This window comes from Pseudoalteromonas sp. P1-25, assembly GCF_001401805.1.
GTDB lineage: Bacteria > Pseudomonadota > Gammaproteobacteria > Enterobacterales > Alteromonadaceae > Pseudoalteromonas.
Genome location: NZ_LKDW01000026.1, coordinates 1 through 57,671, shown reverse-complemented (window position 1 = coordinate 57,671; position 57,671 = coordinate 1). Strand labels below are relative to the sequence as shown.

At 40.9% G+C, this 57,671-nt stretch carries 46 protein-coding genes and 1 riboswitch (1 of these 47 running past the window's edge); of the genes, 17 read left to right on the top strand and 29 right to left on the bottom strand.

All coding sequences use genetic code 11. The annotated features are described in order from the left end of the window. Positions 1-550: the 3' portion of a nitroreductase family protein gene (locus tag AN393_RS15010; protein WP_055015203.1), read on the top strand. It extends 104 nt beyond the left edge of the window; only the last 550 of its 654 coding nucleotides appear in the window; its start codon lies off the left edge, out of view; its stop codon occupies positions 548-550. A 51-nt stretch (positions 551-601) separates the two neighbouring features. On the opposite strand, the gene AN393_RS15005 is transcribed toward AN393_RS15010, so the two are convergent. From AN393_RS15005 to AN393_RS14980, 6 genes are all read right to left on the bottom strand, one after another. Continuing rightward, positions 602-1,186: a bifunctional 2-polyprenyl-6-hydroxyphenol methylase/3-demethylubiquinol 3-O-methyltransferase UbiG gene (locus tag AN393_RS15005; protein WP_055018526.1), complete on the bottom strand. Its 585-nt coding sequence runs from the start codon at positions 1,184-1,186 to the stop codon at positions 602-604. Between the two features lie 578 nt (positions 1,187-1,764). Further along, positions 1,765-2,898: an L-dopachrome tautomerase-related protein gene (locus tag AN393_RS15000; protein WP_055015206.1), complete on the bottom strand. Its 1,134-nt coding sequence runs from the start codon at positions 2,896-2,898 to the stop codon at positions 1,765-1,767. Between the two features lie 8 nt (positions 2,899-2,906). Then, positions 2,907-3,398 (bottom strand): cupin domain-containing protein, encoded by a 492-nt coding sequence (locus tag AN393_RS14995; RefSeq protein WP_055018525.1) that lies wholly within the window; start codon positions 3,396-3,398, stop codon positions 2,907-2,909. A 189-nt stretch (positions 3,399-3,587) separates the two neighbouring features. After that, positions 3,588-4,241, bottom strand: a complete 654-nt coding sequence (gene ribB / locus AN393_RS14990) for a 3,4-dihydroxy-2-butanone-4-phosphate synthase (RefSeq protein ID WP_055018524.1) — start codon at positions 4,239-4,241, stop codon at positions 3,588-3,590. Between the two features lie 241 nt (positions 4,242-4,482). After that, a riboswitch (FMN riboswitch) is annotated at positions 4,483-4,663 on the bottom strand. 67 nt (positions 4,664-4,730) lie between these two features. Next, a complete protein-coding gene (locus tag AN393_RS14985; protein WP_055015209.1) occupies positions 4,731-5,789 on the bottom strand; it encodes a S66 peptidase family protein in 1,059 nt (352 codons plus the stop codon). A gap of 160 nt (positions 5,790-5,949) precedes the next feature. Further along, positions 5,950-6,942 (bottom strand): AraC family transcriptional regulator, encoded by a 993-nt coding sequence (locus tag AN393_RS14980; protein ID WP_055015210.1) that lies wholly within the window; start codon positions 6,940-6,942, stop codon positions 5,950-5,952. A gap of 157 nt (positions 6,943-7,099) precedes the next feature. Here AN393_RS14980 and AN393_RS14975 point away from each other — a divergent pair, with 157 nt between their 5' ends. The 3 genes from AN393_RS14975 (at position 7,100) to AN393_RS14965 (ending at position 10,822) form a co-directional block, all read left to right on the top strand. Next, positions 7,100-9,214 (top strand): TonB-dependent receptor domain-containing protein, encoded by a 2,115-nt coding sequence (locus AN393_RS14975; RefSeq protein WP_055018523.1) that lies wholly within the window; start codon positions 7,100-7,102, stop codon positions 9,212-9,214. A gap of 236 nt (positions 9,215-9,450) precedes the next feature. Then, positions 9,451-9,942, top strand: a complete 492-nt coding sequence (locus tag AN393_RS14970) for a DUF2271 domain-containing protein (protein WP_055018522.1) — start codon at positions 9,451-9,453, stop codon at positions 9,940-9,942. A gap of 4 nt (positions 9,943-9,946) precedes the next feature. Next, complete coding sequence (locus tag AN393_RS14965) at positions 9,947-10,822, top strand: DUF4198 domain-containing protein (RefSeq protein WP_055015213.1); 876 nt, start codon at positions 9,947-9,949, stop codon at positions 10,820-10,822. 183 nt (positions 10,823-11,005) lie between these two features. On the opposite strand, the gene greA is transcribed toward AN393_RS14965, so the two are convergent. The 4 genes from greA to dapB all read right to left on the bottom strand — a co-directional run bounded on the left by greA (position 11,006) and on the right by dapB (position 17,061). Continuing rightward, positions 11,006-11,482 (bottom strand): transcription elongation factor GreA, encoded by a 477-nt coding sequence (greA, locus tag AN393_RS14960; RefSeq protein ID WP_055015248.1) that lies wholly within the window; start codon positions 11,480-11,482, stop codon positions 11,006-11,008. 46 nt (positions 11,483-11,528) lie between these two features. After that, positions 11,529-14,747: a carbamoyl-phosphate synthase large subunit gene (carB, locus tag AN393_RS14955; RefSeq protein ID WP_055015214.1), complete on the bottom strand. Its 3,219-nt coding sequence runs from the start codon at positions 14,745-14,747 to the stop codon at positions 11,529-11,531. A gap of 16 nt (positions 14,748-14,763) precedes the next feature. Further along, a complete protein-coding gene (gene carA / locus AN393_RS14950) occupies positions 14,764-15,900 on the bottom strand; it encodes a glutamine-hydrolyzing carbamoyl-phosphate synthase small subunit (protein ID WP_055018521.1) in 1,137 nt (378 codons plus the stop codon). Between the two features lie 363 nt (positions 15,901-16,263). Further along, entirely contained in the window at positions 16,264-17,061 is a 798-nt protein-coding gene (dapB, locus tag AN393_RS14945) for a 4-hydroxy-tetrahydrodipicolinate reductase (protein ID WP_055015216.1), read from the bottom strand. A 339-nt stretch (positions 17,062-17,400) separates the two neighbouring features. Here dapB and AN393_RS14940 point away from each other — a divergent pair, with 339 nt between their 5' ends. The 3 genes from AN393_RS14940 (at position 17,401) to AN393_RS14930 (ending at position 20,816) form a co-directional block, all read left to right on the top strand. Continuing rightward, positions 17,401-18,714: a Na+/H+ antiporter NhaC family protein gene (locus AN393_RS14940; RefSeq protein ID WP_055018520.1), complete on the top strand. Its 1,314-nt coding sequence runs from the start codon at positions 17,401-17,403 to the stop codon at positions 18,712-18,714. 134 nt (positions 18,715-18,848) lie between these two features. Then, on the top strand, positions 18,849-19,637 hold the full coding sequence (locus AN393_RS14935) for a nucleoside-binding protein (protein WP_055018519.1): 789 nt from the start codon (positions 18,849-18,851) through the stop codon (positions 19,635-19,637). Positions 19,638-19,790: 153 nt separating this feature from the next. Continuing rightward, positions 19,791-20,816 (top strand): alpha/beta fold hydrolase, encoded by a 1,026-nt coding sequence (locus AN393_RS14930; RefSeq protein ID WP_055015219.1) that lies wholly within the window; start codon positions 19,791-19,793, stop codon positions 20,814-20,816. A gap of 223 nt (positions 20,817-21,039) precedes the next feature. Here the strand turns inward: AN393_RS14930 and AN393_RS14925 are convergent, their stop codons facing one another. Continuing rightward, on the bottom strand, positions 21,040-21,837 hold the full coding sequence (locus tag AN393_RS14925) for a M48 family metallopeptidase (RefSeq protein ID WP_055018518.1): 798 nt from the start codon (positions 21,835-21,837) through the stop codon (positions 21,040-21,042). A gap of 195 nt (positions 21,838-22,032) precedes the next feature. Between AN393_RS14925 and AN393_RS14920 the strand changes: the two genes are divergently transcribed. Further along, complete coding sequence (locus AN393_RS14920; RefSeq protein WP_055018517.1) at positions 22,033-23,235, top strand: Bcr/CflA family multidrug efflux MFS transporter; 1,203 nt, start codon at positions 22,033-22,035, stop codon at positions 23,233-23,235. Between the two features lie 28 nt (positions 23,236-23,263). Here AN393_RS14920 and grpE read toward each other — a convergent pair whose 3' ends face one another. Together grpE and AN393_RS14910 are read right to left on the bottom strand one after the other, a co-directional pair. Further along, positions 23,264-23,878 carry a nucleotide exchange factor GrpE gene (gene grpE, locus AN393_RS14915; protein WP_055015222.1) on the bottom strand — a complete coding sequence of 205 codons (615 nt, stop codon included), beginning with the start codon at positions 23,876-23,878 and terminating at the stop codon, positions 23,264-23,266. Positions 23,879-23,936: 58 nt separating this feature from the next. After that, positions 23,937-24,902: an HrcA family transcriptional regulator gene (locus tag AN393_RS14910; RefSeq protein WP_055015223.1), complete on the bottom strand. Its 966-nt coding sequence runs from the start codon at positions 24,900-24,902 to the stop codon at positions 23,937-23,939. A 280-nt stretch (positions 24,903-25,182) separates the two neighbouring features. Between AN393_RS14910 and nadK the strand changes: the two genes are divergently transcribed. The 4 genes from nadK to AN393_RS14890 all read left to right on the top strand — a co-directional run bounded on the left by nadK (position 25,183) and on the right by AN393_RS14890 (position 28,807). Then, positions 25,183-26,067, top strand: coding sequence for an NAD(+) kinase (gene nadK, locus AN393_RS14905; protein WP_055015249.1), 885 nt, complete (start codon positions 25,183-25,185; stop codon positions 26,065-26,067). Between the two features lie 75 nt (positions 26,068-26,142). Next, entirely contained in the window at positions 26,143-26,709 is a 567-nt protein-coding gene (locus AN393_RS14900) for a hypothetical protein (protein ID WP_055018516.1), read from the top strand. Positions 26,710-26,784: 75 nt separating this feature from the next. After that, positions 26,785-28,458 carry a DNA repair protein RecN gene (gene recN, locus AN393_RS14895; RefSeq protein WP_055018515.1) on the top strand — a complete coding sequence of 558 codons (1,674 nt, stop codon included), beginning with the start codon at positions 26,785-26,787 and terminating at the stop codon, positions 28,456-28,458. Between the two features lie 37 nt (positions 28,459-28,495). Then, positions 28,496-28,807 (top strand): hypothetical protein, encoded by a 312-nt coding sequence (locus tag AN393_RS14890; RefSeq protein ID WP_055015226.1) that lies wholly within the window; start codon positions 28,496-28,498, stop codon positions 28,805-28,807. A gap of 15 nt (positions 28,808-28,822) precedes the next feature. Here AN393_RS14890 and AN393_RS14885 read toward each other — a convergent pair whose 3' ends face one another. The 4 genes from AN393_RS14885 to AN393_RS14865 form a co-directional block, all read right to left on the bottom strand. Beyond that, a complete protein-coding gene (locus AN393_RS14885) occupies positions 28,823-29,842 on the bottom strand; it encodes a GGDEF domain-containing protein (protein WP_235576210.1) in 1,020 nt (339 codons plus the stop codon). 639 nt (positions 29,843-30,481) lie between these two features. Continuing rightward, complete coding sequence (locus AN393_RS14880) at positions 30,482-31,897, bottom strand: FAD-dependent oxidoreductase (RefSeq protein ID WP_055015228.1); 1,416 nt, start codon at positions 31,895-31,897, stop codon at positions 30,482-30,484. Positions 31,898-31,906: 9 nt separating this feature from the next. After that, complete coding sequence (gltB, locus tag AN393_RS14875) at positions 31,907-36,364, bottom strand: glutamate synthase large subunit (protein WP_055018513.1); 4,458 nt, start codon at positions 36,362-36,364, stop codon at positions 31,907-31,909. 843 nt (positions 36,365-37,207) lie between these two features. Further along, positions 37,208-37,546: a Grx4 family monothiol glutaredoxin gene (locus AN393_RS14865; protein WP_016709200.1), complete on the bottom strand. Its 339-nt coding sequence runs from the start codon at positions 37,544-37,546 to the stop codon at positions 37,208-37,210. 266 nt (positions 37,547-37,812) lie between these two features. Here AN393_RS14865 and AN393_RS14860 point away from each other — a divergent pair, with 266 nt between their 5' ends. From AN393_RS14860 to AN393_RS14845, 4 genes are all read left to right on the top strand, one after another. Next, the gene (locus AN393_RS14860) at positions 37,813-38,394 is read left to right on the top strand and encodes a Fe-Mn family superoxide dismutase (RefSeq protein ID WP_055015231.1); all 582 of its coding nucleotides are present in this window, start codon (positions 37,813-37,815) and stop codon (positions 38,392-38,394) included. 209 nt (positions 38,395-38,603) lie between these two features. Then, a complete protein-coding gene (locus AN393_RS14855; protein ID WP_055018512.1) occupies positions 38,604-40,526 on the top strand; it encodes a PrkA family serine protein kinase in 1,923 nt (640 codons plus the stop codon). Positions 40,527-40,552: 26 nt separating this feature from the next. Continuing rightward, positions 40,553-41,836 (top strand): YeaH/YhbH family protein, encoded by a 1,284-nt coding sequence (locus AN393_RS14850; RefSeq protein ID WP_055018511.1) that lies wholly within the window; start codon positions 40,553-40,555, stop codon positions 41,834-41,836. A 17-nt stretch (positions 41,837-41,853) separates the two neighbouring features. Continuing rightward, the gene (locus tag AN393_RS14845; protein WP_055015234.1) at positions 41,854-43,368 is read left to right on the top strand and encodes a SpoVR family protein; all 1,515 of its coding nucleotides are present in this window, start codon (positions 41,854-41,856) and stop codon (positions 43,366-43,368) included. Positions 43,369-43,483: 115 nt separating this feature from the next. Here AN393_RS14845 and AN393_RS14840 read toward each other — a convergent pair whose 3' ends face one another. Together AN393_RS14840 and AN393_RS14835 are read right to left on the bottom strand one after the other, a co-directional pair. Continuing rightward, positions 43,484-44,455 (bottom strand): diguanylate cyclase, encoded by a 972-nt coding sequence (locus tag AN393_RS14840; protein WP_055015235.1) that lies wholly within the window; start codon positions 44,453-44,455, stop codon positions 43,484-43,486. A gap of 3 nt (positions 44,456-44,458) precedes the next feature. Then, on the bottom strand, positions 44,459-45,463 hold the full coding sequence (locus tag AN393_RS14835) for a response regulator (protein WP_055018510.1): 1,005 nt from the start codon (positions 45,461-45,463) through the stop codon (positions 44,459-44,461). 216 nt (positions 45,464-45,679) lie between these two features. Between AN393_RS14835 and tpx the strand changes: the two genes are divergently transcribed. After that, positions 45,680-46,267: a thiol peroxidase gene (tpx, locus tag AN393_RS14830; RefSeq protein ID WP_055015237.1), complete on the top strand. Its 588-nt coding sequence runs from the start codon at positions 45,680-45,682 to the stop codon at positions 46,265-46,267. A gap of 107 nt (positions 46,268-46,374) precedes the next feature. Here tpx and adk read toward each other — a convergent pair whose 3' ends face one another. The 10 genes from adk to AN393_RS14785 form a co-directional block, all read right to left on the bottom strand. Continuing rightward, positions 46,375-47,019 (bottom strand): adenylate kinase, encoded by a 645-nt coding sequence (gene adk, locus AN393_RS14825; protein ID WP_055015238.1) that lies wholly within the window; start codon positions 47,017-47,019, stop codon positions 46,375-46,377. 183 nt (positions 47,020-47,202) lie between these two features. Then, positions 47,203-49,116 (bottom strand): molecular chaperone HtpG, encoded by a 1,914-nt coding sequence (gene htpG, locus AN393_RS14820; RefSeq protein WP_055015239.1) that lies wholly within the window; start codon positions 49,114-49,116, stop codon positions 47,203-47,205. A gap of 145 nt (positions 49,117-49,261) precedes the next feature. Continuing rightward, positions 49,262-51,166: an MFS transporter gene (locus AN393_RS14815; RefSeq protein ID WP_055018509.1), complete on the bottom strand. Its 1,905-nt coding sequence runs from the start codon at positions 51,164-51,166 to the stop codon at positions 49,262-49,264. Between the two features lie 274 nt (positions 51,167-51,440). Further along, on the bottom strand, positions 51,441-52,049 hold the full coding sequence (gene recR / locus AN393_RS14810; RefSeq protein WP_055015241.1) for a recombination mediator RecR: 609 nt from the start codon (positions 52,047-52,049) through the stop codon (positions 51,441-51,443). A gap of 5 nt (positions 52,050-52,054) precedes the next feature. Continuing rightward, positions 52,055-52,381 carry a YbaB/EbfC family nucleoid-associated protein gene (locus AN393_RS14805; RefSeq protein WP_055015242.1) on the bottom strand — a complete coding sequence of 109 codons (327 nt, stop codon included), beginning with the start codon at positions 52,379-52,381 and terminating at the stop codon, positions 52,055-52,057. 59 nt (positions 52,382-52,440) lie between these two features. Further along, the gene (gene dnaX / locus AN393_RS14800; RefSeq protein ID WP_055018508.1) at positions 52,441-54,903 is read right to left on the bottom strand and encodes a DNA polymerase III subunit gamma/tau; all 2,463 of its coding nucleotides are present in this window, start codon (positions 54,901-54,903) and stop codon (positions 52,441-52,443) included. Between the two features lie 3 nt (positions 54,904-54,906). Beyond that, positions 54,907-55,452, bottom strand: a complete 546-nt coding sequence (apt, locus tag AN393_RS14795; RefSeq protein WP_055015244.1) for an adenine phosphoribosyltransferase — start codon at positions 55,450-55,452, stop codon at positions 54,907-54,909. A 172-nt stretch (positions 55,453-55,624) separates the two neighbouring features. Next, positions 55,625-55,747, bottom strand: coding sequence for a hypothetical protein (locus AN393_RS20680; protein ID WP_004588125.1), 123 nt, complete (start codon positions 55,745-55,747; stop codon positions 55,625-55,627). 71 nt (positions 55,748-55,818) lie between these two features. After that, the gene (locus tag AN393_RS14790) at positions 55,819-56,571 is read right to left on the bottom strand and encodes a DUF2063 domain-containing protein (protein WP_055018507.1); all 753 of its coding nucleotides are present in this window, start codon (positions 56,569-56,571) and stop codon (positions 55,819-55,821) included. Between the two features lie 10 nt (positions 56,572-56,581). Further along, positions 56,582-57,409 (bottom strand): DUF692 domain-containing protein, encoded by an 828-nt coding sequence (locus tag AN393_RS14785; protein ID WP_146258078.1) that lies wholly within the window; start codon positions 57,407-57,409, stop codon positions 56,582-56,584. Positions 57,410-57,671 lie beyond the last annotated feature (262 nt).

Here is a 57,671-nt window from a genome sequence, read left to right as displayed (position 1 = left end):
GCGTCTTTCTCCTTCATCTATTAACTCGCAGCCGTGGAAATTTATTGTTATTGAATCAGACGAAGCTAAAGAGCGTATGCACTCTACGTTTGAAAATAAATTTCAATTTAATCAGCCGCATATTAAAACTGCATCGCACGTTATTTTATTTGCTTACAACCCTAAATATAAACGTGATGATTACGCACAAGTCATTGATGCAGATATTAAAAATGGCCGTACCCAAAGTGAAAACCGCGAACAAGCATTTGGTGCGTTTGCCTTTGTTGATATGAATACCGATGAGCAAGGCAACAATGCGATGTGGACCAAAGCGCAAACTTACATTGCCCTGGGCAACACAATGCACGCCGCAGCACGCTTAGGTATTGATTCAACGCCTATGGAAGGTGTAGATGCACAGCTTATTGGTGAAGTGTTTGAACACGAGCTGGATGGCTATATTTGTGATGTAGCGTTAGTACTTGGCTACCATGATGATACTGAAGATTATAACGCTAAGTTACCTAAATCTCGCTTAGCAAAAGAGCAAGTTATTCAGGTTTTATAAAACCCATTAAAAAAGCTTAGCGCTAAAGAGTGCTAAGCTTTTATACACACGTTATTTTTTAGCAATAGCCTGCACTACCGATGCTAAACCCGTGTGATATGTACCCTCCAGCACTTCTCGCTTTAATTCTTCTAAATGCAAAAAGCTAAGCTCGATTAAGTCATCTTGTAAATCGCTTTTTGAGGTTTTAGTATCGACACTTGGGCCGCCTCCGGTATTATAATTTACTTGCTCAGGCGTATAGGCCTCAAGTAAAAACACCCCACCAGGCTTTAAACCTTTAACAGCGCGCTTATATACTGCTGAGCGTACCGCGCTCGGTAAAGGGCAATAAATAGACACTACCGCATCCCATTTTTCTTTTCCAAAATCAAACTTAGCTAAATCGGCGTGTACTAGCTCAATGGTTACGTTGTGCTCTTTGGCAAGCTTTGCCGCTTTTTCAAGCCCTACTTTAGAGCCATCAACAGCGGTAACGCGATAACCCATTTTTGCTAAAAATACCGCATTTCGGCCCTCGCCTTCGGCTAAGCTTATAACATTTCCTTTAGGTAATTGCTTATAGTGATCGGCTAAAAAATCGTTTGGCTGTTTGCCATAAGCGTATTGCTGAGTGTTATAGCGTTCATCCCATATAATTTCTCCTGAGCTAAATTTGTTTACACAAGCATGTATAAAATACGCTTTAGTTGCTTAATAATTCCACGAATAACATGGGGAGTAAATACGTAACAAGATTAAATAAAAAAAGACCAGTGACGGGATCACTGGCCTAAAAAACAATACGAAGGGAGTCGCATTGGTTGTAAAAACTGCTGTTTACTCAACTAATGGCACACCTGACTCAAGTGCCTGATTATGCATCCACTGGTTTAATTGCTCTGGTCAAGTAATGGTTGGCTCGCAATATAAGCCGCGTAAAATAGAGTAATAAATTGCGCTATCAAGCAAACTTAATGACGTTTTACCTGCTACATATTTAACACGCGCACAAAAAGGACAATGAGAGTAACTGTATAGTTTCATAATTAATTAAAGCCGAAAGCGGTTAAATACCTATGCCCGTAAGATACCCAAATACTCAGCACAGAAAAACCGCATTTAGGTTGAAACTTTATCTTGTAAAAATTGATAATCACGCGCTTAAAAGCAAATATCATAAAAAACACGCCATAAAGGCGTGTTTAAAAATGTACTCAATTTACACATTATAGTTAGCGCCCTATTACGCCTTCAGCTAAAGGTTTAAATCTAAATATGTAATAAGGTGCTTTGTTTTCAGCATGACCGTTATTAAGTTGTGCCGAAAGCGGCAATTGCGCAGCGCCGGTGTACATGTAACCCTCTGGTCCAATGCTTACGCCATCTGGCCAAATCATGTTTTTATCGTACGCATAATCACGGTACGTACGTGTTTTGGCATCAATAACGCCCACCGTACGCTCACCCACTATGGTTAAATATAAATTATCATCAGCATCAATACTTAAACCACCGTTTACTGGTTTTTGTGCGTATTGCTCTACTCGTTCACCTAGTTGTTTATCGGTTAATTGCTCGTTAGCAATGTCGGCCATTTTAATACGGTAAACATACTTTTTATTAAGCGGAGCAAAGTAAAGCCATTGCTGCGCGTTATCAAGCACAATGCCATCGGCACCAATAAAGGCATTAAGTTGCTTTTGATTATCAGTCCCTTCATCAATCATTATTGGCATGGTGTAATCGGGCAAAGTGCTTTCGTGACCTTGCAATACTCGCCAGCTCTTGCCTGTTTTAGTATTAACGATAATAAGGGCGGCTTGCTTGCCATTTCCGCCATCTGCAATACCTTCATCGGCAATCACTAATGTATTGTATTTACTCGATATAGCTAAATCATTAAGTTGAGATTGAGCAACCGATATAGGGCTAGGTAAATAAATAATTTTGTTAACCTTATTGTTTATCGCATCCCATGCTACCAGCTTTGGCGTAATACGCGGCTGCGCCTGGCCTGAGTCGAGTATCCAAACGTTACCTCTGTCATCAGCCCTTACCCCTAATACCCAATTTAAATAGTTAGCGGGATTTTTTAAGCTGCCATCACTTTTATAAGGAGTTTGCATTTGCGCATTAGGAAATGGCACCACATCACCACTTTTTAAGAGCTCTCCCACTTTTACTTTTGGGTTATAAAAGGGATGATAACTAAAAATAAAGCGCTTGTTTTGTGTATACGTAATACCGCCTACAGCACCGTCGGTTTGTGCGTAAACCTCAGCGGGTACCGTGTCGTTTGCAATAGCCGAGGCACTTATTAGTAAGGCTATAGCGCTTAGCCCTAATTTAGATTTATTTAAGAACATAATTTGCCCTATTTTTGCTTAATGTAATTAGCTGTGCCGTCTATCCAGTCTTGTCGAGCTGGGGCAAAAAAATCAATATCCACCGTATCTTTGGTAAAGTGAAATTCGTGCGGTACATTGGCCGGTATCACCATCATGTCACCCGCTTTCATAAGGTATTGTTTACCGCCAGAAAACACTTTAGCCTCGCCTGACATAATCCACGTTACTTGTTCATTCGGGTGTTTATGAAGCGTCACTTTGCCCCCTTTTTTGGCCACCCATTTTACAAACGTAGATTGCGTACCATGAAAGTATTGGCGTGTTAAATATGGGCCCATTTGCTCTTTGGGCTGGCTGTCGAGATTAAGTAAAAAAGGGGCGTTGGTAATGTGCTGGTTATAACTATCCATTATGCCCATTTGGGGTGCAGGCGTTATTTGCTGTGCAAGTTTACTTTGCGCTGCCCATACGCCAGTGCTTGTTAAAGCAGCTGCTAATAAAAGCGTGTTAATTTTCATAGTTTCACCTAAATAATAAACTGTGTGCGGCTGCACTGACTATTTAGGCAAAGTTTACAGGCTGAGAATTTTTGAAAAAGCCGCTTAGCCGAGAAACATTTTCAAATAAAAACGAGTAATTAATTACTTATTGAAAAACAAAAACCCAGCAATAAAGCTGGGTTTTACTTAGGTCATGCTTAATAAACCTTAACTGACCTTGAGTTCTTGCATTTGTATGTACTGCACTAAGTCTTCAATCGATACCACGGTCATGCTGTGTTTATTAGCATAATCACTTACCTGTGCTAAACACGCCATGGTGCCATCAGGGTTAGTGAGTTCGCAAATAACCCCAAACGGTTTTAAACCAGCCAGCTGCATTAAATCTACAGATGCCTCGGTGTGGCCGCGGCGAACTAAAACGCCACCTGTTTGTGCTTTTAAGCCAAATACATGGCCTGGGCGCGATAAATCACCCGGTTTAGCGTTATCGGCGGTGGCGGCTTTAATCGTTGCGACTCTGTCGGCTGCCGATACGCCGGTTGTAACACCGTGTTTAGCTTCAATGGTTACTGTATAGGCTGTGTTATTTTGACTGGTATTGTTAGTTACCATTTGCGGTAGGTCGAGCTGTTTAATACGCTCATCGCCCATACACAAGCACACAATACCGCTGCCTTCGCGGATCATTTCGGCCATTTGTTGAGTGGTTAAGTGCTCGGCAGAAAATACAAAGTCGCCTTCGTTTTCGCGGTTTTCGTCATCAACAACAAGCACGCCTTGGCCTTGCTGCAGTGCGGCAATGGCATTTTCTACACGGGTGTGGCTTTCGCCAAATTGAGTAAGTAAAGACTGAATCATTATTATATTCCACATAAAAATAAATAGATTCAGGACACTGAAAGACATGGCAAAACACACAAACTAAATTGCGCACTTTTACCACTAAACAGCTTATACCAATCCGCTTAATTCAGTGATCAATTTTGAGGCGGGAAAACGTGTTGATAACGACACTTTTAGCCCCTCAAAATGATTAAGTATTTTTGCAAATTGGTATTAAACACGCAGCCACAGGCCGCGTGTTTGCATACGCTACAAGCTATATTCTCTTTCATCCGGACTATAACCGTCGGCTCTGGCCTCTCACCAGATCTGCTTGACCTTTATTTAATACATTAAAAACGATTATTAAATAAAGCGCTCGCGGGCTCATTTTATTCATAAAGTCATGAGTAAAACATACCGCCGGTGGGGAATTTCACCCCGCCCTGAGAATGTACCGTGAACTTATCTGTTCACGGCCTGCGCATTATACGCGTGTATGACCATGTTATTCAAAAATAAACGTTAAATAAGCTCAGTGTTCAGTGAGGCATTGAGCACTTTACCTTGATTTATATCGGCCGTGAGTGAGCATTTTGCGCCATTAACTAAGTTTAAATTTGGCTGCACATGGCCAATATCAGCATCTATTATTACCGGAAACAAGCACCCACCCAATGCCACATCTAGCGCATGGCGGTAATCAAAGGCATCGTGATGACTTTGTGTTATTTCACTGCGCCCTAAAATAAGGCCGTTAATATCATCAAATACACCGGCAAGTTTGAGCGACAGTAAAAAGCGTGCCACGGTGGTAGGGGTAAGCTCTGAGTTTTCTAGGTATAAAATAAGGCCTTCGTTCGCACTGTGTTTTTTAAAGTCGTGCAATGCTAAAAAAGGTGAATCTAATAATAACCCTACCGTATCAAGGCAGCCGCCAAATAAGCGCCCAGACATCTCTATTGTGCGCTCATCGGTGTAATTTAAGCACTGCCACTGAGTAGGCTCGCTTGGTGCTAACAGCTCATCGGGGTTTTGTGCGTAATTAGGTTTATTTTTTTGATAATATGCAGAGGGTCCTTGCTCAAATTTACTGCCCGATTCGTAGGTAATGGTTTCAAAAATTTGTAAGCTAAAGGGATTTGTTTCATCGGGATGAAGCTGCATTAAGTTGGCACTATGAAGTGTCGCCCATTGGCACTTAGCTGTAAGTGCACAGGCAATTGTACTCACATCAGAAAAACCCACCAGCCATTTAGGCTTAGCTTCTTTAATGGCATTAAAATCAAGTAGTGGTAAAATTTCCATTGCAAGCTCTCCACCCATTGGTGGCATAATGGCGGCAACGTCATCGTCTAGCAAAAAGCCCATCAATTGCTTGGCATGGGCTTTTGCATCTAATTCATCGCGGGGTTTATTTTGGCGTAAAAACTCCCCTTCTACTACCTCGTAACCACGGTTCTTCAAACCGTCTATCACTCTATCTAGTCGTGCATGGTATTTTTCTTTTAAGCCCGACGAAAGCGAGCAAATAGCAATTTTAGAGCCTACTTTTAAAGGCGCTGGATAAAGTATATTAGCCATGAGTGTTCCTTTTGATAAAGTAATTCCAGTGCGTGAAAAGTTTCCCCTTCTACACGTATTGTAGATGTGTACCCATATCAACACGTTTACTCTTTATACAATATGAATGCAAGAAGTAAATTTGGTGTAGTCTACGGGTTGTTTAAGTGATTTTACTTGCTTAAATATGGGTTTTTCTAAAATTATTAGGCGTGACACCGAAACGCTTTTTAAATGCGGTAGTGAATGAAGAAACATGGCTGTAACCCAGTAAGAAAGAGACTTCACCTATCGATTTACCATCCAAAACAAGCCAGCTTTTCGCTTTATCCAAGCGTTTATTTCTTAAGTACTCTATTGCCGTGACTTGGTACTTGTTTTTAACTTGCCGTTGTAACGTGCTGACACTAACCCCCAAATAATCTGCAATTTGGCTTAAACAACCATGCGATAAAGCTAAATCCTCAAATGCTTTGTCTATTTTACATTTGTGATGTGCTTTCAAAGATTGTCTGTGAAGATTAATTATTGGTGCTGACTTTGCTTGGCTAGGCTCAGTGAAGAGTAAAATTAAACTCTTATATATTAATTGGATTGATAGTTGCTCTGCCTTGAGTTGATCTTCAAACATAAGGCTAGACTTTAATGTAAACAACTGATTTGCAATGTCTGTTAATTCATCAGCGCAGTCAAATGTAAAAACACGACTTGGGTGAGCAAAAATTCTGTCTATTTTTATTCTATCGTCGCCGGTTTTACATCGTGAATAAAGCCATTGTTTGTTAATTGATACATTAATTTTTTTTACTTTTTGATTTTTATTTAAATGGCGGGTAAACATCTCTTTGCCTGAAATTGTATTAATAAACAATAACGGCCTGTGTGGGTCTGCCCTAAGCTGGTAAGTACTTTTACCTAAACTAAAGCACAACGTTCCCCTGTATAAAATATTAATACTTATACCGGCATCAATGGCAACCGTACTGCTGGCCGCTTGTTTTTCTTCGCCATCACAACAGTGCATAGTGATACCCTGCGCTACACTTTCAAATGTTAAATCACCTACAAATAATGGCTTGTGATCCGCATTATGTTGTAAAACATGATTATCGTAGCCCTGCAAAACAAGTGCCGAATGAAGGTTATCTTTGTTTAAGTTTAATGCTAATTTCATAGCTCTTTCACTTTCACGTTATTAATGGCGATTAATCAAAATTAATTGGCGATTTTACTTAATTATTTTCCGCATAAAATACTACCACATATGTAAAATAGTGCGAACAATTCTTATTTGCAATAATTCTACTATTTAAAAATAATTAAGGATAAGCATGGCCCCTTTTAGTTTTTCTAAACGCATTATTTCTGGCGCTGTTGCCTCTGCGCTAGGTGCAACAGTTATATCTGCAAACGCAAATGAAGCGCAAAACAATACTGCTGATAATGAAATAGAACGTGTTTCTGTGTGGAGTACAGCCGTTAATACTTCATCACTGTACCTTAATGAAGGTGATATTAGTAATAAGCAAGCGGATCATATTTCTGACCTATTACGAACCATTCCTGGGGTAGATGTAGGCGGAGCTCACTCTCTAAATCAACGAATCACCATCCGAAGTATGGATGATAAAGATTTAAAAATAAGCATCGATGGCGCAGCACAAAATACGTATATGTATCACCATATGGGTAACTTACAAATTCATGCCGACATTTTAAAATCAGTAGATATTGAAATTGGTACTAACTCGGTCGTCAATGGCGGCTTAGGGGGTGCGGTCAAATTTGAAACTAAACAGGCTCAAGAGCTGCTTAATGCAAATGAACAAATTGGTGGACGTATCCATGTGAGCGCCGGTGATAACTCGGGCACCAACTACTCATTAACAGGTTATGGTTTACTGGCCGATAACGTTGATTTTTTAGCTTACTATAATTATGTAGATCGCAAAAACTATGATGTTGGTGGCAATCAGATCAAAGATGCCAGTGGTGCTGAAATTGAGGGCACTGATGGTGAAGTAAAAGGCTTAGAAGGGACAACTACCGATGCGTTAATTAAGCTAGGCTGGGATATAAACAACAATCAACGCCTCGCTTTCAGTTATGAAAGCTATAAAGATGAAGGTGATTACAGCTACCGACCTGATATGGGCTTAGCCACCGATTTAGCTATAACTAACTCTTTGGCGATTCCGCTGTTGTGGCCTACAGAGTTTACACGCGACACATTAACGCTAAACTACACACTTCATTGGTCAGATTATTCAATGCTTAAAGCCTCAGTATTTTCCAATACCAGTGAATTATGGCGTGATGAGTTAGGCTGGGCCGAAAACGAAAGCTTTGCAAGTTCAGCCGGTATAATCACCGGTGAAGCCAAAAACACAGGGGTTAATATTTTAGCCAACACGTTAATTTCTAACAGCGTTGAGCATGATATTACTTACGGCCTAGATATAGTTAAGCATGAAACACACTATTATGCTGATTACACAACAATCGATGATGCGGTATCTGCAGAAGAAGCAACAACAACAGCATTATTTATTCAAGATAAAATAGCAATTAGTCCAAGTTTTGCCATCATTCCAGGCGCCCGTTATGAGCATTACGACATTGACTCAACCTTAGTGGATAATACATTTAACGAAACATCATTTGCCTTAGCTGCCGAATACTCGCCTACAGAGCAATTGATCTTTAAATTAAGTTCTACACAAATTTTTAAGGCACCAGAAATTGCTGAGGTATTTATTGGTGCAGGCTTATATGACGAAGCTAACCCTGATATTAAAGCCGAAACCGGTACCAATAGCGAGTTCTCATTCGCGTATCAAACACATATTAAAGATGATGATCAGCTCTCTTTAGGGGCAACATTATTTAAAACGTCAATCAACGATTATATTTATGATTATGCCAGTGGCTCACTCAAAGATAATATTGGCGACATGGAAATTGATGGCTTTGAAGCATATCTAGGCTACAAATTAAACGGTTTCAATAGTCAAATAACTTACTCATCAGCCGAGAGTGAACTTGATGCTTTTGATCAATACGATGCCTTAAACGGTGCAAGACTAGACCGCCAACAAGGTGATACCTTAACAGTCAGTGCCGATTATGTATTCTCTGCTGTCGATTTAACTCTACACTGGGAGTTAATGAATGTAGATGATGTTGATGCCGGCGTAGACCTTGACGGCGCGACACTTAATAACGAGAAAGACGGATTTACGGTACATAATATCTCTCTAAATTGGCAACCACAAAGCCAACCACAAATAAATATCGTGTTTGGTGTGGATAACCTGTTTGATGAATATTACGCCTCGCAATCATCAAGAACAGGAACTTCATTCCACCCTCGCTTTGGCGAACTCTATCTACTCGATTATGAACCAGGCAGAAATATCAAAGCAACGTTTGCCTATCAGTTTTAATACCAATCCGCATAATTAAGTGATCTATTTTGAGGATGGATAAATGTGTTGATAGCAAGGAAAAATTCGCTATTTAGTTGTTATAAATGAGAATTTTTTAACGCAAATAGCAATACGCTTAGCCCCGCAAAATGATTAAGTATTAAGCATAACCTTATAAACCAGTTAAGTTGTTAACTGGTTTATATTATTTAATGAGGACTATGATGCGCTTTAAAGCTATTAGAATATTCTCCATGTCACTATTGGTAAGCTTGTTTTTAGCCCCAGTGAGTTACGCTAAAAAAGCAGAGCCGATCAATTTAAGCATCGACTTTACCTTACCAAAAATTAATACCGAACCCTACCACCGTCCTTATGTGGCTATTTGGCTGGAAACGCCCGATCGCGAAGGTATACATACTTTAGTTTTTTGGCACGAGCAACAAGAGTGGTTTAAAGACTTACGCCAGTGGTGGCGAAAAATTGGCCGCAAAGCAAGCGCAAATTACGATGGCGTGTCAGGCGCTACAAAAAAACCAAATAGCTATCAAGTCAGCTGGCAAGGCCAATTAAGTGACACTGAGATGTTGCCGCAAGGCGAATACACACTTAATTTTGAAGCGGTACGTGAAGAAGGCAGCCGAGAGTATTTAAAACAAAAAATACGCTGGGATAACAATCAACCACAGCATTATCAACTGCAAGGTCAAACCGAACTTGGCGCTATCACCATCACAATAGAGTAAAACAATGAAAAAAATAATTTCACATTCGATCAAAGGGCTTGTTGCAAGCTGTAGCTTATTGGCACTAACATTGAGTAACATAAGTATTGCCCACGAGCGCTTCATGGTGCCTTCTCATACTGTGTTTTCAGGCGATGATGTTCAATATGCAACCATTATTTCGAGTATTTCTAACGATATTTTTCACCCAGACCGCCCGCTGGGCAATAATAATAAAGGTATTGATGCGGGTGATTTAAAGCCTTTGTTCTCTTTATTGGAGTCAAATGTATTGTTACCTAATGGTGAAAACGACAGCTCAATACAATGGCAAGCATTTCAGCGCTTGTCTGTGGCTGATGTGCCTTTTAGCCAATCAGGCACTTATCGCGTGAGCTTAGTGCAAAAAGAAGTGGCCATGACCACATTTAAAAAGGCCAATGGCGCGCCTGGGCGAGTATTTGGTCCCAAACCGGTTATCCCTGAAGGCGCCACTAATATAGTACGAAGAACAACCGCGGCGCGCGTCGAGACTTTTATTACCATGAACGAGCCTTCTTTTAGCACTTTTCAGCCTATTGGAAAAGGTTTAGAGTTAACAGGTAAAACGCATCCCAATGATTTATTTGCTCAAGAGCCTGCTCACTTTAAACTGGTGTATAACGGTAAAACGGTGCCAAAAAATACGCAGTTAAAAGTTATAAAAGCAGGTACTCGCCACAGAAACACCCGTAATGAACAAATCATTAAAGTAAACGAAAGCGGTGAGTTTACCTTTACCCCACAACAAGCTGGGTTTTACTTTTTAACCGCCGAAACCGCACTTGATATAGAGCAACCAACCAATGTAGATGTAAAACATGACAGCCTCTATGTCACGTTAGAGGTATTCCCGCAATAATGTTTATCGCGAGGCGAGAATTGTGATCACTTTAAGAGAATAAAGCCTGAAATGTGCGACTTTATAAGCTACTGATTTAAGATAACGTAACACGATTGGTATAAGCGAACTGCTTAACCTGAAATTCAAATATAAAAAAACCACACCCTATTGCTAAGGTGTGGTTTTTGTTAAAACTAAGTATTAAATGTACTCAACGTCAATGATTTCGTACTCAACGTCGCCTTTAGGCGTTTTAATGGTAACAGCATCATCTGTTTGTTTACCAATTAATCCGCGCGCAATTGGTGAATTCACAGAGATTAAATTATTTTTAATATCCGCTTCGTCATCACCCACAATACGGTAGGTTACTTCAGCATCTGTCTCTACATTTACGATAGTGACAGTCGTACCAAAAATAACTTTACCGGTATTAGGCATTTTAGTTACGTCAATAATTTGCACATTTGAAAGCTTAGCTTCAATTTCTTGAATACGGCCTTCACAAAAACCTTGTTGCTCACGCGCAGCGTGATATTCAGCGTTTTCTTTTAAGTCACCATGTTCACGCGCCACCGCAATGTCATTTACGATTTTAGGACGGGTAACTGTTTTTAATTCGTTAAGCTCTTCGCGCAGTAACTCTGCGCCACGAACTGTCATCGGAATTGATTGCATACTTTTCTCACTTAACACCAAGGCCTAATGGCCTTGGTACATTTCCTTAGTTCAATCGCTGGTGTAGCTCTTGAACTGACGTCACTTTACTACGGTCGTCCGCTTGGTTAGCAGTACAGTTAGCAAATGCCGCGTTCAAGGTTGTCGTGTAGTTGGTTTTGTTTTGCAATGCACCACGACGCAACACCTTCGAATCTTCGATCGCTTGGCGACCTTCGGTGGTATTTACGATATAGCTGTACTCTTTATTCTTGATGTTATCAAGAATATGCGGGCGGCCTTCATATACTTTGTTTACACGGCGTACTTCAATACCAGCCTCTTTTAAAGCCTCTGCTGTGCCACCTGTTGCATCAATTTCAAAACCTAGGTCTATCATGGTTTTAGCAAGTTCTACAACACGAGACTTATCGCTGTTACGTACAGATAGTAACGCGCGACCACCGCGTGGTAAAGTGTTGCTTGCACCTAATTGTGCTTTTGCGAACGCTTCGGCGAAAGTATCGCCAACACCCATTACTTCACCTGTAGAGCGCATCTCTGGGCCGCGGATAGGATCCACACCTTGGAACTTAGCAAATGGTAAAACCACTTCTTTAACGCTGTAGTAAGGTGGAATCACCTCTTTTGTAATACCTTGGCTGGCTAACGACTGACCCGCCATACAACGCGCTGCTACTTTTGCAAGTGCAATACCGGTCGCTTTTGATACAAACGGTACAGTACGCGCCGCACGTGGATTCACTTCAATTAAGTACACTTTGCCATCTTTTACAGCAAATTGTGTATTCATTAAGCCCACTACGCCAAGCTCAAGTGCCATATCGGTTACTTGTTTGCGCATAACATCCTGCACTTCTTGTGATAAAGAGTGTGCAGGTAATGAACATGCTGAGTCACCCGAGTGAACACCCGCTTGCTCAATGTGCTCCATTATACCGCCGATAATGACTTGCTCGCCGTCACAAATTGCATCCACGTCCACTTCAATCGCGTTATCTAAAAAGTGATCAAGTAGTACTGGCGCTTCATTTGACGCTTGTACTGCTTCGGTCATGTATCGACGTAAGTCTTGCTCATCGTATACAATTTCCATTGCACGGCCACCCAGTACGTACGATGGACGTACAACCAATGGGAAGCCAATTTCAACTGATTTAAGTAATGCTTCTTCCGTTGATGTAACCGTTGCGTTTTCTGGCTGAAGTAAATCAAGACGCTCTACTAATTGTTGGAAACGCTCACGGTCTTCTGCGCGGTCAATCGCATCGGGTGAAGTACCAATTACTGGCACACCATTGGCTTCCAGTTCACGTGCGAGTTTAAGCGGTGTTTGGCCACCGTACTGAACAATCACACCTTTTGGTTTTTCAACACGTACAATCTCTAATACGTCTTCAAGTGTAATTGGTTCAAAGAATAAACGGTCAGAGGTATCGTAATCGGTAGAAACCGTTTCAGGGTTACAGTTAACCATGATGGTTTCATAGCCGTCTTCACGTAGCGCAAGGGCCGCGTGTACACAACAATAGTCAAACTCAATACCTTGGCCGATACGGTTAGGACCGCCACCAATTACCATGATTTTGTCTTTATCTGACGGGTTAGCTTCACACTCTTCATCGTACGATGAGTACATGTAAGCGGTATCTGAGCTAAATTCGGCAGCACACGTATCAACACGCTTGTACACAGGTACAATGTTTAATTGATGACGCTTTTTACGAATTTCGGCTTCAGATACACCCGCAATTTCAGCTATACGTGGGTCGGCGAAACCTTTACGTTTAAGTTTACGTAAAAACTCTGCATTTAAGCCGGCCATGCCACCTTCAGCAATCTTTGCTTCGTCTTTTAAAATGTCTTCTATTTGTACTAAGTACCAAGGGTCAACTTTGGTTAGTTCAAAAACTTCTTCTACGCTCATACCGTGGCGCATTGCATCGGCAATGTACCAAATACGCTCAGCGCCTGGCTCGCGTAGTTCGCGAATAATTTTTTCGCGGGCTTTCGGATCATCAAGTGCCACTATTGGGTTAAAGCCCGTTGCGCCAACTTCAAGACCGCGTAATGCTTTGTGTAACGATTCTTGCTGGTTACGACCAATCGCCATTACTTCGCCCACTGATTTCATTTGCGTTGTTAAGCGGTCGTTCGCGCCGGCAAATTTTTCAAAGTTAAAGCGAGGAATTTTTGTTACTACGTAGTCGATTGAAGGCTCAAATGACGCGGGTGTTTTGCCACCTGTAATGTCGTTTTGAAGTTCATCTAACGTGTAGCCAATCGCTAATTTAGCAGCGATTTTTGCAATAGGAAAACCCGTTGCTTTTGATGCAAGAGCAGATGAGCGAGATACACGTGGATTCATCTCAATGATAACCATACGCCCGTCAACTGGGTTTACACCAAACTGTACGTTTGAACCACCGGTTTCTACACCAATTTCACGCAGTACTGCCATAGAGGCATTACGCATTAATTGGTATTCTTTGTCGGTTAAGGTTTGTGCTGGTGCCACGGTGATTGAGTCACCTGTGTGTACACCCATCGGGTCAAAGTTTTCGATAGAACATACAATGATACAGTTGTCTTTTTTGTCACGAACAACTTCCATTTCATATTCTTTCCAGCCAATCAGTGATTCATCAATCAGCAACTCACTTGTTGGTGATAAATCTAAGCCGCGCTCACAGATTTCGTTAAATTCTTCCATGTTGTAAGCCACACCGCCCCCGGTGCCACCCATAGTGAAAGAAGGACGAATAATACACGGAAAACCAATTCGTGTTAGCGTGTCGTGTGCTTCATCCATAGAGTGAGCAATTTCTGCACGCGGGCATTCAAGGCCAATATTTCTCATGGCTACGTCAAAGCGTTCACGGTTCTCTGCTTTGTCGATTGCATCAGCAGTTGCGCCTATTAGCTCAACGCCGTGTTTAGCCAGTACGCCGTGCTTATCTAAATCAAGTGCGCAGTTTAGTGCCGTTTGACCACCCATCGTTGGTAGGACTGCATCTGGCTTTTCTTTTTCAATAATTTTTTCTACGACTTCCCAATGAATAGGTTCGATGTACGTTGCATCGGCCATTTCAGGGTCGGTCATGATAGTCGCTGGGTTTGAGTTAACTAATATAACTCTAAAGCCTTCTTCTCTAAGTGCTTTACACGCTTGAGCACCAGAGTAATCAAATTCACAAGCTTGACCAATTACAATTGGGCCTGCGCCTAAGATAAGAATGCTTTTTAAATCGGTACGTTTTGGCATTATTACTCCAGTTAAATTAGTTATTACGCGCTTGCATCAGGTCGATGAAGTGGTCAAATAATGGGGCTGCATCGTGCGGGCCTGGGCTTGCTTCTGGGTGACCTTGGAAGCTAAACGCTGGCTTATCAGTACGATGAATACCTTGTAGTGTTCCATCAAATAACGATTTGTGCGTGGCACGTAAGTTACTTGGTAGTGTGTCTTCATCGGCAGCAAAACCGTGGTTTTGTGCGGTGATCATTACTACATCGCGGTCTAAGTCTTTTACTGGGTGGTTACCACCGTGGTGGCCAAATTTCATTTTTACTGTTTTAGCACCTGAGGCCAGTGCTAATAATTGATGCCCTAAACAAATACCAAAGATTGGTGTGTCGGTTTCTAAAAAGGTTTTAATTGCATCAATAGCGTAAGTACAGGGTTCTGGATCGCCAGGGCCATTAGATAAGAAGATACCATCTGGGTTTAAAGCAAGTACCTCGGCGGCTGAGGTTTGCGCTGGTACAACGGTTAATTTACAACCGCGATCAACTAGCATACGTAAAATATTACGTTTAACACCGAAGTCGTAGGCTACTACATGAAACTTTTCATCATCGCTGCTAAGGGTTTTAAATCCTTGGCCTAATGTCCAGCTTGATTCGCGCCACTCAAAATTTTCCTTGGTTGAGACAACTTTTGCTAAATCCATACCTTTTAAACCTGGGAAGGTTTGCGCGGCTTGTAACGCTTTGCTTTCGTCTAACTCGTCACCGGCAATAATACAGCCGTTTTGTGCGCCTTTGTCGCGCAAAATACGGGTAAGCTTTCTGGTGTCGATGTCCGCAATACCTAAAATATTACGTTGTTTTAAGTAATCATCTAACGATTGCTCGTTACGAAAGTTACTTGCTAGCAGTGGCAAATCACGGATCACTAGGCCTTTAGCCCAAATTTGATTCGCTTCTTCGTCTTCGCTGTTGGTACCCGTATTGCCGATATGTGGGTACGTCAAAGTTACGATTTGTTCCGCGTATGATGGATCAGTCAAAATTTCTTGATAACCAGTCATAGACGTATTGAATACTACTTCACCGACTGACATGCCGTCAGCGCCGATTGCAGTACCGCGAAACACTGTGCCGTCTTCTAGGACTAACAGAGCGGATTTAGTCAAGTTAAACCTCCTAACAGTAAAAAACGGGAGTAAGCAAATGCTTAACACCCCGCCAATACCCAGAGGGATCGTCAAAACCAGATTTTTTGTGAGCTTAAATTGTTTTACGCAGTCTTAAATGATGCCGATATAAAACGCTAAACCTTCAATCATTTTTCTTGCCTAAAACTCTTTTCATTCCCACTGAAACCCCTGGTTTTACTAGCCACTTGGGTATAATTGGAAACACGCATTTAGTAATTTTTGGCAAATTGGCTGCATTCTACATGAAGATGCTATTTAGGTCTAACGTTATTTAGATAAACACTAAAAATAAGTCGCTTTAGACAAAAATAGACCCAAACAGCTAAAAAAGTAACTAAACTACTTCAGATCTAGCACATCTTGCATATCATAAAGTCCTGCCGGTTTGTTTTGTAACCACTGCGCAGCCCTTATAGCACCTAACGCAAAGGTCATTCGCGAGCTTGCTTTGTGGGTTAATTCAAGCCTTTCGCCCATAGTTGCGAAATAGGCGGTGTGTTCACCTACTATGTCACCGCCTCTTAAGACCGAATAGCCAATTTCATTTTGCGATTTTGCGGTTTCTACTTGGCTGCGGTCGTATACTGCTACTTCATCGTGATCCCACCCTTTAGCCTGTGCAATAGATTCACCAATGGCCAATGCCGTGCCCGATGGTGCATCTATTTTATGACGATGATGCGCTTCAAAAACTTCTATATCTAAGTCATCACCAAATTTAGTGGCCGCCGTTTGCACTAGGTTGAGTAGCACATTAACGCCAACGCTGTAGTTACGCGCAAACACAATAGGAATATGTTTAGCAGCATTTTCTAATAATGCCATGTCTTCGCTCGTTAAACCTGTGGTGCCTATAACCATAGGCAGTTTTTTATCGAGCGCTGTTTTTAAGTGATTGCGCATACCTGCTGGTAACGTAAAGTCGATAAGTACATCAACATCAACAACCTTATTCTCGTCGCTAAAACAAATGGTTTTGTCGGCTGCACTGTTTACTTGATTTACATTAATACCCAATAACGATGAGCTGCTGCGAACATACGCACCACCAAGTTGTGTTTGCTCTTTAATTGTCGCGGCTTCTAATAAGGCTAAGCCCATTCTGCCGTTAGCACCAAAAACACCGATTCGATTCATTGTTATTGCCTTAATCTGATTTAGTTGGATCTGTCGTTGCGTACCTTGACTAATTTGCCGACCTACACTTGCATTGAACAATTATTAGTCGCATATAATCGCACACCGGTAGATATTATCTAAAAGTCGTGCAATAGTCAGGTAAGCCTTTAATTAAATAATAATAACAATACCAGTTTACTTTAGCCATCTATACATTTAAACTTCTCTTTCGCGTCGATTTGGTCTTTGGCTTGCGGGCGCTGTGGTCATCACCTTTTTACTAAAGCGTGATCTACTAAATTCAGCTAAAAGAGGAGTTTTGGCTGTGGTTATACTAACTGGTTATGAGGAATACTAATGCAGCCAACATTTAATAAAAACAAAGCAATATTGTCTTTGCTTCCCCTTCTTACTTTTGTAGCCCTTTTTTTAGGCTCAGGTTTATATTTACAATCTCAAGGGGTCGATTACGCTTTTTATCAGCTCCCTGCCCCGGTTGCAATTTTACCCGCTATTATGCTTGCCTTTATTTTAAATAAAGGCACTGTAAACCAATGTGTTGAAACCTTTATTAAAGGTGCAGGACACAACAACATTATTACCATGTGTTTAATTTATTTACTTGCCGGTGCATTTTCGGCCGTTGCAAGTGCAACCGGTGGTGTAGATGCAGTGGTAAATGCCGGCTTGTCACTTATACCCCCGTCGCTGTTATTGCCTGGTCTATTTTTAATTGCAGCGGTTGTCTCTACCGCAATGGGTACATCTATGGGTACCATTGGCGCTATCGGGCCAATTGCTTATGCGGTATCGGTTAAAACTGGTATCGACCCTGCGCTAATGGCCGGTACGATAGTATCGGGCGCAATGTTTGGTGATAACCTTTCTATTATTTCAGACACAACCATTGCTGCAACACGTACGCAGGGCTGTGAAATGAAAGACAAGTTTAAAGAAAACTTAAAAATAGCGGTTCCTGCGGCAGTATTAACCATTGCTTTGCTGCTTTATTTAACCCCTGCGCCACAAGCAGTAGAAACAAAAGATTTTGATTTATTATTAGTGCTGCCCTATGCCTTTATTTTAGTATTGGCTGTAGCCGGTATGAACGTCTTTGTGGTGCTATTTAGCGGTATTGTATTTGCTGCGCTAATGGGCTTTACCGGCAGCTATGAAGGTGCAAGCTTTGTAAAAGATATTTACAAAGGCTTTACCGATATGCAGGAAATATTTTTACTTTCTATGTTTATTGGTGGCTTATCTGAATTTATTCGTATTAACGGCGGCCTTGATTTTCTGGCACAAAAAATTCAAGCCATTACAAAAGTGATTGCCAAGTGGCACCGCAAAGTAGCTGATCAGCTTGGTATAGCAGCCTTGGTATTAACCAGTAACGTGTGTATAGCCAATAACACGGTGTCAATTATAGTTGCAGGTCCTATTGCTAAAAAGCTTGCTGATGATGGTGAAATAACTGGTAAACGCTCTGCAAGCTTGCTCGATATTTTTGCATGTGTTACGCAAGGCTCACTGCCCTATGGTGCGCAAGCATTACTGTTAGGTGCTACGTTTAAAATTAGCCCGTGGGAAGTATCAACCTCATCTTACTACTGCTTTATTTTAGCTTTTACTGCCATTGCCGTTATTTGTTTACGTCGTAATAAAGCCTAAACTTTGTGCAAAACCCGATGTTGCAGCTTAATAAGTAAGCTGCAACATATGTTAAAATAATAATCTACAAATCAAGACCTTGTGCTATAATGCGCGCTTTCGCGTGTCACTAAAATTATAGTTAAATACAGATTATGAAATTTAAAAAATTACTCCCCCTCGTTACCCTTACGTCAATCGCTTTATCATCTTCTGCCCTTGCTGCTAACTGGAGCAGTACCGCATTACATGTTAATAATGGCGATCAAAAAAACCCATTTACCAAGCAAGAATCAGATACGACTGTTTACTCGCTGCAGCATGCATCGGGCTATGATTACGGTGATAACTTTTTCTTTATTGATTACAGTAAAGACGATACAACCGACGGCTACCAAGATAGTGACTTTTACGGCGAATGGTATTCAACGCTAAGCTTATCGGCTATCAGCGGTGAAAAAATTGGCGCAGGTGCACTACTAGATGTAGGCCTTACTGGCGGTATTAACGTAGCTGGCGATGCTAAAATGATGAAGTACTTGCCGGGTGTTAAATTAAGCTGGGATGTGCCCGGGTTCAATTTTTTTCAAACACTTGTCACTGCCTATATTGACGACAGTGAAGGCGTAGCAAAAGGCGGCGCTCCTATTGAAACTAATAGCTGGATGTTTGATGTTGCCTTTGAATACCCGTTTACCCTAGGCTCGCAAAAATTTAGCTTTAAAGGACACGCTGAATACATCGCAGAGCGCGAAGATGAATTTGGTAACGACGTAGAAGCATGGATACTTGCACAGCCTATTTTAGTGTGGGATATGGGCCACGCCCTAGAAATGAAAGAAAACACGCTGTTACTGGGTATGGAATTACAATATTGGCACAACAAGCTAGGGACCAAGGTCACTGAGTCAGTTCCACAAATACATGTTGAGTGGACATTTTAAGTAGTCTCTTTAGGTTTAAAATACATTAACGGAGTCCTTTAAAGCGCTCCGTTTTTTTATGCCTTGAACACTATTTAATTGAACAGCCTGTAATACTTGGTTATTGTCTTACTTCTTTTGAGCTTATGGCTCTTCTTTTAAAGGAGTAACAAAATGTCGCCATTTAAAGTTATATGTTTTTCTACATTGTTAGCATTAACGAATAATACGTTTGCCAGTAGTACAGAACACGCTCACTCCCTCGCTTATGATGCCCTTTTAACTAATTACCAGTACGACTTTAAAGTAAATTACTATAATATTGAGTCACAAAAACATTCCCTAAAAATGGCATATATTCATTTAAAGCCAACTAAAAAAAATATGCCTACCGTTACGCTAATGCACGGTAAAAACTTTAATGCCGACTACTGGAGCCCCACAGCACGTTACTTACAATCGCTTGGCTTTGGCGTGTTGATCCCTGATCAAATTGGCTTTGGTAAATCCTCTAAGCCGACTAACTATCAATATTCGTTTGCGGCGCTAGCTCATCATACACGCGCATTAATGGACTCGCTAAATTTACAGAAGTCGATTGTTGTTGGTCACTCTATGGGCGGGATGCTAGCGAGCCGCTTTGCATTAATGTACCCAGATACAACCTCTAAACTGATTTTACTTAACCCCATAGGGCTTGAAAACTATCTACACTATGTAAAATACAAAGACACCAACTTCTTTTATAAAAATGAGCTTAACAAAACACCCGAGGGCGTTAAAAAGTACCAACAAAAAAACTATTACGATGGAAAGTGGAATGCCACCTACTCTGCCCTTACTGACTTTATAACAGGACAGATACAAGGCCCAGATAAAGAGCAAATTGCTTGGGTTAACGCTAAAACCTACGATATGATTTTTACCCAACCTGTGATCACTGAATTTAAAGACCTATCCGTGCCAGTTAAATTAATTATTGGCACACGCGACAGAACGGGGCCTGGCCGAAACTGGAAAAAAGACGGAATTGATTACGAGCTGGGGCGTTACGACAAATTAGGAAAGCACGCTGCTGCGCTTATTCCTAATGCACAATTGTTTGAACTTGATAATTTAGGGCACTTACCACAAGTAGAAGATTTTGAGCGCTTTAAAGCAGTGTTTAAACAAGCACTAAGTAATACCAATCCGCAATAATATCTAATCATTTTGCGGGGCTAAACGTGTCGCTATCTGCGTTAAAAAATTCTCATTTAGAACAACTAAATAGCGAATTTTTTGCCTTGCTATCAACATGTTTATCCATCCCCAAAATAGATCACTTATTTATGCGAATTGGTATGAGTAATAACTTGATACTTAATAAAATAAAGCCCCTGTAAGTAAACTGCTTACAGGGGCTTTTTATATAAAAACTAATTTACAGCGTACATTGCGGGTTTTTACCCTGCGATTTAGCCTTATTTTGCTCGCTAAGCGCTTCGCTCATTTGTGATTGTAAGTTTTTAATACGATTACTCGGTGCAGGGTGAGTAGATAAAAACTCTGGTGTGCTACCACTGCCTGCTGCGCTCATATTTTGCCAAAGCGTTACCGACTCTTGTGGGTTAAAGCCCGCCTGCGCCATTAAATCTAAGCCAATGGTATCGGCCTCTGATTCGTGCGAGCGGCTAAACGGTAAAACTACGCCATACTGTGCGCCGAGTCCAAGACCTTGCATAATTTCGTTACGGTATTGCACGTTACCCATTTCAAGTGCAGCGCTGCCTAACTGCATACCTGTATCTAATATTGAGCTTTGTGATACACGTTCATTTGAATGCTCTGCTATAACGTGGCCTACTTCGTGCCCGAGTACTGTTGCAAGCTGATCTTGATTGGTGGCTATTTTTAATAAGCCCGTATGTACTCCAATATAGCCCCCTGGTAGTGCAAAAGCATTGGCCGACTCATCTTCAAATACAACAACTTCCCAGTTTTGAGAAGCATATTCTTGTGGTAAAACAGCCACGACCTTATCAGCAATACAATTTACATACGCATTGGTTTTAGCATCTTTATTAATTGGCTGTGATTCTTTCATTTGAGCAAAACTGGCCGAGCCCATTTCACTCATTTGTTGGTCTGAATACAGTGCTATTTGCGTACGCCCCGTAGGCGATGTTTTACAGCCTGCTAAAACTGCAGTTGCGAGTAAGGCAAGGGCTAGTTTTTTCATAGTGTTTCCTTCAAGTCTTTATTTTTTATTAGCTGTAGAATAGCAAACACAGTGCCAGTTTAGAATCTTTGCTCCTTTATTGCTTCGCTTTTTATTGTATGTAAATAAATTAACTTACTAGTCAAACTCAGTTTATACCCTTGCTTTGCCCTGTTACACTGTAGGCCCTGTTTTTAGTGAATGTTGAGTGATTACATGGACGCCTCGGCCTCGTCTTTTAATACCCGAATATTGTTACCTTTGTTAGCCAGTATTGTGGCTATAACGCCATTAGCTATTGATATGTATTTACCGGCCATGTTGGTTATAGCGAACGATTTACAAACCAGTATGCCAAATGTACAAATTTCGCTAAGTATTTATTTGGCTGGCTACTCGTTAGGTATGCTATTTTTTGGCCCTGTTGCCGATCAACTCGGACGGCGAAAACTAGCCCGTATTGGCTTAACCTTATTTGGTGCAAGCTCATTTGCGCTGGCCTTTACCACCGAAATACAGACCTTTTGGGTACTTAGAGCCGTGCAAGCATTCACCGGGGCGGCCGCCACGGTGGTTGTGCCTGGCGTAATTAGGCATATTTATCAAAAAAACACCGCTAAAGGCATGTCGTATGTTTCTATGATTATGATGGTAGCCCCCTTAGTTGCCCCCTCTGTTGGGTCATTTATTTTAGGGTTTTCGGTATGGTCAACTATATTCTTAGTGCTTGCTGGATATAGCTTTTTAATATTAGCGCTTGTTCAAATATATTTAATAGATATCCCCATTCATAAAAATGAAAAAAAAGGCCTAGCCTTGTTTTTTGATAGTTATAAAACTGTGCTGAGTAACAAAAATGCCCGTGCAGATATTTTAAGCTCGATGTTTGTCTCGTTTGGCTTTTTTTGTTTTTTAACCTCAGTGCCTTTTGTATACCTTGATTTATATGATGTCTCCGAGCAATTATTCGGGATTTTATTTGCCTTTAATGTCATGGCTCTAATGTTTGGTAACTTTTTAAATACCAGAATAGTGCCAAAAATCGGCTCTCGTAAAATGCTCTACATTGGACTTGTATGTGGTTTTTGCTCAGGACTGGCACTGCTTACGTTTAGTTTATTACACCTTTCTTTATATTATATTGTAGCGGCTATTGCGCCATTAATGATGAGCTTAGGGGTAACAGCGAGTAATGCTGATTCGTTGATATTAATGAAGTTTGAAAAAAACACCGGCACCGCTACAGCTGTCATCGGTACGCTGCGCTTTGGCAGTGGCGCACTTGTAGGTCCTCTTCTGGCAGTTATGCATGCTAAAAGTGCTGTGCCGTTTTCGAGCTTAATGTTTAGCGCTGTGCTACTGACTATACTTGTGCAATTAATCCACTATAAAATAGACAAAAAAAATGCCTCATCATGAGGCATTTTTTATAACAAGCAGTAACTAATTAAGCGTCAGCTTCTTTAGATACCATAACCATTGCTGGGCGCAATAAACGGCCATTTAAAGTATAGCCTTTTTGCATTACTGCAAGTACTGTATTTGGTGATACATCGTTACTCGGCTGGATAGACATAGCCTGATGGAATTCTGGATTAAACTGCTCACCTTGTGGATTAACAATTTCAACGCCAAACTTTGCAACCGCATCGTTGAAGCTTTTAACTGTCATATCAATACCTTCAAGCACTGGCTTTAAGGTTTCGTTTTCTTTATCAGAAAACTCAATAGCGCGCTCTAGGTTATCGATTACCGGTAGTAATTCGTTAGCAAACTTTTCCAGTGCAAATTTATGTGCTTTTTCTACGTCTTGTGCGGCACGACGTCGAATATTATCTACATCTGCGGCGGCGCGTACAACACTGTCTTTTTGATCTGCAATTGTTTGTTTTGCAGCTTCAAGCTCTGCATATAACATTGCAATTTCAGCTTCAGGGCTTTGCTCTTGGTCTGCCTCATGCTGCTCTGCGGCTTCCACTGCAGCTTCAACATCAGCTTCCATTTGAGCTACTTCTTCGTTTAGTTCTACTTCTTGCTCTGGTTTTTGTGTCTGCTCAGACATAAAATACGTGCTCCAATTCTTTACAACTGCGGTAATTATGGGGATTGAATAAAAAGATTCAAGAGTTAGATGGCTCTAATAATTTAAATTCTTGGATTAATTGTTCAATTTGCGCCGATTTAGGACAAATTACGCAAAAACGGCTTTGATATTCTTGTTCCTGAAAATACGGAACACTAATTACAATCAGCTCATTGCAGTCAGTAAACGGTAAGTTTTCAGTGTTTAATACTGATACACCATTTTTAAATGCGAGTTTATCTTCGACAAAATTTAAAAATGAAACGCCAATATTTAAGCTTTGTTCGCAGTCGATTTTTTTATATAAATAGTTTTCGCCGACGACAATGCTGTTATCAGACCCTAACTTTTGACTAAGTTGGCGTGTCCACTGTGTAAGTGAGTCATGGCAGTTACGCGGTGCGGTGTTTGCCATAGCTTGCATGCGGTACAAACCCTCCATTAAAGTTTGTTGGCTGAAAACCGTGTTTAACCAAGTAGCAAATTGGTAGCGCACTGCATCTGATGAGTCATCAGGTTTGTTGATGCAAATATTGTGGCTTTGCCCTGCCCTGTCTATGAGTAATACCAACCAATTGTTAGAATCAAACTCAAGCACTTCTACTCTAAATACTTGTTGTGAACTTGCCTGAGGTAGGCCAACGCAGCAACATACTTGATACTTTTGGCTCAGCCCATGCGCAAGCTCAACTAACTGTGTTTGCTCTGGCTGCCAATAATTTGCAATATCAGCTAACGGAAAAAACTCATCAAACCAATAATCAAACCCTTGGTTTGTTGGCACACGCCCTGCTGATGTATGAGGGGAATATAACAAGCCTACTTTTTCAAGTCGCGCCATAGCATTTCGTACAGTGGCAGAGCATACCGCCATACCTTTTTGCTTCGCTATTTTTGTTGATGGAACGGGCAATCCTTCACCATTACAATAAAGGCTCATCACTGCTGAAAAAATTTGTTGATCTCGTGGGTTTATATTCATGTTATCTACATCTTGTTGCATGAAAGATATATCGGGGCAGTTAAAACAAATTCAAGCCTAAAGCACGCTTTAAGTGAATATGCTATCGCAGGTATTCCAATAAAACGCTGCAAGCACTATTTTTAAACAGTAAATACCAAAGTTAAAGTGGAATTTAATATATTAAGCTAATAACTATTACTTAGCAGCTTTGTAATATAAAGCCTTAATTGAATCATTATCATATAGCTAAATCTATGTTTTCAAACATTTGTGTTTTGAGTTACTCTACAAAAATATTATTACTATTATTGCTGCCATTATGCACTCACCGTTTAAAATTATTGGCCTTATAGGTAAGCCAAACCACCCTAAAGCTGCGGCTACGTTACAACGTTTACATACTTTTTTATCGGCTCTTGGCTTTACAGTGATTGTAGAAAAGCGCACCGGCGGGCAATTATCTGATGTGCCTGATACGCATCAAGTTGACCTTGTTAGCTTAGGCGAACAAGCTGACCTTGCTATTGTTGTAGGGGGTGATGGCAATATGCTTGGTGCTGCACGTGTGTTGGCACGCTTTGATGTCGCTGTAATTGGGGTTAACAGGGGTAATTTGGGCTTTTTAACCGATTTAAACCCCGAAGGCTTTGAAGGCAGCCTTGAGCAAGTATTAAGTGGCGACTATTTAGAAGAGAAACGTTTTTTACTCGAAGTAGAAGTATACCGTCATAATGAACTTAAAAGCGCCAATTCAGCCGTCAACGAAGCGGTGCTGCATGCCGATAAAGTAGCCCACATGATTGAGTTTGAGGCTTTTATCAATAATGACTTTGTGTTTTCTCAACGCTCTGATGGTTTAATTGTATCAACCCCAACAGGCTCTACAGCTTATTCTTTATCGGGTGGAGGCCCTATTTTAACGCCTGAGCTTAATGCTATTTCACTCGTACCTATGTTTCCGCATACATTATCGAGCAGGCCATTAGTTGTTGATGCAGATAATGAGGTACGTTTAAAGTTAAGCCTTGATAACACCGACAGTTTACAAGTCAGTTGCGACAGCCATGTCGTGCTTGCCGTTTTACCTGGCGATGAAGTCGTAATTAAAAAAGCAGATAGAAAACTGCGCTTAATTCACCCAAAAAACTACTCTTACTACAACGTTTTACGTACTAAACTTAATTGGGGCAGCCGTTTATACTAATTTTATTGCCATGTGTAGTGCTTTAGCGCAAAATACAAAACAAATAAAAATTAATCAAACTAGGAATATCTAGCAATGACTTATGTTGTTATCTTTGCTTTGTTATTACTTATCACTTTGCTTGGCGCTTACATTAGGGTTGAAAACAATAGAAAAAAAGCCCTAGAAATCAAAAAAAAACAATTTAACGAACGTGTTGCCCACGTAAACACTCGTCTTAAAACTAAGCTTAACAATTTATTAGAAGCCAAAATAATAAGACCTAAATATGTAGCGCAAATTCAGGCAATTGTGAGTAACTTTTTTGTGGTTCAACCTCATACAGAGGAAAACCTACAGCATTTAGAAGATATTAGCGACAGTTTAGTAAGTACGCTTTCGATTGAGTTTCAAAAAGCAGTGCAAAGTGAAAATACACAAGCTCTGCAAGACAATATACAGTACTTTGTGAGTGAGTTACCGCAGCAAGGTATACTTTTTAATAAAGCGTTTTATCAAGAAATTTTACCTTCATTAATTCTACAAATTAAAACTGATACACCTGTAAATCCAAGCGAAACCCTTGAAAATACTGAAGAAGGCCCTTCTGATGAAAGTGCGAATACTGATGAACAGCTTTCTCAAAATGCCAGTGTTGCTTAAAAAGTAAAAAATTAATTTGCAAAAAACCTAAACACTGTATAAATTAACAGTTAATTCACTGGATGGATGAACAGTATGTTAATTGGTTTAGAAATTAAAAATTTTGCAATTGTAAGTAATTTAAGCACTGAGTGGCATAACGGCATGACGGCGATCACGGGTGAAACCGGCGCGGGTAAATCTATTGCCATTGATGCTCTTTCACTGTGCCTTGGCGAACGCGCTGAAGCGTCGGCTGTTCGCCCAGGTACAGATAAAGCCGAAGTGTGTGCACAATTTGATTTAACTGCTCTCCCTCTTGCCAAAGCATTTTTAGAACAACACATGCTCACCAGTAACGACAGCGAGTGCCTACTTAGACGTGTTGTATGTAAAAATGGTCGAAGTAAAAGTTATATCAATGGCAGCGCTGTTACAGCCGCTCAACTTAAAGAGCTGGGACAATACTTAATTTCTATTCACGGGCAACATGCTCATCAGCACCTTTTAAAAGCTGAACACCAGCTGCAGCTGCTTGACGCCTATGCAGGCCATAACCAGCTTGTAAAAGCGGTTAGTCAAAGCTATAAGCTCTATGCAAACCTACAAAAAGAATTTAAACAGCTTGAGCAACAGCAGCTACAGCAAGCTGCGCAAAAACAATTACTCGAATACCAAGTTGCCGAATTAGACGAATTTGCCTTACAAGACGGCGAGTTTGAAAAAATAGAAGCCGAACACTACAAACTAAGTAATAGCCAAACTATTTTAGAAGCGTGTCAGCGCGAACTGCAGCACCTATACGAAAGTGATGAACAAAATGCCTGCTCTATGCTTCAACACAGCGCACAGCAATTTGCCGAGCTTGCAAATTATGATGAAAGTTTAGCTGGTGTGGCTGCATTATTAGATGAAGCCGCAGTTCAAGTAGAAGAAGCAAGCAGAGAAGTAAGAAACTATGCAGAGCAAGCCGACCTAGACCCCACCCGATTAACAGAGGTGGAAACCCGCTTAAGTGGCGCAATGGACTTAGCCCGCAAGCATCACATAAAGCCACAAGAGCTGGTTGAGTTTCATCAAGGTTTAACACAAGAGCTGGAGTCAATTAGCAACAATAGCTCACGTTTGGCACAATTAGACGATGAAATAAGTAATGCGCTCAGTGCATACCAAAAAGCCGGCGAACAATTAAGCGAAAGCCGTCAAAAATATGCTAATACCTTAAACCAACTAATTAGTGACAGCATGGCTAACCTGTCGATGGAAAATGGGGTCTTTGAAATTCAGCTTAACCAAGAAGTTGAACGCCAACCCAACGCGCTAGGTTTTGATAGTGTTTCGTTTTTGGTCTCTACTAATCCTGGGCAGCCATTGCAGCCTTTAGCTAAAGTAGCCTCGGGTGGTGAGTTGTCGCGTATAAGCTTAGCTATACAGGTGATTATTGCGCAAAAAGTGACAACGCCAACGCTTATTTTTGACGAAGTTGACGTTGGAATATCAGGCCCTACCGCTTCCTCTGTAGGGAAATTACTACGCCAACTAGGAAAATCAACACAGGTTATTTGTGTAACTCATCTACCGCAGGTTGCAAGCAGTGCGCACCAGCAGTTTTTTGTAGCAAAAGAAATTGCACAAGGTGAGACTTTTACCCAAATGCTCAGCCTAAATAAAGACGGACGCATTAACGAAATTGCGCGCTTGCTTGGTGGCGACAATATAAGTAAAACCGCTAAGGCAAATGCTAAAGAGCTTATTATGGCACACGCCTAAGTTATACTTTTGCTACAAAAGTGGAGAGACGTTTTAAATGCAAAACATGCTGATAAATTTTTGCCATGTTACTGGGTGGCTACTTGTAGTTTTGAGCTTTTTGCTTATAGGGTTTAGTAAATTTAAGCACGCAGAATTTAAACTAAAACTTTTTAGCTTTTTAAAAATTATATTGGTTTATCAAGTAACTGTGAGTGTATGGCAGTGGTTTATTATTGGCAACATTGTGACTAATCATCAATGGTTACTTTTACTATCACAAATACTGTGCAGTGCAATATGTTATTTAAGTGTGCAGCGGCGAAAAAGTAAAAGCCGCCCAAGCCTTGATAGCTTTTCTATGGACTGACTAACATAGCTGCTGCTAAGAGCACGTTCTATTTTTACCTTGCTCTTTTGCTTTGTATAAACGCTCGTCGGCCAGTTTTATGTCTTGGGCTATAGTTGTAGTTAACTGGCTTTGCGCAAGCCCTATACTTATAGTTAATACTACCGAGTTTCCATTCATACGCACTGGTTTTTTTTGTAATTCTGCATGAATTTTTTCTGCAATACTCTGCCCCTGCTCTTTGTCGCTGTTTGGTAATGCAATTAAAAACTCTTCACCGCCCCAACGCGAAGCTATAGCTTGCTTTGGCAAACTCTTTTTTAAAATATTGGCAAGTTGAGTTAACGCTTCATCACCAAAGTCGTGGCCGTAGTTGTCATTAATTTTTTTGAAATTATCAACATCAGCTAACAAAATTACATAAGGCTGTTTAGTTTTTTTATGAAGATGTTTAAGCTGCGCCAGCTCTTTCATCATAAAACGTCTATTTGGTAAATCAGTTAAATGATCTATTGTGGCGAGGCGTTCATTTTTAATACTCAGCGCAACTATTTTTTCATTGTATTTTTCGCGTGAGCGCTCGTAAAAACCGCTTAATAAGGCCACTATAATAAAGGAGATAACTACCCTCAGCGGCAGTGCTTCAGGTTGGTAATCGTAAATATTAAAACTATCTGTGATGATAAACCCAGCAATCACTGCAAATAAAAAAGCTATGATATCAACAGTTCCCTTTTTAAGGCCTCTGATTGAATAAGTCACCGGTGATACAATAAATATCCAAATGGGGCCGGTTCCTTCAGCTCCGCCCGTGATCACTAAATAGAGCATTAAACAGTAAAGATTATATAAAATGGTCGTCGCTGATTTTTCGACTGCACGGTAAAGGCTAAAAGCCCACGCATAAAACCCCGCAGAAACTAACAGCATAGTACCAAGTATTACATCTGTATTAGACAATGCATTACACGCCATAGCGAAGGTAGCTATAAATCCGATAGTCGAAAAAAAGCGTACAATTAGCTTTCTTTCTCTGTTGTCTGAGTATGCATTCATATTATTATTTTTAATTGCAAGTGAGCTTTAAAAACTCATTATCCGAGGATTCAAAAAAGAAGTTAGCTGCAAGTTTGTACTGAAATAGCACTTTAAGCAAGATTTACTCGTTAATTATTGGTTAATGGCAATTTTTTAATACTTTTTCACTTAAAGAAGCGAGCCTATCAGTTAAGAGCTGACTGGCGTTTTTATTGGGGTACTTACTGGGTTTAGGTAGCACACACCTTGGATAAGCTCGCTCTTGTTTTACTGGGCAATGCTAAACTTAATTTACTGACAATACTCCTGCTTGGGTCTTCGCGATAAAGTGACATACAAATGACGGTTCACAATGCCATCTCGGCAGGTAATCTTTTATGTCTTATCGTTGCTGCACCTACAGGTCCTGCACATTGCTTAGTAAACACAGGACAAAGGAAATCACTGGGTTGCCCTAGTCATTCTGTGTTTAATGCATGTCCATTGGCAGGGCAATTGCGGTAGTGAGTTGCAAAAGAAAAGGCTCCTGAATCAATTCAGAAGCCTTTATATATTAACCAGTAGCCTCTCGGTCAATGGATCATTAAATATGCCTTAGTTTATCGGCATTAAGCCCGTTCACTTGCCTTTATTACATTTAAAAACGTAACGCGCTAACTAAACCTCTAAATAATCCATAATACCTTCAGCAGCGTTACGGCCTTCAAAAATAGCTGTTACAACTAAATCAGAGCCTCTCACTATATCGCCACCTGCAAATATTTTTGGATTAGTTGTTTGATGAGTAAATTCACCTTGCTCTGGTGCGTTAATGCCGCCCCAGTGGTTAATTTCTACGTCATACTTTTCTAACCAGTCCAGTTTGTGTGGTTTAAAGCCAAACGCCATAATAACTTGGTCTGCCTCAAGTACGTGCTCTGAGCCTGGTACTACTTCTGCTCGGCTACGGCCGTTTTCATCAGGCTCACCAAGTTGAGTTTTAACCATTTTAACGCCGGCAACATGGCCATTATCATCAAGTACAATGCCCGTTGGCTGTACATTAAAAGTAAAGTTTACACCTTCTTCTTTAGCGTTTTTAACTTCACGTTTAGAGCCTGGCATATTTTCTTCATCACGACGATAAGCACACGTTACTTTAGCTGCATTTTGGCGAATAGAAGTTCGCACACAGTCCATCGCGGTATCACCACCGCCAAGTACCACAACCTTTTGATTGGCCATATCAATGCACGCTTGATTTTTCTCATCGTAACCCATAACGCGATTTGTGTTACCAATTAAAAATGGGAGTGCATCGTGTACGCCTGGCGCGTCTTCGTTTTCAAGACCAGCGCGCATACTCTGATATGTACCTACACCTAAAAATACCGCGTCGTAGTCAGCTAAAATTTCGTCCATAGTGATATCTACACCCACTTCAACGTTTAGCTTAAATTCAACACCCATTTCGGTGAAAATTTCACGGCGCTTTTGCATTACTTCTTTTTCAAGTTTAAAAGAAGGGATACCAAAAGTCAGTAATCCACCAATTTCTGGGTGACGGTCAAAAACCACTGGTTTTACACCGTTACGCACTAAAATATCTGCGCACCCTAACCCAGCCGGACCCGCACCAATAATCGCCACTTTTTTATCCGTCCATGTCACGTATGACATGTCTGGCTTCCAGCCCATTTTAAATGCGGTATCGGTAATGTATTTTTCAATATTACCTATTGTTACTGCGCCAAACTCTTCATCAAGCGTACATGAACCTTCACACAGCCTATCTTGTGGACATACGCGTCCACACACTTCAGGCAAGCTATTTGTACGATGAGAAAGCTCAGCCGCTTCTAAAATACGGCCAGTTCTAATTAATTTTAACCACTGAGGAATGTAGTTATGCACTGGGCATTTCCATTCACAGTAAGGGTTACCACAATCTAAACAACGGTCAGCTTGTGAATTTACCTGATTCTCAGAAAAGGGTTCGTAAATTTCCACGAAAGATTTTTTACGCGACGAGATTGGTTTTTTGCGTGGATCAACACGCTGCACGTCTATAAATTGATATACATTTTCGCTCATACTGCCCCCTTATTGCGCTTGAACACGAAGTTCTGCGCTACTACGAGCGCGGTGCCCGAGTAAACTTTTTACATCACTTGATTTTGGTTTAACTAGTTTGAACATAGGTAAATACAGTTCAAAATTAGCTAAAATGGTTTCTGCTCGACATGAAGCTGTAAGCTCTAAATGCTCAGCAATTAGGCCGCGCAAATGCTCTTGGTGCGAGCTTAAATCATCAAGTGTTACTACTTCTACAAGCTCTGGATTAATGCGTTTTTCAAAGTCACTTCGCTCATCTAAAATATAAGCAAAACCACCTGTCATACCCGCACCAAAGTTAACGCCTACATTACCTAGCACACATACAACGCCGCCAGTCATGTATTCACAGCCGTTATCACCTACGCCTTCAACAACGGCTTGCACGCCAGAGTTACGCACTGCAAAACGCTCACCAGCACAGCCTGCGGCAAATAACTTACCACCCGTAGCACCGTACAAACATGTGTTACCTACAATGGTCGCTTTATGACTTTCAAACGATGAACCCAGTGGTGGACGTATAACAAGCTTACCACCAGCCATGCCTTTACCCACGTAGTCGTTTGCATCGCCAATAAGGGTCATTTCAAGGCCACCAGCATTCCAAACACCAAATGATTGCCCTGCAGTACCATGTAGCTCAATCGATACTGGATCTGCAGCCATACCTTGGTTGCCATGCTTTGAGGCTATGTAACCCGACAGCATTGCGCCAACTGAACGGTCTGTATTACATATGCGGCTTACTAGCGAAATACCCGAAGAAGTATCAATTGCTTGTTGTGCTTTACCTAGTAACGTTTCGTTAAGTTCACCTAAATAATGAGAGCTATTTGGCGCACTACAAAATAAGGTTTCGCCCGTTGGGTTATTTGGCTGAGCAATCACAGACGATAAATCTATTTTCTTTTGCTTCGCTGTTTTACCTTCAATTGCTTCAAGTAAATCTAAACGGCCAATTAAGTCAGTTAGATTAGCAACACCTAAGCTTGCCATAATTTCGCGCGCTTCTTGTGCGATAAACTTAAAGTAGTTCATCGCCATTTCTGGTAAGCCGTGATAATGCTTTTGACGAAGTGTTTCATCCTGCGTTGCAACACCGGTCGCACAGTTGTTTAAATGACAAATACGTAGGTATTTACAACCTAGCGCCACCATTGGACCCGTACCAAAGCCAAAGCTCTCAGCACCTAAAATAGCGGCTTTAATGATATCTAAACCTGTTTTTAAGCCACCATCTGTTTGCAGGCGAATCCGGTGACGAAGGCCATTTTCAACAAGTGCTTGCTGGGTTTCTGCTAGGCCAAGCTCCCAAGGGCTACCTGCATACTTTACAGACGTAAGCGGGCTTGCGCCTGTGCCACCGTCGTAACCCGAAATTGTAATTAAATCAGCGTATGCTTTAGCTACACCGGTAGCAATTGTGCCTACCCCTGGCTCAGATACCAACTTAACCGAGATCATCGCTTCAGGATTTACTTGTTTTAAGTCAAATATTAGCTGGGCTAAATCTTCAATCGAGTAAATATCGTGATGCGGTGGTGGTGAAATTAATGTTACACCGGGTACCGAATAACGAAGCTTTGCAATATACGGCGTTACTTTTTCGCCTGGTAATTGTCCGCCTTCACCCGGTTTAGCACCCTGTGCCACTTTGATTTGTATTACATCAGCATTACGAAGGTAGTGCGGCGTTACACCAAATCGACCCGAGGCAACTTGTTTGATTCGTGAGTTTTTCTCGGTGTTGTAACGGAGTTTGTCTTCTCCACCTTCACCAGAATTTGAACAGCCCCCAAGGCGGTTCATTGCAATGGCTAGCGCTTCATGCGCCTCTGGCGAAAGTGCACCAATACTCATTGCTGCAGAATCAAAGCGCTGGTATAAAAATTCAGCCGGCTCAACATCATCAATGCTAATACCTTTTTCAGGTAATTTAAGCGCTAACATATCGCGTAGCGTTGCAATAGGACGGTTATTAACTAAATCAGCATAGGCTGAGTAGTCTTTATAATCGCCTGAACGTACGGCCTTTTGTAGCGTTTGAATAACATCAGGATTGTAAGCGTGGTATTCACCACCGTGAACATATTTTAATAAACCGCCGTGGCTGAGTAACTTACGCTTACTAAAAGCAAGTTTATGTAGCTTTTGCTGATCACTATCAAAATCGCTAAAACAGGCGCCTTTAATACGACTTGCTACGCCTTTAAAACACATCTCTATCATGGCATCTGATAAACCAACGGCTTCAAAAAGCATTGAACAACGGTACGATGCAATCGTACTTATGCCCATTTTAGACATAATTTTGTAAAGGCCTTTATTTATAGCTTTTCGGTACGAAAGCGTCACTTCGCAGTACGATTTTTCAATCACTTTACTGTCGCTCATCGCAACCAGTGACTCGTATGCAAGGTATGGGTATATTGCGGTTGCACCAAAACCAAGTAATACAGCAAATTGGTGTGCATCGCGTACGCTGCCCGTTTCAATAATAATATTAGACTCACAACGTAAGTTATTATCTACTAGACGTTTTTGTACAGCACCTACCGCCATTGCAGCAGGAATTGGTAATTGGGTTTCGCTAAAGTTACGGTCAGATAAAATAAGCATTACACAGCCTGCAGCTGCTTTTTCTTGTGCAGCGTCGCAAATACGTGCAACCGCTTTTTCTAAACCTTCCTCTGCTGTGTATGTAATATCAATTTTACAGTAGCTGTAATGCTCGTCATCAGCATTTAGTAGCTGCTGCATATCAGCATACATTAAAATTGGCGTATCAAACTGTAGACGCTTAGCATGGCCTGTGGTTTCATTAAATACGTTTTGCTCACTACCAATACACGTTGCCAATGACATTACGTGGTTTTCACGCAGCGGATCGATTGGCGGGTTAGTTACTTGCGCAAACTTTTGGCGGAAGTAATCATACAGTGAACGATGCCCTTCGCTTAACACAGCAAATGGCGTGTCATCACCCATAGAACCTGTTGCTTCTTGGCCATTTTCACCCATTACACGAATTACACTATCGAGCTCTTCGTTAGTGTAACCAAACATTTTTTGGTATTTAACAAGCGTTTCGTCATCAAATGAGCGATTACCTGCATCCTGTTCGGTAAGCTCTTCAAACGGAGTTAGGCGTTTAACATTTTCTTCAAGCCATGACTTATAAGGGTGACGCGATTTTAAATCTTGGTCGATTTCATCTGAGTGCCAGATTTTGCCTAATTTAGTATCAATTACTAAAAGCTCGCCTGGCCCTACACGGCCTTTTTCGACCACTTCATCTGCAGTGTAATCCCAAATCCCTACCTCAGAGGCCAATGTAATAAAGCCATCTTGAGTAATAACATAGCGCGCCGGGCGCAGGCCATTTCTATCAAGGTTACACGCTGCAAAACGCCCATCAGACATAACAATGCCCGCAGGGCCATCCCACGGCTCCATATGCATAGAGTTAAAGTCGTAAAATGCACGTAAGTCATCATCCATAGCACGATTTTTTTGCCATGCAGGTGGCACTAGCATACGCATAGCACGGAATAAATCCATGCCACCCGCTAAAAACAGCTCCAGCATGTTGTCTAGGCTTGATGAGTCAGAGCCAGTTTCGTTTACAAACGGCGCTGCGCTTTGTAAATCAGGAATAAGTGGCGAAGAAAACTTATACGAACGTGCACGAGCCCATTGGCGGTTACCTTCAATGGTATTAATTTCACCATTATGCGCTAAATACCTAAATGGTTGTGCTAAAGGCCAACGCGGCTGAGTATTAGTAGAAAAACGCTGATGGAATACACAAATAGCGCTGGTCATACGAATATCAGCTAAGTCTAAATAAAAGTTAGGCAAATCTGCAGGCATCATAAGGCCTTTATAGATAGTCACTAACCCCGATAAACTCGCAATATAAAACGACTCATCCTCTGCTAAACGCTTTTCTGCGCGGCGACGTGCTACATATAAACGTCGCTCTAAATCTTTAGAACGCCAACCTTCCGGCGCACTAACAAAAATTTGTTCAAAACCAGGTAATTGCTGTGTAGCAATTGGCCCTAGCATTGAAGGGTCAGTAGGCACTTCACGCCAACCAAGTATTTTAAGTGTTTCTTGTTCTAATTCTTCACATAAAACCTGTTTTGCAGCTTGTGCTAAAACGGGATCTGAATTTAAGAAAACCATGCCTACGGCGTAATTTTTACCTAAGTGCCAGTTATGCTCGTTAGCAATGGCACGAAAAAAACTGTCAGGTTTTTGGAGTAATAAACCACAGCCGTCGCCTGTTTTACCATCGGCAGATATACCACCGCGGTGTTGCATGCGATCAAGTCCAGTAATAGCTGTACGAATAAGCCGATGACTAGCTTGACCATTTACTTGGGCTATTAAGCCAAAGCCACAATTATCTTTTTCTAATGTTGAGTCGTATAACATAGACCCCTCCCTTGCTGCACTGTTAACGTGAATGAACTGCTCGACGATTTGCTAACAGACGCACAAAACTAGCCTCTATAGTAAATAGAGTCAATATTATTTTGAATACATATTCACATTCTTGAATATTTCTCACTTCAAGGCAAGGTTTCTTTTTAACTCATAAGTTTTAACATTTAGTGCTTTTTTGTGCGTTATTTTTTCATGACACTGGTGTCAATTTTAACATTTTGTAAAAACAAAGGGAGCACACCAATACCCTTTACGTAAACGTAAAGCTCCACCCAATGAATAAATATTCATTAAAACTTTATTGGTTCAGTTAACATTTAGATAGTTTAATGCAATTTAAATAAATTAAAGGTTTAGGATCACGCTTTTTTAGCGTTCATTGGTATAGTTATGAATTGCTGTGTCGTTTTTAGTGCAAATGGTGTGAATTTTTATTTAATACCAATTCGCTTAATTAAGTGTTCTATTTTGAGGCTGGAAAAACGTATTGATAGCCAGGCAAAAATCTCGATATTGGGTTGTGCTAAAAAAGAACCTTTTAGCGCAGATAGCGACACGTATAGCTCAGCATAGCTGGTTACGTATTATTACGCCTTGGTATAAAACTCAATTTTTTAATTAAAATTTGCGCTTATATAAGTAGCATTGTTGCTTACTTATCCTTACTAAGGTGTATCTAAACGAGGAGTGAGGCCTGAGTTTGCTAACTATTGAGTACAAATTATTGGCTATAATCATGGGTTGATCAATAAATTAAAACGCAAGAAAGTTATAGATAGACACAAAAAAGCCACGTAAACGTGGCTTTTATTATGTTTAGCAAAGTAACTATTACTCTGCGTCAGCTTCTTTATATTTAGCTGCTGTTTCAGTGATCAACGGCTGTAATTCACCACGCTGAAACATTTCAATAATAATGTCGCAACCACCTATCAATTCGCCCTCAACCCAAAGCTGTGGGAATGTAGGCCAATTAGCGTATGCTGGTAGCTCAGCACGAATATCTGGATTTAGTAAAATATCAACATAGGCAAATGGTTCGCCACATGACATTAGAGCTTGTGACGCTTGTGAAGAAAAACCACAATTTGGTAATTTAGGTGACCCTTTCATGTAAAGGATAATTGGGTTTTCAGAAATCTGCTGTTTAATTTTATCAATGGTTTCCATCTACAACCTCAAAATGACGATAGCTTGATATATCCGGGGCTTGAAAATAAATCATTGTGGCCACAAATATATAACTTAAAATGGGCAAATAAAGCCGCAATTGAAATAGTCTTTAGCAATAGCATTGCTGTTTGCTTAAACTTGAGTAAAATACTCAACAATTATAGTAACACTATATTCTCGTTTGGTATAGGTAAGTGGTCTGTTCTATCAGGCATTACGTACTACCAAGCGCGTTATCAACCAAAAGAAGATGGAGATAAAAAATGGCATTTGAACTACCGTCACTACCATATGCAATTGATGCACTTGAGCCTCACATTTCAAAAGAAACTCTTGAGTATCACCACGGTAAGCATCACAACACGTATGTTGTTAAATTAAACGGTTTAATTCCAGGTACTGAATTTGAGAACAAATCTTTAGAAGAGATTGTTTGCTCATCTGAAGGTGGCGTATTTAACAATGCTGCACAAATTTGGAACCACACTTTTTACTGGAACTGCCTATCTCCAAATGGCGGCGGTGAACCAACAGGCGCAATTGCTGATGCTATCAACGCGAAATGGGGCTCATTTGACGCGTTTAAAGATGCACTAAACGACAAAGCTGTTAACAACTTTGGCTCTAGCTGGACATGGTTAGTTAAACTAGCTGACGGTTCATTAGATATCGTAAACACATCTAACGCAGCAACGCCACTTACAGACGAAGGTGTTACACCAATCCTAACTGTGGATTTATGGGAACACGCATACTACATTGATTACCGTAACGTGCGTCCAGATTACCTTAAAGGTTTTTGGGCGCTTGTTAACTGGGAATTCGCGAACGCTAACTTCGCTTAATTAGCCACTATAGGCTGATTAAAAAAGGCGCTTCGGCGTCTTTTTTTATGCCTTTATAAAATTTAAGCCGCCGTTATACGTGCTAAATTGATAAATTAGCCACATGATCTTTTTTCACTTAAATTTTTAATTTTATTGCACAAAAATTTCAAACTGAGACTAGACTTTAAAAAGTAAGCACCTTTTTAAAGTGGGTTTCGGAGGTTATTATGACTATTTTTGAGCACTACCAAGCACGATACGAAGCAGCACAAGAAGAAGAATACAGCATCAGCGAATTTTTAGAAATTTGTAAAAACGATAAATCAGCTTATGCCAGCGCACCCGAGCGCTTACTTATGGCAATAGGTGAACCACAAATGGTTGATACTGCAACCGACGCACGTTTAAGCCGGTTGTTTTCTAATCGAGTTGTTGCACGCTACCCTGCATTTGAAGACTTTTACGGCATGGAAGATGCCATAGAGCAAATTGTCTCTTATTTAAAACATGCGGCTCAAGGACTAGAAGAATGCAAACAAGTCCTTTATTTACTCGGCCCCGTAGGGGGAGGTAAATCTTCAATCGCTGAAAAACTAAAATACTTAATGCAACAGGTGCCTATATACTCAATTAAAGGCTCGCCGGTAAACGACCACCCGCTTTGTTTGTTTGACCCCTTCGAAGATGCAAATGTGCTTGAAAAAGAATACGGTATTAAGCCCCGTTATTTAAAAACCATTATGTCGCCATGGGCTGCAAAACGACTAAAAGAATTTAATGGTGACATCAGCCAATTCAGAGTTGTAAAGCGCTACCCTTCTATTTTAAATCAAATTGGTATAGCCAAAACCGAGCCTGGTGATGAAAACAATCAAGATATTTCAGCATTGGTAGGCAAAGTAGATATTCGTCAGCTTGAGCACTTTGCTCAAAACGACCCAGACGCTTACGCTTATTCAGGCTCATTATGTTTAGCAAACCAAGGCTTAATGGAGTTTGTAGAAATGTTTAAAGCACCTATTAAAGTGCTGCATCCACTCCTTACCGCAACGCAAGAGGGGAATTACAACGGTACAGAGGGCATAAGCGCCCTGCCCTTTAACGGCATGATTTTAGCTCACTCAAATGAGTCAGAATGGCAAACGTTTAAAAATAACAAAAACAACGAAGCGTTTTTGGATAGGGTATATATTGTAAAAGTTCCTTACTGCTTGCGTGTTACCGAGGAAATTAAAATATACGACAAACTCATTCAGCACAGTGAACTGGCAAGCGCCCCCTGTGCACCAGGTACGTTAAAAACACTGGCACAATTTACTACGCTTTCTCGTTTAAAAGAGCCTGAGAACTCAAGCATTTATTCAAAAATGCGCGTATACGATGGAGAAACCCTAAAAGATACTGACCCTAAAGCGAAATCTTATCAAGAGTACCGTGATTACGCAGGAGTTGACGAAGGTATGACTGGTCTTTCGACCCGTTTTGCTTTTAAAATTTTGTCACGCGTATTTAATTTTGATACCACTGAAGTGGCCGCCAATCCAGTGCATTTATTTTATGTATTGGAACAACAAATAGAGCGTGAACAATTTAGCGCTGAAGTGGAAGAGCGTTATTTAAGCTTTTTAAAAGGCTATTTAATTCCACAATATGTTGAGTTTATTGGCAAAGAACTCCAAACCGCTTATTTAGAGTCTTACTCTGAGTATGGGCAAAATATTTTTGACCGCTATGTAATTTATGCTGATTTTTGGATACAAGATCAAGAATATAGAGACCCAGATACAGGACAACTATTTGACCGCGCATCGTTAAATGCAGAACTTGAAAAAATAGAAAAACCCGCCGGCATTTCTAACCCCAAAGATTTTAGGAATGAGATAGTTAACTTTGTATTACGTGCACGCGCTCACAATAATGGTAAAAACCCACTATGGACAAGCTACGAAAAACTGCGCACGGTTATTGAGAAAAAAATGTTCTCAAACACTGAGGATCTTCTCCCTGTTATCTCCTTTAATACTAAAACCTCAGCAGAGGATCAGCAAAAGCACGAGGACTTTGTTAACCGCATGGTTGAAAAAGGCTACACGCAAAAACAAGTGCGTTTACTTTCTGAGTGGTATTTACGGGTTAGAAAATCGCAGTAACCTTCATGTAGTTTAGGGGGAACAGTATGGCGCATTTTATAGATAGACGTTTAAATGGTAAAAATAAAAGCACGCTTAACCGCCAGCGCTTTATTAGGCGCTATAAAAAGCAAATAAAAGAAGCCGTATCTGATGCGGTTAATAAACGTAGCGTTACCGACTCTAGTTCAGGGGAGAGTATATCTATCCCGCAACGAGATATTAGCGAGCCCATTTTTCACCAAGGTAAAGGGGGCGACAGAGAACAAATTCACCCTGGCAACGATCAATTCTCTACAGGTGACAAAATTGAGCGCCCCAAAGGCGGCCAAGGTGGTGGTGCAGGCGATGGCGATGCAAGTGATTCAGGCGAAGGCCAAGATGACTTTGTGTTTTCTATTTCTAAAGATGAATACTTTGATTTGCTCTTTGAAGACTTAGCGCTGCCCAACTTACAAGAAAACCAGCTAGATAAGCTTGTACAAATGAAAACTCATCGGGCTGGTTTTTGTAGCGATGGTATGCCCAGTAATATTGATATAGTACGCTCATTACAGGGCTCACTCGCCAGGAGAGTCGCTATGAGTGCGGGTAAAAAAAGGCGCTTAGCTGAGCTTGAAGGTCAACTCGCGATGGAACTTGAGCAAGCCGCCAGCGACCAAGCTATCGTAGCATTATTGCAAGAGGAAATTGATCAACTCAAACAGCAAATAAAATCCGTACCTTTTATCGATAACTACGACTTACGTTTTCGTAATTATGAAAAACGCCCCCACCCCACCAGCAAAGCCGTTATGTTTTGTATTATGGATGTATCAGGCTCGATGGATCAGGCCACAAAAGACATGGCAAAGCGTTTTTATATTTTGCTGTATCAATTTTTGACCCGTAGTTATAAAGACATTGAGGTCGTGTATATACGTCACCATACACAAGCTAAAGAGGTCGACGAACAAGAGTTCTTTTATTCTCAGGAAACAGGTGGCACTATTGTCTCCAGTGCCCTTAAACTAATGAACGATATAATAAAAGAGCGTTATGATTCAGAGCAGTGGAACATATACGCGGCGCAAGCATCCGATGGCGATAACTGGGCAGACGATACCCCCCACTGCGCAGAAATATTACGCAATAAGCTACTTAGCGCCGTTCGTTACTTTGCTTATATAGAAATTACCACGCGTGCGCATCAAAGCTTATGGCGCGAATACCAAAACATAACCCACACTCATAGCAACTTTGCTATACAACATATACAAAGTGTTGAAGATATTTACCCTATATTTAGGGAGCTCTTTAAAAAAAATCGTCAACAACAAGGCGCTGCTTAGCCTAAACGAGGTTTACGATGAGTAATGAACGAATTAGTGATGGTCCAGACTGGACCTTTGAATTGCTTGAGCAATACCAAACTGAAATAGCCCGCGTTGCCACCCATTACCGATTAGACACTTACCCTAATCAAATCGAAGTCATTACAGCAGAACAAATGATGGATGCGTATTCAAGCGTTGGCATGCCAATAGGATACAGCCATTGGTCATATGGTAAAAAATTTATTCAAACAGAACAAAATTATAAACGTGGGCAAATGGGGCTGGCTTACGAAATTGTTATTAATTCAAATCCCTGTATTGCTTATTTAATGGAAGAAAACACACTTCCCATGCAGGCTTTGGTTATGGCGCATGCCTGTTATGGCCATAATTCATTTTTTAAAGGGAACTACTTATTTAAAACATGGACTGACGCCGATTCCATCATAGATTACTTAGTGTTTGCTAAAAATTACATTAGCCGTTGTGAGGAAAAATATGGCATTACTCAAGTAGAAAACTTGATTGATTCGTGTCACGCATTGATGAATTATGGTGTAGATAGATACAAACGCCCGCAGCAAATATCCCTTTTTGAAGAGCAAAAGCGTCAAAAAGAGCGTGAAGATTACATGCAATCACAAGTAAACGAGCTATGGCGTACTATCCCTAAGCAACAACAGGAAGCTAAAAAGCAAGAAAGACACTTTCCCCAAGAGCCGCAAGAAAATATCTTATATTTCATCGAGAAAAATGCGCCACTATTAGAGTCTTGGCAGCGAGAAGTAATACGTATTGTTCGAAAAATATCGCAATATTTTTATCCACAAAAACAAACCCAAGTAATGAACGAAGGGTGGGCAACCTTTTGGCATTACACTATTTTAAATCACTTATATGATGAGGGTAAGTTAACCGACTCATTCATGATGGAGTTTTTGCAAAGTCATACCAACGTGGTTTATCAGCCACCTTATAACAGCAATTACTATTCAGGTATAAACCCCTATGCCCTAGGCTTTAATATGATGGTGGATATTCGCCGTATTTGCGAAAACCCAACAGATGAGGACAGACGCTGGTTTCCTGAGTATGCAGGGACTGATTGGCTTGACACTCTGCATTTTGCGATGGAAAATTTTAAAGATGAAAGCTTCATAAGCCAATTTTTATCACCTAAGCTAATACGTGACTTTAAGTTATTTACTATTGTCGATCATAGCCGTAACCCACATCTTGAAATAGGCGCAATTCATGACGATAGCGGCTATCGGGCTGTACGCGAAGCGCTTTCAGCGCAGTATAATTTGAGTAATCACGAACCTAACATTCAAGTGTATAATGTTGATATTAGAGGCGATCGCTCTTTAACGTTGCGCTATGTCCCCCACAATAATATCCCCCTCGCGAACTCCCACAAAGAGGTGCTAAAACACCTTTACAGGTTATGGGGATTTAAGGTGCAACTACAGCAAGAGACAAGTAGCGGCGATGTCTCTACGCTTGGCCAATGCCCTGCTGATGACACACGCCATATTTCAGAGTAAGTAAGGTGGAAAAGCAAAAGTCATTAGCATTTGTGGGCATAAAAACAGCGTAAGCTCGCAGAGCTAAGTATTACTCACGTAGCATTATTTTAATAGCACATAATAAAAATGACGCTTATGCGTCATTTTTTATATCCTCAAAATCAGTTACTCTATTACGACCATGCTCTTTTGAGTAATACAACGCTTTATCCGCAGCTTCAATCCAACGTTCATGCTTTGCAAACTCTGGGCTATTGCCTGCAAAGCCAACACTCACTGTCATCTCTATTTTTGTATGCTTATAAACAAAAGGGTTGGCCTCTATCAGTGCTCTTAAGCGCTCAGCAAATGTTGCTGCGCCTTGTTTGTCGGTATCAAGTAAAGTAACAACAAACTCCTCCCCACCATATCGTCCTGCTATGTCGGTTTCGCGAAGCGTCGTTCGAAGCAAATCTGAAAGGTGGCGAAGCGCCTCATCACCACAGCTATGACCATGCTCATCATTAATTTTTTTAAAATGGTCGATATCGAACATTAACAGTGTGCTGCTACCACCACTGCGCTTAACGCGCAAAAACTCTTGGTGCAGCGTGCTTTCCCAATGCCCGCGATTATACAGTTGCGTTAGGCTATCAGTTTGGCTGACTTGTTCTAAACGCTTGTTTAAATCTTCCAATTCTTTTTTATTTACTGCCACATCGGTAACATCGTAAATAATAATACAAATATGGCTTACTTCGCCCAATGTGTTGGTAAGTGGAATAAAAGTCGCGTTTTGGTACATGTAATCCGCTTTACCAGTAATTGGCCGATAATTTTTAAAACGGAAAATGTAAGGTTGCTGCTCCCAAATAGTAAACGAGCGGTTTTTAAGTACAAATACAGACTCTGATTTACTTCTAAACCATTTTTCGTCAATTGAGGGGAATAAATCAAATAAATCTTTGTCCTTTACAGCGCTGGGCAATAGCCCCGAATGGTTTTCCATAAAGCCATTCCATACGCACACTTTATAGTCTCTATCCAGTACAACCAGGCCCACATCGACTGTGTTAAACATATCCATTAACCAATGGATTTCATTCATTTCTAAATCAGCGGCCATAACTTAGTCTTCTAATAGGTAAGCAACTTTGTATTTCAAAGTCTTCAGTGAATCTTCGGTAAATAACAGCATAAGGTCACAGTTAATATCGTGGTTTTCGATGCCGTAGCTTATCTCTATTGCTAAAGTTCTTTGCCAACGAGATTTATTCGATTTAACCAACTCTGATACATCGCGATGCTGGCCAAGTACAATGGGGTGGCCTTGACTAAAAGACATATCAAGCTGTTTAGAGAGCCCCGTTAAAATTGAGCCTATTAGAATATTACTAATATCCATAAGCAGCTCAAGTTCAACCTTGTCGTTAAGCTCACCATCGTAATTCATTAATGACGCAATTTCTTTAAAGCTTGAGTCATTTAGTAAAAGCAACGCCTCGCCAGATACGCCACCGCCAATAAAGCCTTGGCAAACGCCCGAGGTAGCTGCGTTGTTGTCAATAGACTGCAACGCCATGTCTAGCTCATTAACTTCAAGCACATTCACATTCGGAATCGGCAGCTCTACAAACACGTTTAAAAGCCGTGCAAGCAAATCCCCCGCTTGACCCATAGCAACATTTGTAAGCTCTTGGTATATATCGCGCACATCTGGGTCTACTTGCTCACCCAAAGAGTGGGCGAGTCGTTCGCGCATGGCTTTATCTTTAATACCGTGGTGCTCAATAATATCTGCGAGCTTTTCAGCTGAGCAAGGCTTTTGGATAAAATCAATAGCCCCTAACTCTAAAACACGTTGGTGCGCATTTGGCTGAATATCGCCAGATACCACCACGGTTAGGATATTAAGACCTTGCTCTTTCATGGCCATAAGGACTTCGTACCCGTCCATTTCAGGCATGTTTAAATCAAGAAAAAGTATTTCGGGCTCGATTATTTTTAGTTTTTTGATGCAATCAACACCATCTTGAGCAAACTCTACTTTAATATCCCAGTCATCTGGTAAAGAGCGAGCTAGCTGGCGCCTCGCTAATTTTGAGTCGTCACATATTAATACGGATGTTGACATACTATCTCTCTATTATTTAACCCAATGTTGTCAATAGGCCTTATGACTTTATTAAAGATACATTTTGTAACTACATGTTAATAAAAGTTCTTCGAGTTTACAATTTATATATCACAGAACTTATTATTACTTTTACAGTGATATTTAATCGCTTGGTTAGTGATATTCAGTATAATACACTCAAACCTATTGCGTTAATTTAAAAGGAAATAACCTATGGTACGCTCTCTTATTTTTGCACTAAGCACGCTTGCTTTAAGCTCAGTTGGGCACGCATCACAGTACCCCGAAAACACGCTTGATGCAGGTAAGGTCTCTGCTCAGGGTAAACCTGTCACCTTGTTAGGTAAAGGTGTAAGTGTAGGTGATAATGCGCCAAATTTTAAAGTAGTTGATGGTGGTTTTGCTCCTGTAAATCTTGATGATTATAAAGGGCAAGCAGTATTGATTAGCGTGGTACCAAGTTTAGATACAGGTATTTGTAGCTTACAAACAAAGCATTTCAACGAAAAAGTGGCAACGCAATTTCCTGCTGTTGCGATGCTGACAATTAGCGCCGATTTACCTTTTGCTCAAAAACGCTTTTGTAATGCTGAAAACATCGACAAAGTAACAACCCTTTCTGACTCTGTATGGCGAGACTTTGGCCAAAAATATGGCTTAATTATAAAAGATATGGGCCTGCTTACCCGCGCCGTATTTATTTTAGATAAGAGCCACACAGTGATATACAAACAACTCGTGCCTAATTTATCAACCGAGCCAAGCTACGACCCAGTAATAGAAAAGTTAAAAGCGTTGTAGGTACTAAGTTTTACCAAATGGTTTAATTTAAAATTGTTAAAAGCTAATAAATACAAAAAAACCGCCTGAGGGCGGTTTTTTAATACCTAAGCTGTGTTTAGATTATATTAACCTAAAAGCTCTGCTAGTTGCTGGCTTACTGTTTCAACAGCTTGCGTACCATCAAGTTTATGGTACTGCGTGTTGCCCGCTTTTGCTTCAGCTTGGTAATAATCAACCAATGGCATAGTTTGCTCATGGTAAATACCTAAACGTTTGCGAACTGTTTCTTCCGTGTCATCTGCACGGATAATTAGTTCTTCGCCTGTTTCATCATCTTTACCTTCCACTTTTGGTGGGTTGTAAACAACGTGATAAACACGGCCAGAACCAGGATGCACACGGCGGCCACCCATACGCTCAACAATTACTTCATCAGCAACGTCAAACTCAATAACGTGATCAACCACAACGCCATTTTCTTTCATTGCATCTGCTTGTGGAATGGTACGTGGGAAGCCATCAAGTAAAAAGCCTTGTTCACAATCTGGTTTAGCAATACGCTCTTTAACTAAACCAATGATGATATCGTCAGAAATTAACTGACCTGCATCCATTACTTTTTTAGCTTCTAAACCAAGTGGTGTACCTTCTTTAATGGCTGCACGAAGCATGTCACCGGTAGAAATTTGTGGAATACCGTATTTGTCCATTAAAAACTGAGCTTGCGTACCTTTACCAGCACCTGGCGCGCCCAAAAGAATAATGCGCATATCATTGTCCCCTAGTATGGATAGTTATTTTTAAAGCCTGAATTCTTCCACAAGCGCTGCAGATACTCAAGCAACTTATACTAATTACCTACTTTAGATCGCATAAAAAAAGGAAGCATACGCTTCCTTTATAATTATGGTTATCTTTTAAGCTATTTTAGCATTTAAAAGAGCCTGTTAGCCTTACTTATTCAAATCAAGCATTAATTTGTTTAAACGTGTTACAAAACCGGTAGGGTCTTTTAATGTGCCACGTTCAGCAAGTAAAGCTTGGTCTAGTAATACATGAGACCACTGTGCAAACTTATCTTCGTCTTGCTCATCGTTTAAGTGCTTAACTAACTGGTGCTCAGGGTTAAGCTCAAACACTGGCTTGGCCTCTGGTACAGGTTGGCCTACTGACTCCATAAGCTTTTGCATTTGCGAGCTCATGTCGTTCTCATCGCTCACAACACAGGCAGGAGAATCTGTTAAACGATGCGTAAAGCGTACTTCCTTAACTTCTTCGCCTAGCGCTGTTTTAATGCGCTCAATTAAGCCTTCTACTTCTTTTTCAGACTCTTCTTGCGCTTTCTTCGTTTCTTCGTCGTCAAGCTTACCCAAATCAAGGTCGCCACGGGTGATTGACTGGAACGATTTTTCGTTAAATTCAGTTAAGTGGCTCATCATCCACTCATCAACACGGTCACTTAGTAATAATACTTCGATGCCTTTTTTGCGGAAGATTTCTAAGTGCGGAGAGTTTTTAGCGGCAGTAAACGAATCAGCAACTACGTAGTAAATTTTATCTTGCTCATCGTTCATGCGCTCAATGTATTGCTCAAGCGATACATCTTGTGTTTCTGAGTCGGTATGCGTAGATGAGAAGCGTAGTAATTTAGCAATGGCTTCTTTATTTGCTGTATCTTCTGCTGGGCCTTCTTTGATTACTTGGCCAAACTCGTTCCAAAATGTTTGATAGTCTTCGGCTTTGTTTTTAGCCATGCGCTCTAGCATTTTTAAAATACGAGACGTACACCCTTTGCGTATAGCTTGCGTTACTTTGTTATCTTGTAAAATTTCGCGCGATACATTTAGCGGTAAATCGTTTGAATCAAGTAAGCCTTTTACAAAGCGCAGGTAACTTGGCATAAACTGCTCAGCGTCATCCATAATGAAAACACGTTGAACATACAGTTTTAAGCCACTTTGGCGCTCACGGTTCCATAAATCGAACGGCGCTTTTTTAGGGATGTACAATAAGCTTGTGTACTCAGTTTTACCTTCAACTTTATTGTGCGCCCAGTTTAACGGCTCTTCCCAATCATGGCTTACATGCTTGTAAAACTCTTTGTATTCTTCATCAGAAACCTCTGACTTATCACGTGTCCATAAAGCGGTTGCACGGTTAATGCTTTCCCACTCACCTGGAACGGCTGGGATTTTTTCGCCATCTTCGCCTTCAGACTCAGGCACTTCTGCTTTATACATTTGTACAGGTGTAGAGATGTGATCTGAGTATTTAGTAACGATGCTACGCAGTCGGTATTCATCCGCGTATTCTTTTTCTTCTTCACGCAGGTGTAAAATAATATCCGTACCACGCCCTTCTTTTTCAATTTCTTGTAACGTGTACTCACCTTCACCTTGTGACTGCCACTCGTACGCTTGTGTTTCACCTGCTTTACGCGTGCGTACTGTCACTTCATCAGCCACAATAAAGGCTGAATAAAAACCAACACCAAATTGACCAATTAATTGAGAGTCTTTGCTTTGGTCACCGGTTAAGTTTTTGAAAAACTCAGCAGTACCCGACTTAGCAATAGTGCCTAAAGAGCTAATCACTTCTTCACGCGTCATACCAATACCATTATCAGAAATGGTAATTGTGTTCGCTTCTTTATCTGCGCTAATACGTACATGTAAATCGGCATCACCTTGGTAAAGGTCACCATTAGAAAGCGCTAAAAAGCGTAGCTTATCGGCAGCGTCTGATGCATTTGATACAAGTTCACGTAAAAATATTTCTTTATTCGAATATAACGAATGAATCATTAAGTTTAATAGTTGTTTTACTTCTGTTTGAAAGCCTAATGTTTCTTTTTGTGCTGCAGTCATTTATGTATCTCCAATTAGCAAAGTGTCTGCGTTATGCACTTAATATGGGGTGAGGTGGAGTAACTTCAAGGGAAAAATTTAAAAAAGCAGCATTTGCACTTATATAAATAAAAAGCCACATATAAATGTGGCTGCTGGGGTTAAATTACGGTGTGTTTTTAGCGTACTGGGCTTTTAAAGCGCTGACTTGTTCGTGTAAATAATTAGCGCTTACCTGCTCTGCGTCAATTGGCTCTCCCACACTCACCGATACTAATGACCATTTAAGGCGTGGTAGTTGCCATTTGGCTTTACGGCTAAACATACTGCCCCACAAGCCACCTAAGTGAACGGGCACAACAGGCACTGGTGTACGCGCTATTATACGCTCAATGCCACGCCTAAACATGTCCATTTCACCGTTACTGGTAAGTTTTCCTTCAGGAAAGATCCCCACCAATTCACCACGTTCAAGCGCTGCGGCAACCTCATCAAATGCTTTTGCAAACGCTTTTGGGTTAGCTTTTTCGCTATCAATTGGAATAGCTTTTGCCATTTTAAATAACCAATGCAGTGCTTTTGAATGATAAATGGGCGCAAACACCATAAAGCGTATAGGCCTTGGCGAAGTGGCTAAAATAAACATCCAATCTACAAAGCTAACATGGTTAGCTACAATAACGGCTGCGCCTTCGTTTGGAATATTTTCATGTCCTTTTGTGCGCACACGATACATGCATATGGCTAAAATATAGATCACAAAGCGCAAGAAAAATTCCGGCACCTTAGTGTAAATATAAATAGAAATAAGTAAATTAAGCCCCGCTAAAAGTAATAGTAACGACGAAATATGCCACTGTAAAACAGAGAGCGTTACAATACTTAATATGGCACTGCCAACCATAAAGAGCGCATTAAGCACATTATTAGCAGCAATCACTCGCGAACGACTTGCCTCCTCGGTACGCTGCTGAATAAGCGCATACAGCGGCACAGTATAAAAACCAGATGCAATACCAATACCTGCCATCCAAACAAAATGCCATATCATATCGCCCGTATTGAGCACTTGCTTTAGTGTTAATAAATTTTCAGAGGGCGCGATATATTCACTAATAGCCGGCTCTTGGCTTAAAAAATACAAAAATAACGTTATTAAAATAGCGCCAAAAGGTACAATTCCCAGCTCAATACGTGAGCGTGAGAGCTTTTCACACAACAAAGACCCCACGGCAATGCTTAGCGAAAACACCACCAGCGCACTAGTTACAACGAGCTCATCGCCACCCATTACATGCTTAACGTAATTAGGTAATGCCGTTAAAATAACCGCACCTATTAGCCAAAACCAGCTTATACCCAACACCGATTTACCAACCGATTCTGTTTGAGCATTAAGCGCTTTAAATACATCTTTAGTGGAAGTAAAAATATTATAGGTAAAGCGCAAGTTTGCATCGTTCGCTTCACTAATAGGAATAAACCGGCTACTTAAAAAGCCAAGTACAGCTAATACTAATACCGCGATGCTGATTACCGTTGGGCCTGTTGTTTGGGTAATAAAATAGGTGCCAAAAATAGTGCCCAATAAAATGGCTACAAACGTGGCAGACTCAACTAAGCCATTGGCTTTTGTTAGTTCGTTGGGTGCAACGTGCTGCGGTAAAATAGAATACTTGAGTGGGCCAAAAAAGGTACTTTGCAGCCCCATAAAAAACACGGTTGTAAGCATTAGCCACACATATTGCGTAAAAATAGAAGCCGCGCCAATAACCATAATTGGTATTTCGCAAAATTTAACAAGCCGTATGAGCTTTGATTTTTCTGTTTTTTCGGCCAGTTGCCCCGCCATCCCAGAAAATAAAAAGAACGGTAATATAAATAAGCCCGCTGCAAGGTTTGAATATAGCGCACCATCGCCTAGGGTTGTAGCTTGAAACACCAATAATATAAGCACAGATTGCTTATACACATTATCATTCATAGCCGATAAAAACTGCGTTACAAATAGCGGTAAAAAACGCTTACTGCTGAGCAAACCGTCTTTATTCCCGTGTTTATTATTTTGCATAGTACTCCTTACTAATCAGATAAATTCCTGATGTTTGCTTATATCAACTCGCCCACTTGAGTGGCCTTTTAGGGCGCAAGTGCCGTGCAACAATCACGCTATTTAGTTGTTGTTAGTCAATAATTTATAACATAACAACGCCAAGTTTAACTCATTTATTAATAAATATGATTACTGCTAAGCTCACACACGTTATACGGTATTAAAAGAGCAAACACAAAAAAGCCTACATATTTTACTATGTAGGCTTTTAAAACAATTTCAGATAGTGATGCTAGTCCTGCACAACCGCTCGTCGGCCGCTAAATGCGTGCATTAACGTTGTGCCATCCACTAAATCAAGTTCGCCACCCACAGGGATACCATGCGCTATACGCGAAGCGCCAACTTTATATTTATGGCAAAGTTGGGCAATATAATGTGCAGTGGTTTCACCCTCAACGGTGGGGTTGGTAGCTAAAATCACTTCGTTAATTGCACCATGCGAGAGCTTTTGTTCAAGTATATCTAAGCCAATTTCTTTGGGGCCAATCCCGTCAATCGGCGATAAATGCCCCATCAATACAAAGTACAAACCAAGATATTGGCCTGTTTGCTCTATAGCCAACACATCGGTAGGCGACTCAACAACGCAGAGCACGCCACTGTCTTGGCGTTTTGTGCTTAAGCAAATATCACACTGAGCTTGCTCAGTAAAGGTGCGACACGACTGACAATGCCCAACCGCAGACATGGCTTTGGTTAATGCGTTACCAAGTTGGGTCCCGCCTTTACGGTCGCGTTCCAGTAAATGAAATGCAATGCGCTGAGCAGACTTAGGGCCTATACCCGGTTGGCAACGTAGCGCTTCTATAAGCTGTGTTAAACTATCTGAAAGTTGCATATTTATTAGAACGGCATTTTCATACCTGGTGGTAATTGCATACCGCCAGTAACTTTACTCATACGCTCTTGCGTTTCGTCAGCAACGCGACGAACAGCATCATTACATGCTGCTGCAAGTAAATCTTCAATCATGTCTTTGTCATCTTCCATCAGGCTATCATCAAGCTCAACACGACGCACGTTATGATTACCAAGCATGGTTACTTTTACAAGGCCTGCGCCGGCTTCGCCAACAACTTCCATTGTTGCGATTTCGTCTTGGGCTTTTTGCATGCGCTCTTGCATTTGCTGCGCTTGCTTCATCATGTTACCCATTCCACCTTTAAACATAATTTTCTCTCTTTCTTTTAAACTCTAGTTGTCATGAAGATAAGGGCGATTGTATTTAATTACAATGCCTGAATACTGTTTTCGTCAATTTCGGCGCTAAATAGCTGCTGAAATTGTACTATGTTTTCATCTGATGTGATCACATCAATAGCTTGCTGATGCCGCCCAGCATCAATTTTTTGCTGAATTAAATAAGGCGAGTCAATCACCCCTTTGGCAAAGTTAATATTTAGCGATACGTTATGTCCGTAAATGCTTGATAACGCTGCATCGAGCTTTTGCCTAAGCATGGGCGTATCTAAGTGTTTTTGAGATTCATCCACGTCAATATGCAAACTGTCGCCTTGCTTGGTAAAAATCGAGTGTAATGCAAATTGACGCATTCGCCCACCTAGCCCCATACGCTTAATTAAATAAGCCCACTCATCTTGCTGATGCGCAAATTTAATCTCGCTAATTGGACTTTGAAAATCATCTGGAACCGGTATAGCAGGCTCTTGCTCTATTACCTCTGGCTTTTTTTGTGGGTTAATTTGCTCAAGCAGCTCAGGGGCTAAGTTTTCAGTAATTGTTTGATGCTTTTCTTTAAAATCAACCTTACGCACTGGTTGGCTTTGCGTTACTGGCTCAGCCGGCGTTAGGCTCCCTGTTACTGGGAGCGCTGGCTTTTTTTCGCTGTCACCTTGCGCGTGGTCATGCCATGGCGGTGAATCATTTTGTGACTCACTCGCTTGCGAGCGTGTATTGTGTGGCGTTTCTTCAATGAATGGCGCTGCTTGATCAGACGCTTTTGGTGTTTGCGCATGCTCAGTGGTATTTACACTTTCCCCTGAAAGCCTGCCTGCCCCCGATATATTTCTATCACGTAAAATTCGCGCAATAGCTGATTGTGCTTGAGCTTCTTGTTCACGCACACTGCTATCTTTAGTATTGGCGTTTTCAGCGGCGGATTGTGTATGTGGCGCTACAGGTGCCGGGTTATAACCTTGATCTACAGCACTGCTCATAACATCGTCAAATTGTGCAGCTAAGCTTTGCTCCATATTACTGTGTTGCAAATATGCATCGTCTTCACTTTGACGCTCAGCGGCCTCGTCATTCTTAGCAATGTGTTCATTTTGCTGCACAGGGCTCGGCATATCGTTTTGGGGACTTTGAGCCGCAGGTGTTACGCTGTTGCTGTGTTGCTCACTTGGCGAGCGTGTTAGCTGCTCTGTGGGCGGGTGCGCTACTGGTTCATCAGTTGTTTGACTTTGTGCTGTGCTTTGGCTATGCTCAACCATTGGTTGCGCAGCTGGGGTTTCGTTTTGCGATGGCGTTTTATTTTTATTTAATATATCACGCAGCGCATCGGCACGGCCTTTACTATTGGTAGGCGCAGGCGTTGCTGCACTTTGTGTGTTGCTTGCCCCAGGAAGCGATTGAGCAGGTGTTGTACCTGCGGACTCAAATGCTAATAAACGTAGCATTATCATTTCAAAGCCTAAACGAGGCTCTGGTGCCCATTGTAAGTCTTTTTTACCATTTAATAGTAACTGATAATACACCTGTATTTGTTGAGCCTGAGTGTGCTGTGCAACATGGCTAATATAATCGGCGTTTTTATCATCAAGTTGCGCTGCTTGCGGGACCAGTTGAGTTAACTGAATAAGGTGAGTTAATGCAATTAAATCATCAAGTAGTGCAATATAGTTAGGGTTTCGGCTCGCTACTTGGGCTATTTCACCCATGAGTGCACCACCGTCTTGTGCTAACAAAGCAGCAAGCAAACTTTGGCTATAATGTGTGTCCATTAAACCAAGCATGGCTTGCACGGCTTGGTTGTTTATGTCGCCGTTGGTTTGCGCAATAGCTTGATCTGTTAAGCTTAAGGCGTCTCGCATACTGCCATCGGCGGCTTTTGCAATAATACTTAGCGCATCTTTATCAAAGTTTAGTTGCTCTTGAGTAAGTACATGCTCAAGCTGAGTTTTAATTTCGCTTTGCGAAAGTGCATTTAAGTTAAACTGTAAACAGCGCGATAAAATGGTAACAGGTAACTTTTGCGGATCGGTGGTTGCCAGTAAAAATTTCACATGCTCTGGCGGCTCTTCTAACGTTTTTAATAACGCGTTAAAGCTATGCTTTGAGAGCATGTGTACTTCATCTATTAGGTATACTTTATAACGTCCACGCGTGGGGGCATATTGAACGTTATCAAGAATTTCACGAGTATCTTCTACTTTTGTGCGAGAAGCGGCATCAATTTCAAGTAAGTCAATGTAGCGCCCTGCTTCTATATCAGTACAACTACTACATTGCCCACAAGGAGATGCCGATATACCCTCATCACAATTTAAGCTTTTAGCAAAAATGCGTGCAATGGTTGTTTTACCCACTCCACGGGTTCCAGTGAATAAATAAGCGTGATGCAGTCTATTTTGCGTAAGCGCATTAACAAGCGCTTGCTTTACATGGGACTGGCCAACCAATTCATGAAAGGTTTGCGGACGCCACTTTCTAGCTAGAACCTGATAACTCATCAATTACTCGCCTTCAAACTCAACAAGTTTTAAGATTTTAATACCCATTTTTTCTACACGCTGCTCACCACCAAGCTCTGGTAATGAAACAACAAACGCAGCATCAGTGGCCTTGCCACCTAATTTTGCAACTAGCTTTGCTGTGGCTTCAATTGTGCCACCGGTAGCTAATAAATCATCCACTAATAATACTTTGTCGCCTGGGACAATCGCATCAACATGAAGCTCTAATGTGTCTTCGCCGTATTCAAGTAGGTAATCTTGGCGAATCACTTCGCGTGGTAGCTTGCCTGGCTTACGAACAGGAATAAAAGGGATCCCTAACGCGTATGATAGCGGCGCACCAAAAATAAAGCCGCGAGATTCTGTTCCAATAATTTTTGTAAAGCCTTGGTTTTTATATTCGTTTATAAAAGCATCGATTGTTGCTTTAAAGGCTTCTGGATTTGCCATTAGTGTTGTTACATCACGAAACATAATGCCTGGTTTAGGATAGTCGGCAATGGTTGCGATACTGTTTTTAATAATAGCGGGTGTTACTTGAGTCATAAGTTTAATTGCTCAATAGTTTATATTTCAAAGCAGCTGATTATAACCTTAACTGACGTTAAAATGCGAGTTTGCTGTTATTAATACCGAGGTGGTTTGAAAATTATACGAGTGGAGGAAGAAAAGAAGCGTAAGGCTGATAAAAACAACAGCCTTAATAGAGCTAGGAGCTTTAAGTTAGGCTTGTGATCCAGCCTAAAATCGCATTTAAACAGCCAATACCCACAAAAACTGCTAAAAAAGCAATAAAGTAAGTAGCGTTAAACGGATCTTTAAAGTCTTTATCATCTGACATTGGTATAACCTTTTTTAAGCACGACAAATAAGGCTGCCATGATAGACGAAGTAAAATAATCTATAAAGACCTTAATGTTGATTTTTTGTCACGATAATACCGCGCTCGGACATTGCATTAAGCGTACTTAACGCACCTTGCGCAATTTGTTGTTCACTAAAATTAGGCGCATGAACTAAAACCTGCTGGCATACACTCTCAAACTCAATGCCCGCATTTGATTCTATTATTGAAAGTAGCAAAGCGGTCATTGCATTCGTAGCTAAAAACTGCACGTCATCGTTATCATCGCGGTATACAACAAAGTAATTAGGCTGCTCAGATGGCGTGCTGGGTATATACTCTGTGCTGATATGTTGAACCGCATACTGGTAGCTTAAATTACGTGCAACACTCGATAAGTAAAGTGCAGAGCTGGTCAGTTCAGTACTTTTTAAGCGTTGCTCGCTGGTATCTTCATTAGCCACGGAAACATCAAGCTCTATCCACTCGTAATGTGCCAACTCCAGCATAAATGCATAATCGTATTCTTGCAGGGTATAACTGCTCGATAAGTAATTAATAAACTCTCCTGCTATGTCTAAAAAATAAGGTGACTTGCAGTCATGCTCACTAAAAAATGCTCTTACTAATTTTTGCCATTGCTGTTGTGTGTATAACGTTTTAAGCACCGGAAACCCAGATGAGATAAACCCTGCAATATTATTAAAGAATAGGTCGCGGTAAATCGCCATACGTCTATCTTCAATACCTTTAGGCTTTGGGTTATGCTCAGGCTCTCGTATGTGCGCCATAAACTCATTTTGAGTGTCAATAAAGCTCATGTTTTTTCCTTTATGCTAATTGCTGAGAAGACGATGCGCATAACTGCTTATTTTGTAAATCGTGAATAATATCAAGCTCTTTTGTAAGTGTATTTATACTTGGGATATTAAAATCACGCTCCAATAAGGTAGGAAACACCCCATGCGCTTGGTACGCTTTATCAAGCAGATCCCATACGGGGTCAATAACATCAGCGCCGTGGGTATCAACAATTAAATCATCGGCTTCATTGTAGTGCCCAGCTACGTGGCCATAGGCAATACGTTTTGAAGGCAACCCTAATAAAAACGTCTCAGCATTGTAACCATGATTAATTGAATTAACATAAATATTGTTCACATCTAGCAGTAGTTTACAATCTGCTTGCTCTAAAATCGTATTGGTAAATTCAAGCTCAGATAACTGCTGGCCAGGTGCCGCGTAATAAGAGACATTTTCAATGGCTATTTGTCGCTCTAAAATATCTTGCACTTGTTTGATGCGAGGTACAACGTGCGCAATAGCCTCTTCAGTAAAAGGGATTGGCATTAAATCGTACATATGCCCTTTTCCAGAGCAGTAGCTTAGGTGTTCACTGAAAAGTTTAATGTTGTACTGATCAAAAAACGTTTTTAGCGATTTAACAAATTCAATATCAAGAGGTTCAGGCGACCCGATAGAAAGCGATAAACCATGGCAAACAAAATTATTGGCGTCTGTTAAGGTTTTAAATTGCTTTTTAAAGCGTCCTCCCAGCTTAAGCCAGTTTTCAGGCGCGACTTCCATAAAATCAATTTGCTTTGGTGTATGCGCAAGTAGTTCATCGAGCATCTCTCGACGAAGACCTAAGCCCACCATCCCAAATGCTGAGTTTTGTGTTGCTCTCATCATTATCTCCTAAAACAAAAAGGGCCTTTTGGCCCTTTTAGCATAACGTAAGTAAGGTACTTAAATCAGCCTGTTATTGGCCACCACATTTACCTTCACCGCACTTACCTTCTTTTTTGCCTTTTGCGTCGCCACCACATTTCCCTTCGCCGCACTTACCTTCTTTTTTACCTTTTGCGTCGCCGCCACATTTGCCTTCGCCGCACTTACCTTCTTTTTTACCTTTTGCGTC

Excerpts from the sequence above, each read along its gene's own strand:
- AN393_RS15000 (WP_055015206.1), bottom strand. The coding sequence starts at position 2,898 with ATGTTCTTAAATAAATCTAAATTAGGGCTAAGCGCTATAGCCTTACTA.
- AN393_RS14995 (WP_055018525.1), bottom strand. The coding sequence starts at position 3,398 with ATGAAAATTAACACGCTTTTATTAGCAGCTGCTTTAACAAGCACTGGC.
- ribB (WP_055018524.1), bottom strand. The coding sequence starts at position 4,241 with ATGATTCAGTCTTTACTTACTCAATTTGGCGAAAGCCACACCCGTGTA.
- AN393_RS14985 (WP_055015209.1), bottom strand. The coding sequence starts at position 5,789 with ATGGCTAATATACTTTATCCAGCGCCTTTAAAAGTAGGCTCTAAAATT.
- AN393_RS14980 (WP_055015210.1), bottom strand. The coding sequence starts at position 6,942 with ATGAAATTAGCATTAAACTTAAACAAAGATAACCTTCATTCGGCACTT.
- AN393_RS14975 (WP_055018523.1), top strand. The coding sequence starts at position 7,100 with ATGGCCCCTTTTAGTTTTTCTAAACGCATTATTTCTGGCGCTGTTGCC.
- AN393_RS14970 (WP_055018522.1), top strand. The coding sequence starts at position 9,451 with ATGTCACTATTGGTAAGCTTGTTTTTAGCCCCAGTGAGTTACGCTAAA.
- AN393_RS14965 (WP_055015213.1), top strand. The coding sequence starts at position 9,947 with ATGAAAAAAATAATTTCACATTCGATCAAAGGGCTTGTTGCAAGCTGT.
- greA (WP_055015248.1), bottom strand. The coding sequence starts at position 11,482 with ATGCAATCAATTCCGATGACAGTTCGTGGCGCAGAGTTACTGCGCGAA.
- carB (WP_055015214.1), bottom strand. The coding sequence starts at position 14,747 with ATGCCAAAACGTACCGATTTAAAAAGCATTCTTATCTTAGGCGCAGGC.
- dapB (WP_055015216.1), bottom strand. The coding sequence starts at position 17,061 with ATGAATCGAATCGGTGTTTTTGGTGCTAACGGCAGAATGGGCTTAGCC.
- AN393_RS14940 (WP_055018520.1), top strand. The coding sequence starts at position 17,401 with ATGCAGCCAACATTTAATAAAAACAAAGCAATATTGTCTTTGCTTCCC.
- AN393_RS14935 (WP_055018519.1), top strand. The coding sequence starts at position 18,849 with ATGAAATTTAAAAAATTACTCCCCCTCGTTACCCTTACGTCAATCGCT.
- AN393_RS14930 (WP_055015219.1), top strand. The coding sequence starts at position 19,791 with ATGTCGCCATTTAAAGTTATATGTTTTTCTACATTGTTAGCATTAACG.
- AN393_RS14925 (WP_055018518.1), bottom strand. The coding sequence starts at position 21,837 with ATGAAAAAACTAGCCCTTGCCTTACTCGCAACTGCAGTTTTAGCAGGC.
- AN393_RS14920 (WP_055018517.1), top strand. The coding sequence starts at position 22,033 with ATGGACGCCTCGGCCTCGTCTTTTAATACCCGAATATTGTTACCTTTG.
- grpE (WP_055015222.1), bottom strand. The coding sequence starts at position 23,878 with ATGTCTGAGCAGACACAAAAACCAGAGCAAGAAGTAGAACTAAACGAA.
- AN393_RS14910 (WP_055015223.1), bottom strand. The coding sequence starts at position 24,902 with ATGCAACAAGATGTAGATAACATGAATATAAACCCACGAGATCAACAA.
- nadK (WP_055015249.1), top strand. The coding sequence starts at position 25,183 with ATGCACTCACCGTTTAAAATTATTGGCCTTATAGGTAAGCCAAACCAC.
- AN393_RS14900 (WP_055018516.1), top strand. The coding sequence starts at position 26,143 with ATGACTTATGTTGTTATCTTTGCTTTGTTATTACTTATCACTTTGCTT.
- recN (WP_055018515.1), top strand. The coding sequence starts at position 26,785 with ATGTTAATTGGTTTAGAAATTAAAAATTTTGCAATTGTAAGTAATTTA.
- AN393_RS14890 (WP_055015226.1), top strand. The coding sequence starts at position 28,496 with ATGCAAAACATGCTGATAAATTTTTGCCATGTTACTGGGTGGCTACTT.
- AN393_RS14885 (WP_235576210.1), bottom strand. The coding sequence starts at position 29,842 with ATGAATGCATACTCAGACAACAGAGAAAGAAAGCTAATTGTACGCTTT.
- AN393_RS14880 (WP_055015228.1), bottom strand. The coding sequence starts at position 31,897 with ATGAGCGAAAATGTATATCAATTTATAGACGTGCAGCGTGTTGATCCA.
- gltB (WP_055018513.1), bottom strand. The coding sequence starts at position 36,364 with ATGTTATACGACTCAACATTAGAAAAAGATAATTGTGGCTTTGGCTTA.
- AN393_RS14865 (WP_016709200.1), bottom strand. The coding sequence starts at position 37,546 with ATGGAAACCATTGATAAAATTAAACAGCAGATTTCTGAAAACCCAATT.
- AN393_RS14860 (WP_055015231.1), top strand. The coding sequence starts at position 37,813 with ATGGCATTTGAACTACCGTCACTACCATATGCAATTGATGCACTTGAG.
- AN393_RS14855 (WP_055018512.1), top strand. The coding sequence starts at position 38,604 with ATGACTATTTTTGAGCACTACCAAGCACGATACGAAGCAGCACAAGAA.
- AN393_RS14850 (WP_055018511.1), top strand. The coding sequence starts at position 40,553 with ATGGCGCATTTTATAGATAGACGTTTAAATGGTAAAAATAAAAGCACG.
- AN393_RS14845 (WP_055015234.1), top strand. The coding sequence starts at position 41,854 with ATGAGTAATGAACGAATTAGTGATGGTCCAGACTGGACCTTTGAATTG.
- AN393_RS14840 (WP_055015235.1), bottom strand. The coding sequence starts at position 44,455 with ATGGCCGCTGATTTAGAAATGAATGAAATCCATTGGTTAATGGATATG.
- AN393_RS14835 (WP_055018510.1), bottom strand. The coding sequence starts at position 45,463 with ATGTCAACATCCGTATTAATATGTGACGACTCAAAATTAGCGAGGCGC.
- tpx (WP_055015237.1), top strand. The coding sequence starts at position 45,680 with ATGGTACGCTCTCTTATTTTTGCACTAAGCACGCTTGCTTTAAGCTCA.
- adk (WP_055015238.1), bottom strand. The coding sequence starts at position 47,019 with ATGCGCATTATTCTTTTGGGCGCGCCAGGTGCTGGTAAAGGTACGCAA.
- htpG (WP_055015239.1), bottom strand. The coding sequence starts at position 49,116 with ATGACTGCAGCACAAAAAGAAACATTAGGCTTTCAAACAGAAGTAAAA.
- AN393_RS14815 (WP_055018509.1), bottom strand. The coding sequence starts at position 51,166 with ATGCAAAATAATAAACACGGGAATAAAGACGGTTTGCTCAGCAGTAAG.
- recR (WP_055015241.1), bottom strand. The coding sequence starts at position 52,049 with ATGCAACTTTCAGATAGTTTAACACAGCTTATAGAAGCGCTACGTTGC.
- AN393_RS14805 (WP_055015242.1), bottom strand. The coding sequence starts at position 52,381 with ATGTTTAAAGGTGGAATGGGTAACATGATGAAGCAAGCGCAGCAAATG.
- dnaX (WP_055018508.1), bottom strand. The coding sequence starts at position 54,903 with ATGAGTTATCAGGTTCTAGCTAGAAAGTGGCGTCCGCAAACCTTTCAT.
- apt (WP_055015244.1), bottom strand. The coding sequence starts at position 55,452 with ATGACTCAAGTAACACCCGCTATTATTAAAAACAGTATCGCAACCATT.
- AN393_RS20680 (WP_004588125.1), bottom strand. The coding sequence starts at position 55,747 with ATGTCAGATGATAAAGACTTTAAAGATCCGTTTAACGCTACTTACTTT.
- AN393_RS14790 (WP_055018507.1), bottom strand. The coding sequence starts at position 56,571 with ATGAGCTTTATTGACACTCAAAATGAGTTTATGGCGCACATACGAGAG.
- AN393_RS14785 (WP_146258078.1), bottom strand. The coding sequence starts at position 57,409 with ATGGTGGGCTTAGGTCTTCGTCGAGAGATGCTCGATGAACTACTTGCG.